Here is a 57,671-nt window from a genome sequence, read left to right as displayed (position 1 = left end):
ACGGCGCCTCCTCCTGGCGGCTCACCGGCGAGAAGTGCTGGATCTCGAACGCCCCCGAGGCCGACTTCTACACCGTCTTCGCCCGTACGACCCCTGGCGCCGGCGCCCGCGGCGTCACCGCCTTCCTCGTGCCCGCCGACCGCGCGGGCCTCACCGGCACGCCCCTGGACATGCTCTCCCCCCACCCGATCGGTGCCCTCGCCTTCGACGGTGTGACCGTCACCGGCGACGACATGCTCGGCGAAGCAGACCGCGGCTTCCGCGTCGCCATGACCACCCTCAACCGCTTCCGCCCCAGCGTCGGCGCCTTCGCGGTCGGCATGGCGGGCGCGGCACTCGACGCGACACTCGCGCACACAGCCGAACGGGACGCGTTCGGCGGCAAGTTGAAGGACCTCCAGGCGGTGGCGCACCAGGTCGCGGAGATGGCGACGCGCACGGAGGCGGCCCGCCTCATGGTGCACGCGGCAGCGGCGGCGTACGACCGCGGCGAACCGGACATCGCCCGACGCGCCGCCATGGCCAAGCTGATCGCCACCGAGACGGCACAGTACGTCGTGGACGCCGCGGTCCAGCTGCACGGTGCGCGCGCCTTGCAGCGAGGCCATCTCCTTGAGCACCTCTACCGGGAGGTGCGGGCGCCCCGCATCTACGAGGGTGCGAGCGAGGTCCAACGGACCATTATCGCAAAGGAGTTGTACGCAGCACGGACCGCACCGCATCCCGCGCCCCATGAGGAGCCCTCCGCATGAGCATCGAACGCGTCAACCCCGTCGAACTCTCCCCGCCCACCGGCTTCTCGCACGCCGTCACCGCGACGGGCGGCCGTCTCGTCTTCCTCGCGGGCCAGACCGCCCTCGACGTCGAGGGCAAGGTCACCGGCACCACCCTGCCCGAGCAGTTCGAGCTGGCGCTGACCAACCTCCTCACCGCCCTGCGCCACGCGGGCGGCACCCCCGCCGACCTCGCCCGCGTCACCGTCTACGCCACGGACGTCGCCGACTACCGCAGCCAGGCGGCACAACTGGGCCGCATCTGGAAGAAGTTGGCGGGCCGTGACTACCCCGCGATGGCGGTGATCGGCGCGGTCCGCCTCTGGGACGAGCAGTGCCTGGTCGAGCTGGACGGGGTGGCGGTCCTCGACTGAGCCGCATAACGTCGGGCCGAAGATCAGGCTAGGGAACGGGGCGGCCATGGCACGGATCGAACTCACCGCAGGACCCGTCGAGTACGAGGACACGGGAGGCGCGGGCACGCCGATCGTCCTGCTGCACGGCCCCGTCCAGGACGGCAGCGTATGGCGCCACGTCGTGGAGGAACTGGGCGAGGACTTCCGCTGCCTGGTGCCGACGCTTCCGTACGGCAGCCATCGCGTGCCGCTGAAGCAGGGTGCCGAGCTGACGCCGGCGACCATGGCCCGGCTGATCGGTGAGTTCGCCGACGCGCTGGGTCTCGGCGGCGACGCGGTCTTCGTCGAGAACGACGCCGGGCGGCTCCAGCAACTGGCCGCCGAACGCCCCGAGCGCGTCGGCCGCATGGTCATCGCGGGCTGCGAGGCCTTCGACAACTACCCGCCGCGCGCGGGCGGCAAGATGATGGACGCCGCCGCGCGCGTCCCCGGCGGCATCGCACTCCTGATCCGCGTCCTGTCCGTACGCGCCCTGCGCCGCGTCCCGGGCACGGGGTTCGCGGTCATGGCCCACCGCCCCGTCCCGCACGATCTGACGGACCGCTGGCTCGAACCCCTGCGCACCGATCCCCAGGCCCGTCAGGTCCTGGTCCGTTACCTCCGCTCCGCCCGCAGGACGGAGATGCGGGAGGCGGCGGAGGCCCTGCGCACCTACGACAGTCCTGCCCTGATCGTCTGGGGCAGGCAGGACAAGATGATGCCCCTCGAACACGGCCGCAGGTTCGCCGAGTTGCTCCCCAAGAGCCGCCTGGTGGAACTGGACGACTGCCGCACCCTGATCCCGCTGGACCGCCCCGACGCGCTGGCCGAGGCGATCCGCGAGTTCGTGAGGGCCACGTAGGCGAACGGCCCACGAACTCCTAGATGTCCCGGAACGTCTCGATCTGCGCGCCCACGGAGTTGAGCCGCTCGGCCAGCTCCTCGTACCCGCGATTGATCACGTACACATTGCGCAGGACGGACGTGCCCTCGGCCGCCATCATCGCGAGCAGCACGACCACGGCGGGCCGCAGTGCGGGCGGGCACATCATCTCGGCGGCGCGCCAGCGGGTCGGGCCCTCCACCAGGACCCGGTGCGGGTCGAGGAGTTGGAGGCGCCCGCCGAGGCGGTTCAGGTCGGTCAGATAGATCGCGCGGTTGTCGTAGACCCAGTCGTGGATCAGCGTCTTGCCCTGCGCCGCCGCCGCGATGGCCGCGAAGAAGGGGACGTTGTCGATGTTCAGGCCGGGGAACGGCATCGGGTGGATCTTGTCGATCGGCGCCTCCAGCTTGGAGGGCCGGACGGTGAGGTCGATCAGGCGCGTACGGCCGTTGTCCGCGAAGTACTCCGGCGTGCGGTCGTGGTCGAGGCCCATCTCCTCCAGGACCGCGAGCTCGATCTCCAGGAACTCGATCGGGACGCGGTTGACCGTCAGCTCGGACTCCGTGACGACGGCCGCGGCGAGCAGGCTCATCGCCTCGACCGGGTCCTCGGAGGGGGAGTAGTCGACGTCGACGTCGATGGTCGGGACGCCGTGCACGGTGAGGGTCGTCGTGCCGATGCCCTCGACCTTCACGCCGAGCGCCTCCAGGAAGAAGCACAGGTCCTGGACCATGTAGTTCGACGAGGCGTTGCGGATGACGGTCGTGCAGTCGCTGCGGGCCGCGGCGAGGAGGGCGTTCTCGGTCACGGTGTCGCCGCGCTCGGTCAGCACGATCGGGCGGTCGGGGACGACGTCTCGCGCGACCTCGGCGTGGTAGAGCCCCTCGGTCGCGGCGATGTCGAGCCCGAAGCGGCGCAGCGCGATCATGTGCGGCTCGATCGTGCGGGTGCCGAGGTCGCAACCGCCCGCGTAGGGCAGGTTGAAGCGGTCCATGCGGTGCAGCAGCGGGCCGAGGAACATGATGATCGAGCGGGTCCGGATCGCGGCCTCCGCGTCGATCGCCTCCATGTCGAGCTGGGCGGGCGGCACGATCTCCAGGTCCACCCCGTCGTTGATCCAGCGGGTGCGCACGCCGATCGAGTTCAGGACTTCGAGGAGGCGGTAGACCTCCTCGATGCGCGCCACGCGGCGCAGCACCGTGCGCCCCTTGTTGAGCAGGGAGGCGCAGAGCAGCGCCACGCAGGCGTTCTTGCTCGTCTTGACGTCGATGGAGCCGGAGAGCCGCCGCCCGCCGACCACGCGCAGATGCATCGGCCCGGCATACCCGAGGGAGACGATCTCGCTGTCCAGCGCTTCGCCGATACGCGCGATCATCTCAAGGCTGATGTTCTGATTGCCGCGCTCGATGCGGTTCACGGCGCTCTGACTTGTGTTGAGCGCCTCGGCGAGTTGCGACTGCGTCCAGCCCCTGTGCTGTCGGGCGTCGCGGATGAGCTTGCCGATACGTACGAGGTAATCGTCTGCCATGTTGTGCAGGTTATCTCAGATATGAGATGACGCCTGCGCTGGGGTAGGCCATACGTGAAATGACCGGTTCGGCACGGAAGTTCCTGTACGTCTTTTACGTTTTCTCCGTACGTCACTCCACCGCGCCGGGTCAGCCGCAACCGCACGAGGCGTGCCGTCCGCCGTGCACCGCGGCCTGCACCGCGGGCCGCGGTCCGGCCGCCGCGCGCGTCACCCGGGCGGCGGCAGCGCGCCCGGCCGACGAGTCGGCGTCATGCACCACTGTGCCTCCGGTCAACGTCAGCCGCACTTCGGCAGAGCTGATATCAGCCACCGGACACCGCGTCACATCGCGGTCGAGCAGCACCAGATCGGCCGACTTTCCCCGTTTCGACGGTTCCGGTGAGGTGGTCCGTACGGAGCTGACGCGCCGTGCCGAGGGTGTGCATGAGCAGGGCGGACGAGCGACTGAGGCCCTCCTGCTCGCGGTACGGATCGCCCTCGCCCCCGGCCCCGAACCGGTCGACGGCGGTCCGCACCTGGTTCCACACCTGGAGCGGATCGACAGGCCAGTCCGAGCCACCGGAGAACCGCGCCCCGTGCCTCTCCAGGCTGCGCGCCGGGTACTGCCGGCGGTGACGTTCGGCGCCGATGCAGGGCAGCAGGGCATCCATGGTCCAGGTGTTGCGGGTCGCCCGCCGAAGTAACGGCCCCCGGCCAGGCGTCGTACCGGCGGGCCTGCTCGTACGCGACTCCTCCCGTGCTCAGCCCGCCGCCGGATAGTCGACGTATCCCTGCGCACCGCCCTGGTAGTACGTGGCGGGGTCACCGGCCGCGAGGTCGCGCCCCAGGGCGAACCTGCCGACCAGATCGGGGTTGGCGACGAAGTGCCTGGCGAAGGAGACGGCGTCGGCGGACCCCGCCTCGATCAGGGCGTTCGCGGAGTCCCTGTCGAAGTCGTTGTTCGCGATCAGCGGTCCCGCGAACCGCTTCCGGTAGCGGGCGAACGCCGCGGCACCGAGGTTCTCGCCAGGCCCCGCGAGGTCGGGGCCGCGCAGGTGCAGATAGGCGAGGGGACGGTCGTCGAGCGCGGCCACCAGCTCGTCGTAGTCGGCGAGCAGCTCCTCGTCGACCACGAAGCGGTCGGTCGCGGCCATGTACGGCGACAGGCGCACGCCCACCCGCCGGCCTTCCCACTCGGCGGTGACCGCGTCGACGACGTCGAGCAGCAGGCGCCGCCGTCCCGCGCGGTCACCCCCGTGGGCGTCGCCGCGGTGGTTGAGACGGGGGTTGAGGAACTGGGCGAAGAGGAACGCGCCCAGGGCGCCGATCTCGACGCCGTCGAACCCGGCACGCCGCGCGTTGGCAGCCGCCGCGCGGAAGTCGGTGACGGTGGCCTCGATCTCGCGGGCGCTCATCTCGCGCGGCGTGAGCGTCTCCTTGAAGCCGCCGGGGGTGAAGGTCTTCGCGCGGGGGTCGATCGCCGACGGCCCCGCGGGCAGCGCGCCGCCCAGGTGGTCGGGGTGCGAGGTGGCGCCGGTGTGCCAGAGCTGCTGCACGATGCGACCCCCGAGGGCGTGAACGACATCCGTGACCCGACGCCACCCGGCGACCTGCGCCTCGCTGTAGACGCCGGGGACGTTGACGAACCCGATGGCCCGTTCGCTGACCCAGGTCCCCTCGGTGATGATGAGCCCGGCGCTCGCCCGCTGTCCGTAGTAGGCGGCATGCAGCTCCGTCGGTACGAGGCCGGGGTTGTCGGCGCGGGCCCGGGTGAGCGGGGCCATCACCACCCGGTTGGGCAGCCGGATCTCGCCCAGGGCGGTGCCTTCCAGGAGCGGTCGGTCGAGCGTGGTGGGCAGGGTGGTCGGCATGGCGGTTCTCCTTCGTGGCGTTACTGTCACGGCGGCTCTGGCGCCGGGGACACGAAGGTGACGGCGTACGACGGGGAAAGGTGACCGATGGACGAGCAGGAGATCCTCGCGGACCGGTTCGAGGCGCACCGAGGCCATCTGCGCGGCCTCGCCTACCGCATGCTCGGCTCGCTCAGCGACGCCGACGACGCCGTCCAGGAGGCCTGGCTGCGGCTGAGCCGCACCGCCGCCGACGCCGGATCCGACGAGATCGAGAACCTCACCGGCTGGCTCCGCACGGTCGTCTCCCGCCTCTGCCTTGACATGCTGCGGTCGGCCGCGAGCCGTCACGAGGAACCGGCAGGCGAGCACCTCCCCGAGCAGTTTCCCGGGCGGTTCCCGCAGTCCGGCGACGGCGGGAACCCGGAGGAGGAAGTGCTCCTGGCCGATTCGGTGGGCCGGGCGCTGCTCGTGGTCCTCGACACACTCGGTCCCGCCGAGCGGGTCGCCTTCGTGCTGCACGACCTGTTCGCCGTGCCGTTCGATCAGATCGCGCCCGTCGTGGAGCGCACCCCGGTCGCCACCAAGAAACTCGCGAGCCGCGCGCGCCACAAGGTCAAGGCCCCGCCCGAGGCCCTCGCCGACCCCGGGCTCGCGGGGGACCGGCGTGTCGTCGAGGCGTTCCTCGCGGCAGCCCGCAGCGGCGACCTGGCAGCGCTGCTCACCGTCCTGGCCCCCGACGTGGTGCGCACCGGCGACCTCACCGCGGTGCTCCGCGGCGCACGGGCCGTGGCGGAGGAGACGGTGCTCCTTCGGAGCAACGCCCGCTTCGCGGAGCCCGCGCTCGTCAACGGCACGGTGGGCGTGGTCGTGGCCCCGTACGGACGACTGCTCCTCGCCCTTCTGATCAGGGTCGATGGCGAGCGGGTCGCCGCCTACGAGGTGGTTTCCGAGCCGGAGCGGTTGCGTGCGATGGAGTTCTCCGTGCTCCCTTCGGCGTGCGGGCAGGCTGGCGCGCCTCGTCGTACGCGCGGGTGATGTACTAGAGTTATCTCGACATCGAGATATCTGCCGAGGCGCACCAGGAACCGCCACTCGGTAAGGGTTACCTAACTAAGCCTTACCTTAGCGGATCGACGACGAGTCGTGGCGGCAGGATGTGATTCAACGCGCACATATATGAAGGAGACTGTCGTGTCGGCGAACAGCTTCGACGCCCGCAGCACGCTCAGCGTGGGCGACGAGTCGTACGAGATCTTCAAGCTGGACAAGGTAGAGGGCTCCGCGCGCCTCCCTTACAGCCTGAAGGTGCTTCTGGAGAACCTGCTCCGCACCGAGGACGGCGCGAACATCACCGCCGACCACATCCGCGCGATCGGCTCCTGGGACTCCCAGGCGCAGCCGTCGCAGGAGATCCAGTTCACGCCGGCTCGCGTGATCATGCAGGACTTCACCGGCGTGCCCTGCGTCGTCGACCTCGCCACCATGCGTGAGGCCGTCAAGGAGCTCGGCGGCGACGCGGACAAGGTCAACCCGCTCTCCCCGGCCGAGCTGGTCATCGACCACTCCGTCATCGCCGACAAGTTCGGCACGGCGGACGCCTTCGGCCAGAACGTCGAGCTGGAGTACGGCCGCAACAAGGAGCGCTACCAGTTCCTGCGCTGGGGCCAGACCGCCTTCGACGACTTCAAGGTCGTCCCCCCGGGCACCGGCATCGTCCACCAGGTCAACATCGAGCACCTGGCGCGCACGGTCATGGTCCGGGGCGGCCAGGCCTACCCCGACACGCTGGTCGGCACCGACTCGCACACCACGATGGTCAACGGCCTGGGCGTGCTCGGCTGGGGCGTCGGCGGCATCGAGGCCGAGGCCGCGATGCTGGGCCAGCCGGTCTCCATGCTCATCCCGCGCGTCGTCGGCTTCAAGCTGACCGGTGAGCTGAACGCCGGCACCACCGCCACCGACCTCGTCCTCACGATCACCGAGATGCTGCGCAAGCACGGCGTCGTCGGCAAGTTCGTCGAGTTCTACGGCGAGGGTGTGGCGGCCACGAGCCTCGCCAACCGCGCCACCATCGGCAACATGTCGCCGGAGTTCGGCTCCACCGCCGCGATCTTCCCGATCGACGACGAGACGCTGAAGTACCTCCGCCTGACCGGCCGTGACGCGCAGCAGGTCGCGCTCGTCGAGGCGTACGCCAAGGAGCAGGGCCTCTGGCTCGACCCGGCCGCCGAGCCCGACTTCTCCGAGAAGCTGGAGCTCGACCTCTCCACGGTCGTCCCCTCCATCGCAGGCCCGAAGCGCCCGCAGGACCGCATCGTCCTCGCCAACGCCTCGCAGCAGTTCGCGCAGGACGTGCGCAACTACGTGGCGGACGACTCCGAGGCGGGCAAGGAGTCCTTCCCGGCCTCCGACGCCCCGGCCGTCTCCAACGGCACCCCGTCGAAGCCGACCACGGTCACCGCCCCCGACGGCTCGACGTACGAGATCGACCACGGCGCCGTCACCGTCGCCGCGATCACCTCCTGCACCAACACCTCGAACCCGTACGTGATGGTCGCCGCCGCGCTCGTCGCGAAGAAGGCCGTCGAGAAGGGCCTGACCCGCAAGCCGTGGGTCAAGACCACCCTCGCGCCGGGCTCCAAGGTCGTCACCGACTACTTCGACAAGGCGGGGCTCACCCCCTACCTCGACAAGGTCGGCTTCAACCTCGTCGGTTACGGCTGCACCACCTGCATCGGCAACTCGGGCCCGCTGCCCGAGGAGGTCTCCAAGGCGGTCAACGACGCCGACCTGGCCGTGACGTCCGTCCTCTCCGGCAACCGGAACTTCGAGGGCCGTATCAACCCCGACGTCAAGATGAACTACCTGGCGTCCCCGCCGCTGGTCGTCGCGTACGCCATCGCGGGTTCGATGAAGGTGGACATCACCAAGGACGCGCTCGGCGCCGACCAGGACGGCAACCCCGTCTACCTGAAGGACATCTGGCCGACCGAGGCCGAGGTGAACGACGTCGTCGCCAACTCCATCGGCGAGGACATGTTCAACAAGTCCTACCAGGACGTCTTCGCGGGCGACGCCCAGTGGCAGGCCCTGTCGATCCCGACCGGCAACACCTTCGAGTGGGACCCGCAGTCGACCTACGTCCGTAAGCCCCCTTACTTCGAGGGCATGACGATGGAGACCACCCCGGTCTCCGACATCACGGGCGCCCGCGTCCTGGCCAAGCTGGGCGACTCGGTCACCACCGACCACATCTCCCCGGCCGGTGCGATCAAGGCCGACACCCCGGCCGGCAAGTACCTCACGGAGCACGGCGTCGAGCGTCGCGACTTCAACTCCTACGGCTCGCGCCGTGGCAACCACGAGGTCATGATCCGCGGCACGTTCGCCAACATCCGCCTGCGCAACCAGATCGCGCCGGGCACCGAGGGCGGCTTCACCCGCGACTTCACGAAGGACGACGCTCCCGTCTCCTTCATCTACGACGCCTCGCAGAACTACCAGGCCGCCGGTACGCCGCTCGCGATCCTCGCGGGCAAGGAGTACGGCTCCGGTTCGTCCCGCGACTGGGCCGCCAAGGGCACCGCGCTCCTCGGCGTGAAGGCCGTCATCGCCGAGTCGTACGAGCGCATCCACCGCTCGAACCTCATCGGCATGGGCGTCCTGCCGCTCCAGTTCCCGGAGGGCCAGTCCGCCGAGACCCTCGGCCTGACCGGCGAGGAGGCCTTCTCCTTCACCGGCGTGACCGAGCTGAACAACGGCACGACCCCGCGTACGGTCAAGGTCACCACCGACACCGGCGTGGAGTTCGACGCGGTCGTCCGCATCGACACCCCCGGTGAGGCGGACTACTACCGCAACGGCGGCATCATGCAGTACGTGCTGCGTTCGCTCATCCGCAAGTAAACCTTGTCCCAGGGCAGTTGGGCCCGTACTCCCGTGAAGGGGGTGCGGGCCCTACGCTTTGTGTACGCAGGGAACTCGCGGCGGCGACGGGGGTTGCAGTGGACGCTGGAGCAATGGGTATCAAGGTCGCGTCCTCGGTCGTCGTGCCGTTGCTGAAGCGGCTGTTGCTGCCACCGCCGAAGGCGCCCGGAGCCGAGTACTCCGAACGGCCCGTACGCATCAAGGGGTTGCTGTCCTTCGCCGGGGACCACCCCACGCTCAGCAAGGACGACATGCACCGGCTCGCCCAGGAGCTGGTGCGCCGGGCGGTGCGGGCCGCGGGGCCGCACGAGCGGCCGATCGCGGACGACGAGCGCGACTCCGTCGGGCAGGCGCTGACCCGTACCCTCTTCGCCCTCGGCGAGCTCGACATGGACGACGTGCAGATCTTCGTGCTCGGGCCCGAGGAGCTGGCCAAGGAGCTCTCCCGCGAGGCCGGACCCGACACGCGCAGGCTGCTCACCCGCGACGCGGCGCTCTTCCACGACGTACTCCTGCAGACGGCCTGCGTGCACCTCGTGCGGTTCTTCACCCAGCGGCCCGGATTCGCGGCCCGGGCCCAACTGGAGGAGTTCGTCGAACTGCGCCGCCAGAGCGAACAGCTGGAGGTGATTCTGCGCCGCGTGTCGGGGGACGACTGGACGGCGGCGGACGCCCGCTTCGAGGAGAAATACTCCGCCTACGTCATCCAGCAGCACGGCAGCCTCACTCTCCACGGAGTCGACCTGCGCGACCCCGGCGGTCAGGAGTGGCCCCTGGAGAGCGCCTATCTGAGCCTGCGCGCCGTCGCGACGGCAGCCGTGGACGTCGACCCCGATGTGGCCCGCGAGGGAAGGACGGTGGAGCTGGAGGACAGCGTCGAGTCCATCCTCGTCGGCCACCGGCGCGTACTGCTGCAGGGACTCGCCGGTACGGGCAAGACGACGCTCGTCCAGTGGCTGGCCCTGACCACCGCGCGGCAGGACACGGTGCCGGGGCATCTGCCGCAGCTCCTCGGCCGTGTTCCCTTCGTCCTGCCGCTGCGCACCCTGGTCCGCGAGGGCACCGAACTGCCCCTGCCCGACGACTTCCTGCGCCGGATGGGCTGCCCGCACGTGGGCACCGAGCCCGACGGCTGGACGGCGCGCGTGCTGCAGAACGGCCGGGGCCTCCTGCTCATCGACGGCCTCGACGAGATTCCCGAGTCCGACCGCACGCGCACCCGGGAGTGGCTGCGCCGGCTCATCGCCGCCTTCTCCGGCAATCTGTGGCTCGCCACCACCCGTCCCTCGGCGCTCGCCCCCGGCTGGCTGGAGCGTGAGGGCTTCCACGAGTTCACGCTGAACGGGCTGCGCCCCGACGACCTGCGGCGCTTCATCCAGCGGTGGCACGCGGCGGCCGACGCGCCCGAAGGGGTGGACGATCTCCTGATCCAATCCCTGCGCAGGCGGCCGGAGTTGAGCAGGCTCGCCACCAACCCGCTGATGTGCAGCCTGATGTGCGCCCTGCACGAGGAGCGCAACGGCTTTCTGCCCGAGGGGCGGGCCGCCCTCTACAAGGCGGCCCTGTCCATGCTGCTCGAACGGCGCGACAAGGAGCGCGGCGTGCCCCCCGAGCTCAGCGAGGACGCCGCCGCCGAACCCCTCAAGCGTCTCGCGTACTGGCTGATCAGAAACGAACGCACCCAGATCGAGCGCACGGACGCCCTGGAGCTGGTGCGCAGGCTTCAGCCGCAGGTGCCGAGCCTGCTGAAGATGGGGGAACCGGAGAAGGTCCTGCGGTACCTCCTCGTGCGCACCGGACTGCTGCGTGAGCCCGCACCGGGGGCCGTGGACTTCATTCACCGCACTTTTCAGGATTATCTCGGGGCCAAGGCGGTGCTTGAAGAGCGGGACTTCGGCATTCTTGTGAAGAACGCCCATGCGGACGAGTGGGAGGACGTGGTGCAGATGGCTGTCGCGCAGAGCGATCACGTGGGACGCGCCGACCTGCTCATGCGGCTCAACGAACGCGGCAACCGCGAGAAGGACGCGATGGTTCAGGCCAGACTGCGGCTGCTCGCCCTCGCGTCGCTCGAGCAGGCCACCCGTCTCGACCCCGCCGTGCGGCTGACCATCGAGACCGAGGCGGCACGCATGGTCCCGCCGCGCAGCCTGCGCCAGGCCAGAGTCCTCGCGCGCACGGGGCCGCTGCTGCTCGGCCTGCTGCCCGGGGCGGGGGACCTGGAGGGCGACGAGGAGCTCGCCACCGTCCACGCGATCTGCCAGATCGGCGGTGACGCCGCCATCCCGCGCCTGAAGGAGTTCCTCAACACCCAGCAGCCACTGGTGCGGGCCCAACTGCTCGGCCACTGGGACCGGTTCGACACCGCTGTCTACGCCGACGACATCATCAGGCCGCTCCTCACCGCGGACGCCTCGCAGCCCGTCACCGTACGCTCGCAGGCCGAGCTCGACGCCCTCGCGGGCATGCCCGGATGCGAACGCGTCGGGATCCACGGCGACTTCGCTCCCCAGGCCGTGCGCGCGGCCCTCGACCCGGGGCGCCTGCGCGAGCTGAGGCTGCGCGGCGCGCTCCAGCTGGACGACCTCGGCCTGCTCGCGGACTTCCCGGCCCTCGAAAGCCTCACCCTGCGGGGCTGCCGCAACCTCAGGGAGCCCGCGCCGCTCACCGGGCTGCCCCGGCTGCACACCCTCGTACTGGAAGACCTCCCGCAGTTCGAACCGCTGTCGAAGCTGGCGGACTGCCCGCGCCTGACCGCCCTGCACCTGGGGCTGCAAGTGCCCTGGCGCGGGCTCCCCGACCTGTCCCGCCTCGGGGACCTGCGGGTCCTCGCGCTGCCGACGGGCACGGTCGATCTCTCGGAGATCGCGCACTTCCAGGCCCTTGAGGAACTGCGCCTGCACGAGGCGGGCGAGCGACTCCTGCCGGACGGGTGGGGTGCCCTGCTCGCCCGACTGCCCGAGCTGCGCACGCTGACCCTCTCACCCGAGCAGCTGAGCACGCTGCTCTTCGACCCGAAGGCACAGGTCTCGCAGGTCACACACCTCTACGTGTACGCGAAGCCGGGTGCACCCGTGTCGTTGCGGCGCATCGCCCGCAGGCTGCCGGGGCTCGTGGAGATCCATCTCATCCAGGGCACCGACATCGACCTCTCTCACCTGGCCGGTCTGGCCGGGCTGCGACGGGTCAGGCTCGCTTACCCGGGAGAGGTCCGCGCGGCGGTGGACCTTCCCGGCCGATTCGACCTCGAGATTTATCCACAGCCCTGAAGAGGGTAGAACAACGTTCTTACGTGCCGCTGGTCTCCCGCGATTCCGCTGGCGAGTGACCGGATGCATAGATAAGTTCCACTGATTCGGGAGGAGTTGGAGCAGTAGTCAGCGGCTGGTGTACGGGGGGAGCGCTGCGACTCGCCCTGTTCGCGGCCGAACGCTCCCAGCGGAAACAGGATGTCGTCGGATGGGCAAGCCGCAAACCCCACTGCTGTACGGTCGCGATCCTCTGGTGAGTTCACTCATTCCGTCCCTCACCGGACTGGCCTACGACGAACGTGCGCGCAGGAAGCGGGAGTTCGGCGACGACGTGCCCGTCGTCCTGCTCACCGGGCAGCACGGCCTGGGGCGCAGCGCCGTCCTCGACGGGCTCGCGCGCCACTACGACAAGCGGCTTCCGCTGGCCCATGTACGGGTCGTCGCGCCGGGGACGGCGCCCGTCACCGTGCCCGCCGTCACCGCGGAGACCGAGGGCGTGCCCGCCACCCCGGCCGCCGATTTCGTGCAGGTCCTGGAGCGGATCGTGTGTGCGCTCGCGCCCGGGCTCGGTCTCTTTCCCGTCCTGTTGCCGGGCCTGTTCGCGGTCTCCGGCTGGTTCCTCGGCGACGCGGACGAACGGGACGCCGTGTGCGCCCGGCAGGCCAGGCTCCTGATCGCCTGCGGTCTCCTCGCCGGGGCCGAGCGGGACGTGGCGCGGCAGTGGTCGGAGCGGGTCGAGGCATCCATCGCCGATGCGGCGGGCGCGTCCGCCGCCGGTGTCACGGTGGAGGACGACGACGGTTCGCAGCCGGTCACGGCGGCGATCCTGCGTGAACTGCAGTCGCTGCGCGGCCTCGTCTCGGCCCGGCACTGGTACGCGCAGCGGCACACCACACCGGACGGCGCCACCGGGAAGCTCGATGCCCTGCTCGAGCTCGGTCGGCGCTTCCACCGGGGCGGTGACTACCAACACGCCGTCGAGAACACCCTCATGGCCGCCTTCCTGGAGGAGGTGGCCGCCGCCTACGGCTGGGTGCGGTCCATGAACCGTGAGCCCTGGCCGCTGATCCTCCTCGACGAGGCGCACGCCCCCGCGGGGCAGCGCTTCCTGGACCTTCTCCTCGAACACCGCGCCACCGCGCAGCGGCCCCACCGTGACCGGATCACCGTCGTCGCCACCCGCCTCGGCGACGTACCGCGGGACGAGGCGCCGCAGGCCGTACGCCGTGAACTGGCCGACCTGCTGCCCACCGGAGGCGGCGCGCGGCGCAGACAGGCCGCCACCATATGGCAGCGCGCGGGACACGACCCGTCCGCGGGACTGCTCGTCGTGCCGCTCACGCCGCTGGGCCGGGACGAAGTCCTCTCGATGCTCGACCGGGCATCCGTGCGGCTGCTCCACCCGCACCTGGCATCGGCGCTGCACTCGCTGACCGGCGGGCACCCCGCGGCAAGCACCGTGCTGTGCGAGGCCGTCGTGCACGCGGCCCGGCAGAACCGCAAGGTGGCCCCGAGAGACCTGCTCGACCTGCCCACCGCGCAAGGGCGCCCGGTCACCCAGGTGCTCCTGGAGGATCTGCTGCCCGACCGGCGCCAGCGCGACCGGCTCCTCGTGCTGTGCCTCGCGCGGGACAACGAGACCGCGGAGGCACTCGCCGAGAACCTGCGCCTCGACGGCCCCGAGCAACTGCCCGCCAACGCGGCGGCACAGTACCTGGTCCAGCGGCAGTGGCAGCAGACCGTCCCCGCCGAGGCCCCGTTGGTGGAGAGCAAGCTGCTGCAGGCGCTCCTCGTCCATGAGGCGCGCCGTACGTCGCCGCCTCCCGACGATCCGCACAGCTGGCACCAGATCCACCGCTTCCTGCATCTGCACCACGTGCAGCGTTCCGCCAACGAGGAGGCGGACGCGCTGCGCCACAGCCTGGCCGCGGGGAACGCGGCACGCGTGGTGGACATGCTGGCCGACGAGTTCGGCGCGGAGGAGGCGGAGCAGAGCGTCCAGCACTGGCTGCAGTGCCTGCGGGACTGCGCCACCGCTCCGACTCCGCCCTCGGGGAGCGCCGAGTGGTCGATGAACGCGCATGAGGACGCGGTGGGCTGGAGCGACCACCGGATGGAGATCGCGCTGGGGGAGCACGCCGCCCACTACGCCCATCTCGACGAGGCGGGCCGCTGCATCAACCGGCTCCTGCACGCCCTGTGGTACCTGTCCGAGCCGTACGCCGACCCGGCGATCGACCCGGATGCCGAGACCCTGTGCCAGGCGGTCGGCGACGAACTGGGATACCTCTCCCGGCGCCACCGCACCTGGTACGCAGCCCTTGGAAGAGCCGCCCGTGACTGGCCGGCGGCCGCCCGCAAACGGCAGGTCCTGCCCGTCCCTGCCAGTGAGGGGTCATGATGTTCAACCACCCGCCCAAGGAGTGGGGCCCCCTCGAATGGCTCGTGGCCGTCGTCGTGGTCGCCGCCCTCGTCGTCGTCGGCGTCACCTGGAACAACTCGCGCCCCGGCCCGTGCGGTGACGGCCTGGAGGAGAGAGCGGGGGAGTGCGTCGGGGTCACCGCCCACGCCTTCGACGCGGACAAGAAGGCCGAGAGCCTCATCACGGCCATCGCGGACGAGAACGCCCGGGTCGCACAGGACTGGGAGAACCCGCCGAACAGCAAAGCCCGCATTCCCTACGTACGCATCGCCCTGATGATGCCCTTCACGTCGAACGAGTCGAGCGCCATGACCGGCGACATGATCCGGCGCGCCCTCGCGGGAGCTCTCGCGGCGCAGCTGGAGGCGAACAGCGCCAGCGGGCCGCACTATCAGCTGCTCTTCGCCCCCGACGGCAACGACCTCAAGCAGTGGAAGCCCGTCGTCGACCGTCTCGCCGAGATGACGCGGGACACGGAGGCGCCGCTCGTGGGGGTGACCGGCATTCCGAGCAGCACGACGGACACCCGCAAAGCAGTCGCCGAACTCACCAGGCGCGGCATTCCGACGGTCGGCCCGGTCATCACCGCCGCCTCCATGAATTTCCGGTACTTCTTCAAGACGTCGCCCAACAACGAACAGTTCATCAAGGCCCTGTCCCACTACATCGACCGCTATCCGCAGGAGGAGAAGGGCCTGCTGCTCTGGGACAGCCGCGAGGGCGACGTGTACTCCAAGAACCTGCGTGAGATCTTCGAACGGCACTTCGGCAAGACCTACGACCTGAAGAACCACAACTCCCACTACATCGGTTCGTCGGGCGACGACCAGGGCATCCCGCGGCGCTTCGCCGACGCCGTCACGAGGATCTGCCGCGACAAGGCGGACACCGTCTTCTTCGCGGGCCGCGACCAGGATCTGCCCGCCTTCATCAACCGCCTTGCCAACGAGGGCGGTTGTGACCGCAGCGGCAAGCTGCGGATCCTCAAGGTCGGCATAGGCATGGAGCCGACGCTCACCTCCGCGGACACCAGGCGGAGCCTGCACAGGGCCAACGCCACGATCGTCGACGCCTCGGCCTTCGACCCCGCCTGGGAGACGGACATCGGTCACGCGCCGTCCGGTTTCTCGCCCTTCCACGCGCGCTACAAGAAGATCAACAGCGACCACGACCTGGGGACCAGGCCCTTGGCGGACGGGTACATGGCCATGTATTACGACGGGTTCGCCCTCCTCGCGTCCGCCGTCGACCGTACGTACAGCGAGATCACCGAAGACGGCAAGCAGACCCCCGTTCCGGCGCGGCTGCCCTCCACCAAGGATGTGTACAGCACGCTCACCATCTCGACCATCAGCGAGGGGGCGTGCAGGGGCTGCCTCGTCGGGGCGAGCGGCACCTACGGGTTCACCGGCCCGGGTGAGAACAACCAGTGGGCCGTCTGCAAGCCCGTCCCGATCGTCGAGTTCCCCTCGGCGGACCGGCCCGGCGACAAGGACAGGATGCCGCTGTACCGGACGTACCGAGGGGACAAGGCGAAGAGCTGCCCGTCATGAACGGCGGGCGCGACTACTCCGGAAATCCGCCGTACGGCACGGTGATGATCTCCATGGCGTGCCCCGCCGGATCCAGGAAGTACACGCCCCGGCCGCCGTCGTTGGTGTTGATCTCGCCCGGCAGCTTCTGATGCGGATCGGCCCAGTGCTCGACGTCGCGCGCCTTGATCTTCTCGTACGCCGCCTCGAACTCCGCCTCGGAGATCAGGAAGGCGTAGTGCTGCGGGGTGATCTTGTCCGCGGGGATGGTGGCGAAGTCCAGGGTGACGGAGTTGCTCAGTTCCACCGCGATGAACGGGCCCCACTCGGAGGTGATCTCAAGGCTCAGCAGATCCGCGAAGAATTCGGCGGACTCCCGGTTGTCCCGGGCGTGGATGATCGTGTGATTCAGTTCGACCGACAAGGAATGCCTCCAGAAGGCATCTCCCGACACCTCCATGCCTCACCCAGCCGGTGACCGACACGCGATGTCGCCGTGGATCTTAGGCACGGCGACAGCACGCTGTCGAGCCATTTCAGGCGGACGGCTGCCCTGACGTCTCCGAGCGGTCCTGTCATGCCATGCCGCTCACTCGACGGTCACGCGACCCGGCGCCGCGAATTTCTCACTGAACCCGGTGCACGGAGGACTGCCCTTACGGACATCTACGGACGCCTCCGGGACGCCTATCGTCGAAGGGGACTGGCGGAACGGTTCGGGGCCATTCGGAGCCAGGTGTTACGCGCGGCCACCGACCCCACTACAGGGAGCGGCAGCGTCATGGGTTTCGACCGGAAGAACGAGCACGGCGAGCTAGAGGGAAAGGCTTCGCCACCTCGGACCTCAGCGGCCCGGAGCGTCGACGCGGCGCCCTTCCTGGGGAACCGTCAGGTCACGCAGTCGTCCGTCCTGGCCGTGCAGCGCATGGCGGGAAACGCTGCCGCCACCGCGTATGTGCAGAGGGTCACCGACGAGGATCGCGACAGAGCCAACAGCCGACGGGAACGCTGGGCCGAGCGCGACACCGAACGCGGCGGTGGTCGACAGGCAGCGAGCTTCAGCACGCACGAGACCCCGTTCGGTCCGTACAACGATGGCCCCGGGCGTGGAAACGCTCCGAACGTCACCACCAACAAGAATCAGTATCCGGGAACCCACAAAACCGACGGCCGCTACGTCCGTGAGGGAGAGAGCCAGTTCACCGGCCTGGTCCCCGAACTCGACGCCGAGCATTTCGCCCCCCTGGTCGATGCGCTGAAGGGCCGGAAGCTGAGCGAGGAGGAGATTGAGGGGCTGAGCGACGACCAGTGCCGGGCGGCGGCGATGCTCATGGGAATCGCCAACGCCGAAAGGGTTCGCGAGCCGGGAGCGCTCAAGCACATCCGCAGCGCCCTCCGGCGGCAGGCCGACCCGTCCCACGAAGCGCCGGAGTTCCTCAACGACTACCCGCAGGGACGTCCCGGTGGGGCCCAGCACGAGAAGCGCGTCCGGTCGGGCCGGACGAGGCGAACCACGCCCGAGGTCGAAACCATTCTTGAGGCCTCGTCCTCGTCGGACGAGGGCGCGTGATGCGAACGAAGGCAACACCTCACCCTGGTCGGCCGGTCGGCTGAACAAGCCGTTGACCTCGACTGCGGCACCTCGTGCCACCGCCAGTCGAGGAGTCCGGCGGCCAGTGCCGGAGGGGCTGCCGCGCGCGCAGCTGGATATTCGGGGGATGCAGGAAAGTCCCGCCCCAGACGGGCATTTCGCCCTCCTGGGTGGGACTTTCCTGCAACCCGCCACCTGTAACCCGCCACCCTATGGGGCGGGGCCGGGGTCAGATCTGGTTCTCGCCGCCGTCTATGTACAGGTTGGCTCCCAGGATGAAGCTGCTCTCGGTGGAGGCCAGGAACGCCACCAGTGCGGCGACTTCCTCCGGGCGGCCCATGCGGCCGATCGCCAGACCTGCGGCGAGGTTCACCCTGGCGTCGGCCGCGTTCTCCTCGCCGAAGACGGTCGTGATTCCGGGGGTGTCGATCGGGCCCGGCGATATGGCGTTGACGCGGATGCCGCGGCCCTTGAGTTCGTTGGCCCAGGTCCGCGCGTAGGACCGGACCGCCGCCTTGGACGCCGCGTACGTGCCGAACGCCTCTGTGCCGTTGTCGGCGGCGGTGGACGCGTTCAGGATCACGGACGCGCCGTCGTTGAGCAGAGGGAGTGCCTTCTGGACGGTGAACAGTGTGCCCCGCACGTTGACGTCGAAGGTCTGGTCGAAGTGCTCCTCGGTGACCTGCTCCAGGGTCGCGAACGAGGAGCTCGCCGCGTTCGCGAAGACCACGTCCAGGCCTTGGCCCCGGGCGTGGACCGCGTCGTAGAGCCGGTCCAGGTCGGCCAGGTTCGCGATGTCACCCGCCACCGCGGTGGCCCGCGCCGAGCCGATCGTCTCGACCGCCACGTCCAGTTCGGTCTTACGCCGACCGGTGATGAACACGTGCGCGCCCTCGGCTGCCAGCCGTACCGCGGTGGCCAGGCCGATCCCGGTGCCGCCGCCGGTGACGACGGCGGTCTTGCCTTCGAGCTGTCCCATGAGAATGACCTCCACAGAGTTCAGTACCGATCGGTACCGAACGGGACCGTAGCACCTTCCGCACCGATCGGTACAGAAGAGTATGGTTGGCCGCATGGAGATCCAGCGGAAGGTGCCGATCGGCCGACCCAGAGGCTTCGACGCCGACGAGGCCCTCGAACGTGCCATGCGGGTCTTCTGGGAGCAGGGCTACGAAGGCGCCAGCCTCACCGACCTGACCAAGGCCATGGGCATCACCCGCACCAGCATGTACGCGGCCTTCGGGAACAAGGACGAGCTGTTCCGCAAGGCTCTGGAGCGTTACACCGAAGGTCCCGCCGCGTACGCGGCGCGGGCCCTGCAGGAACCGACCGCCGAGCAGGTGGCCACCGCGTTCCTGGGCGGCTCCGTCCGGGCCAGCACCCGCCCCGACTGCCCCGCCGGATGCCTCGGCGTCCAGAGCGCCCTCGCCGTCGGCGACCCCGGACGCAACGCCCGCGACGCACTCACCGCCTGGCGCAACGAGGCCATCGCGCTCCTGCACGACCGCTTCCGACAGGCCCTCGACGAAGGCGATCTGCCCATCGAGACCGATCCCGGGCTGCTCGCCCGCTACCTCATGACCGTGGCGAACGGCATCGCCGTCCAAGCCGCCGGCGGCACCACCCGCGACGACCTCCAGCAGGTGGCCGACGTGGCCCTGCGCAACTGGCCACCCACCTGACGGCACTGTCGTGCACCGATCGACCAGGACCAGTGGGGCATCGCGGGACACGAGCCCGGCACGGTCGCCTGGTGGGAGTCCGCTCATGGGCTAGAACTCGACTGTGAGAACGAAACGCAGCCTGACGGCGACAGCCGCCGCGTCCGGGCTCCTGGCGGTCACGGCCGCGCTCCTGGCAGCCGTGGGACCGGCCTGGTCGGCCCCGGACCCGACGCCGGTCGAGGAGTTCTGGACGCCGGAGCGCATGGCGCGGGCCGAGCCGGTCGAGGAGCGGCAGGCCCGCGAGGGCGTGTGGCGCATGCCCTCGCACAGTTCGCCCTCGCACACCTTTCCCTCGCACACATCGCCCTCGCACACCTTCAAAGGCGTCAAGGAAGTCGGCACCTTCTACTGGGCGCGGAAGGCGGGCGACGCATACCCGGATCGCTACGACTACCGCTTCTGCGGCGGGACCGTCGTTCCCTCCCCGGGCAAGAACCTGGTCGTGTCGGCAGCGCACTGTTTCGACAGTGATGGACGGCAGGAAAACCTGGTCTTCGTGCCGCAGCACAGCGCGAAGAGCCCGATGCCGCACGGCATGTACCCCGTCAAGAGGGGCCACATCTTCAAGGAGCCTGGCTACACCGGGAGCAAGAAGAGCGAGGAGCAACTGACCGACGTCGATGTGGCGTTCCTCGCCACCGAGCCGCGCCGTGATGGCAGGGAGGTCGAGGACGTCGTCGGGGCCATCCCGATGGGGTTCGACACCGGCTTCCACCACACCGTGCTCGCCATCGGATACCCGTATCTGTACGGCGGCGGCAGCTACAAGCCCAAGCAGGACCCCCTCGGCTGCACCACGCCGACGAAGAAGTACACCACCGGCGATGTCAGGGACGGCGGGGGCAGGTTCTGGCGCGGCGGCACCTTCACCGAGGTCAACTGCGACGGCTACGTCGGCGGCACCTCCGGCGGCCCCTTCATCACCGCGGGCGCCGAGCCGCCCAGGCTGATCGGCGTCACCGGCGGCTGGATGACCGGCGGCCACAGCGCCGACACCTCGTACGCGTCGTACTTCGACGACGACATCAAGCGCATCTACGTCGCCGCGAAGGCGGACAGGGCCGCCAAGGCCAAGGCCAGGGCCAGGGTCTTGCCCAGATGCGGGTGGCCGCAAGGTCAGCCGGCGACGGACTGCCCGCTCGGTCCGCAAGTCTGCCCCTGCGGCCCTGGAGCCGCATGAACCTCGCGCGTAAGGGTGGAGCGGTTGATCCACCCCCTTGAGCGCCGGAGGAACGCAGATGGCCTTGGCCCGCGACGACAACAACAAGGCCGAGGCCCGGAAGAGGGGCGCGTCCGAGCGAGCGCGACCGTCAACTACGCGCGCCGACGCGGCTGTTCAGCGGATGCTCGACCTGCAGGGATCCATCGGGAACGGTGGCGTCGTCCAGATGCTGCGTCAGACCGGGCACGAGTGGGCGCAGCACCAGCACGGCGCCGGATGCGGACACGAGACGCGGACGGCGCAGGGATCGCAGGAGGCGCAGGTCCAGCGGTCCCTCGGCGGTACGGTCGCGCGCGAGGCGCTGGAGGACGAGCACGCCCACATGGTGGTGCCGGACACCAGCCCCGAGGGACAGGCGGCCCTGGTGGCCGAGGCCAGGAACTCCCCCAGCGAGTCCTTGCCCTCCGCGGTCGTGGACAAGGCCGTGCCGTTCTACCAGAACCAGAAGATCGCCTCCACCCGCGTCCACCGCGACGAGATCGCCCAGCGAGCCACCGCCGCCATGGGTGCCGAGGCCATGACCATCGACAACCACATCTTCCTGTCCGCCAAGGCCGTCGGCGACGAAGAGACCATCGGCCACGAACTGAGCCACGTCGACAAGAACACCCGCGGCGTCGTCGAGACCGGCCACAGCAACGGCGCGGGCGTCACCACCACCGACCCCCGCCAAGGCTCCGAACACGCCGCCGGAGTCGACGGCCACGCCTACGCCGCGGGCGAAGCCACCGCCCCTTCCGTCACCGCCCAGCGCAAGACCACCGACCACGGTGAGGAGCTCACGAAGTCCGGAACCGTGCAGCGGGCGCCCGCCGCCTACTACCTTCCGGAGGAGGAGATGACGGAAAATCCGGGCTTCTCCACCATTCTGACGGCGACACTGAACGGGCACGCCATCGGGACATGGACCAGCAAGACCACCGCCCAGTCGGAGGGCGACCACGCGGAAGACCAATTGCTCGACTACCTGGACTCGGAAATCGCTCACTACGAGGCCACCAGCAACCCGGACTCCGTCATGTCCACCGGTGTACCCAGGAGCCGCGGCGGCATGAGGCACCAGCTGGCGATCTCGATCACGGCGAGCCCGTGCTCCAGCAAGCACGGAACCTCAAGGAAGACGTACGGCGAGGGCTGCGCCGAGAGGCTCATCGACTACGCGGAGAACGGCTACATGGGGCACAAGTTCACCATCTCCATGACCGCCGCGCACTACTACCAGCCGCAGAACATGCGCGGCGGCAAGGGCAAGTCCAAGGACGCCGTGAAGGACATGCGCAGCGCCGGGATCCATGTGAGCGTCAGCTGAGGAAGCCCCCGCCCGCTTTCGCGGCCACTCAGTCGAGACCGAACTCGTTCAGTCGAGGCAGAACTCGTTGCCCTCGACGTCCTGCATGTTGAGGCACGACTCGTTTTCGTCATCGGCGAGCAGGAGTCGCCCGCGTACCGCGCCGAGCGGGATCAGCCGTGCGCACTCGGCCTCAAGTGCGGCGAGGCGCTCCTCACCCACGAGCCCGGTGCCGGCCCGCACGTCGAGGTGCACCCGGTTCTTGACGACCTTGCCTTCGGGGACGCGCTGGAAGAACAGTCGCGGGCCGACACCCGTGGGGTCCATGCAGGCCGCTGAGCCCTGCTGCTCGGGCGACAGCGTGCGATCGTAATCGTCCCAAGTGGCGAACCCCTCCGGTGGCGGCGGCATGACGTACCCCAACACTGCGCACCAGAATTCAGCGACTCGCCGAGGTTCCGCGCAGTCGAACGTGACCTGGAACTGCTTGATCGTTGCCATCGGCACATCGTAGAGGCGGCGTCTTTCGTTGTCTCCGCGGTTTCCCCGGAGGCGGGGCCGAGGGCGGAGAACGCGAGCGGGGGCGGGAGTGAACCCTCCACTCCCGCCCCCGCGTTGAAGCGCTGCGCGGTACCGCCTCCCGAGAAGGGTCAGCTCAGGAGCTCGACCTCCGCGAGCGTCGCGGACCCGTCCGGCACGAGCCGGTAGTGCCCGTACGTCCCCGGACGGTCGACCGTGAACACCCGGGTCTGTTTCTCCCAGGCGAAGGACTGGCCGGACCGCTTGTCGAGGTCCTTCCACTTCTCGCCGTCGGTGGAGCCCTGGAGGACCCAGCCGCGCGGCGCCTTCGCCTTGTCGGCGGACGACGTCAGCGTGTACTGCACCGCCTTGGTCTCCTTGCCGACCGGAAGGTCCACGGCGGAGTCCGAAGTGGCCTCCGTCTTCGACGTGTTGTCGAAGAGCGCGCCCTCACCCTTGATGGCGTCACCGCGCGGCGCGGGCACCTTGTCGTCCTGCGTGACGGACGACGGCTGGGCGTTCTTGCCCGTGCCCCACGAGGACGGCTTCGGGCCCATGTCGAACTCCAGGACGCCGCCGCGCGCGATCTCCTTGTGGGGGAGTGCCGTGGAGGTCCACTTCTTGCCGTTGACCTTCAGGCCCTGGACGTAGATGTTCTTCGCGCTGTTCTTGGGCGCCTTGACGACCAGGTCGCGACCGCCGTCCATGTGCACCGTCATCTTGGTGAACTGCGGCGAACCGATCGCGTACTCGCCGCTGCCCATGACCAGCGGATAGAAGCCGAGCGAGGAGAAGAGGTACCAGGCCGACTGCTCGCCGTTGTCCTCGTCGCCGTGGTAGCCCTGCCCGATCTCGCTGCCCGTGTAGAGGCGGGAGAGGACCTCGCGGACCTTCTCCTGCGTCTTGGACGGCTGACCCGCCGCGTCGTACATGTAGGCGACGTGGTGGGCGACCTGGTTGGAGTGCCCGTACATGCCCATGCGTACGTCGCGTGCCTCGGTCATCTCGTGGATGACACCTCCGTAGGAGCCCGCGAACTCGGCGGACCCGGTCTCCGGAGTGGCGAAGTACGTGTCGAGCTTGTCGCCGAGACCCTTGCGGCCGCCGTAGAGGTTGGCCAGGCCGCGTGAGTCCTGCGGGGCGGTGAAGGCGTAGCCCCAGGCGTTCGTCTCGGTGTAGTCGTAGCCCCACACGCGCGGGTCGAACTTCTCCGACGGGACGCGCCAGTCGCCCTTCGTGTTCTTGCCCTGGAAGAACCCGGCCTTGTCGTCGAAGAGCTTGACGTAGTCACGGGCGCGGTTGAGGAAGTACTCCGACTCCTCCTTGTAGCGCTTCTCGCCCGTCTTCTTGTAGAGGGCCTGGCCCATGCGCGAGATGCCGTAGTCGTTGAGGTAGCCCTCGAGCGCCCAGGAAAGGCCCTCGTGGGTCTCGCTGGGGGTGTAGCCGAGGAAGGGTGAGGTCTCCATGCCCTTGCGGCCGACGCCCGAACTCGGCGGTACCACCGTCGCGTTCTTCAGCGCCGCGTCGTACGCGTCCTTGGCGTCGAAGTCCACGCCCTTGACGTACGCGTCGGCGAACGCCACGTCCGACGAGGTGCCCGTCATCAGGTCGGCGTAGCCCGGCGAGGACCAGCGTGACGTCCAGCCGCCGTCCTTGTACTGCTGCACGAAGCCGTCGACCAGCTCACCCGCCTTCTTCGGCGTGAGGAGCGAGTAGGCGGGCCAGGTCGTGCGATAGGTGTCCCAGAAGCCGTTGTTCACGTACGGCTTGCCGTCGACGATCTTCGCGCCGGTGTGGGTCGGGGTGTCGGGCCCTGTCTGCGGCGAGAAGGGAGAGGCGTACTGGTACTTCTTGCCGACCTTCTCGAAACCCGAGTTGGGGTAGAGGTAGAGGCGGTAGAGGGAGGAGTAGAGCGAGGTCCGCTGGCCCTCGCTCGCGCCCTGCACCTCGACCTTGCCGAGGATGTCGTCCCAGCTCTTCTGCGCGCGGTTCTTCACGCGGTCGAAGGAGGTGCCGGACGGGATCTCGCTGTTGAGGTTGGCCTTGGCCTGGTCGAGGCTGATGAGCGAGGTCGCCAGGCGCAGGTTGACCGTGCGGTCCTTGCCCGCCTTGAAGCGCAGATAGCCGGTGACGTCACCGCCGCCCCCGCCCTCCAGCTTGCCGCCCGCGGTGACGGGCGTGTCGAACGTCCCGTACACGAAGAGGCGCGTGGCACCGGTGGAGAGGCCGGACTTGACGTCCGAGAAGCCGCTGACGACACCGCTCTCCTTGTCGAGGGTGAGGCCGCCCTTCTCCGAGACGTTGTCGAATATGACGCTCGCGTCGTCACCGGGATAGGTGAACTTCATCATCGCGGCGTGGTCGGTCGGGGCCATCTCGGCCTTCAGACCGTTCTCGAAGGTCACGCCGTAGTAGTGCGGGCGTGCCGTCTCCTTCTCGTGCTTGAAGGGCAGCGCGCGCTTGGTGCGGTCCGCGGACGGGGTGTCCTTGTCGACCGACGGCATCATCTGGAAGGTCTGCCGGTCGCCCATCCAGGGGCTCGGCTCGTGGCTCGCGCTGAACGCCTGGATCGTCGGCAGGTTGTCCGCGTTGTTGCCGCGCGCGTAGTCGTAGAGCCAACTGAGCGAACCCGCGTTGGTGACCGGCGTCCAGAAGTTGAAGCCGTGCGGGACGGCCGTCGCCGGGAAGGTGTTGCCGCGCGAGAAGCCGCCGCTGGAGTTCGTGCCGCGGGTGGTGTCCGCGTAGTCCGAAGGGTGGGCCTTCGGCTTCGCCGGGGCCTTCTCCTTCAGGGACACGTCGTCCACCCAGCCGCGGAACTTCGCCGGGCCCTTGGGGGAGTCGTACGCGACGAGCACCCGGTCCACGGTCTTGCCGCCCGCGACCTGCCCGATCCGCGAGGCCACGTTGTTCCACTGGTTGACGTAGAGGCCCTTCGCGTCGCCCTGTCCCCGCGGGTCCATCGGGAAGCCGTGCTGGTCGGTGGCCTTGAGGTCACTCAGATAGGTGCCGTCGGTGAAGGCGAGGTCCACGGACACGTTCGTGGCGTCGTAGTCGAGATCGCCCTCGGCCATGGACGGGAAGACCCGGTACGACAGCTCGGTGTCACGCCGCACCGAGACGTTCACGTCGAAGACCTTGTTGTACGAGTAGCCGCGGGCGTCCGCCTTGTGGGTGCCCGCGTAGCGAAGGGCGTGCTTGCCGGTGAACCCGGCGCCCGACTTCGCGGTCGGGGAGCCGCTGGGGCCGCGGTCCACGAGGGAGAGCATGTCCTCGGGGGCGGGCGTCTCACTACCGCCGACGGAGAGCTGGACGTCGGAGAGCTGGAGGGCGTCGGACGCGCCGTTGTTGGCGGTGACGTCCAGGCGGAAGTGGGCGTACTCGGTGCTGTTGTCGAAGTCGTACTTCTTGGTCTGGTGGCGCTTGTCGAACGACTCCCCCTTGCGGGTGTCGAGGACCTTCCAGTCCTTGCCGTCCGTGGAGCCCTGCAGGGTCCAGTCCTTGGGGTCGCGCTCGTCGTGGTCGTTCGCCGACGTCAGCGCGTACGTCACGGCCTTGGCGGGCTCGTCGAGGTCGAACTCGACCCACCCGGTGGGCTTGAAGGTCAGCCACTTGCTGGTGGGCTCACCGTCGATCAAGTTCTCCTTGACCTCACCGCCCGAGGAGTTCTCGCCGCTCGCGCGGACCTCGGTGACGTGGTCGTTCACACTGCCGGGGATCCCGGCGCTGAACGCGCCGTTGACTCCGGCGGTCCGCTTCTTGCCGTCGGGGCCGGTTTCGACGGTGTTCAGCCAGTCGGGCTGCACATCGCCTTCTTCGAACGAAGAAACGAACTCCCGCGCTGCTTTGGGTGGTTTCTCCGGTTTGGCGACGGCGGCACCCTGTGCCGTCGCGACGAGCGTGAACGCGGCCGCTCCGAGGACCGCGGCCGAACGATGGTGTCTGAAGCGAGGTCTGCGTGATCTGTGCGGCATCCCCGAGCCCCTCCCTGCGAGTTGGACAACGTTGTCACATCGCTGCGCAAGGTCCAGTAGGGCGTCAAGTGGTGGGTGGTGTCAAGGCTGTTGAAAGGGCCAGGTGGAGTCGGTGGTGGCCCGGAGAAAGTCCAAGGGGGTCGAGGAGAAAGTCCAATGGGGAGCAAGGAGGGGCGAGAGAGGATCAGGAGGGGGGAGCGGCGGGGGCCCGACGCCACCGAATTCCCCGGCTGAATTTGCTCACGCCGTGAACGAACCAGTCCGTATCTCCGCGAGGTCTCAACTCGGGAAAGACTGCTGGCCCAAGCTGCATTCGATCTTGCTCTGCTGCCGAGAAGTGGACTATACCTATCGGCACCCTGAGTGGCGGGTGCGAGCCCTTGCCATGTAGTTGTCGCACGTTCGGTACCACCAAGCTTCAACTGACCCGCGGTGTCGGGCCCTTCGCCACTGGCGAGTTGTCGGGAGCCCCGTGCGCCGCCTGAGTCCTGGAAGGCGAGGACTTGAGCATGGGATCCACCAGCATCAACCGTCGTGACGTGATGAAGAGGACGGTGGCCGCCAGCCTTCTCGCAGTGCCGGCCGTGGGCGCCCTGAGCTCCTGCGCGAGCGGCGGCGGTGAAGAGAACAAGGCGGAAAAGGGCACGAAGTCGAAGAAGAACCCGCTAGGCGTCAAGGCCGACGCCGGTCTCGCCGTCTACATCTTCAACGGCGGCTACGGCGACAAGTACGCCCAGTTCGTCACGGACATGTACGCCAAGAAGTACCCGGAGTCCCACCCGGACCAGAAGCCCACCGAGAAGATCGCCACCCAGGTCCAGCCGAAGATCGTCCGGGGCAAGCCGACGTCGGACGTGGTCAACAACTCCGGCGCCGACCAGATGAACATCGGCAAGCTGGTGCACAACAAGCAGGTCGCCGACCTCCGGGAACTGCTCGGCGCCCCCTCCTGGGACGACCCGAGCGTCACGGTGCGCGAGACCCTCGTACCGGTGGTCGAGCAGATGGGCACCTTCGGCGGCAAGGAGTGTTACCAGCTCAACATCGCCTCGACGGTCTACGGCAACTGGTACTCCAAGAAGCTCCTCGAGCAGGGTCTTGACAGCGAGTACCCGAAGACCTGGGACGAGATGCTCGCCCTCTGCAAGAAGGCCAAGGCCAAGGGCATCCACGGCTGGAGCTACCCCGGCGGCCACCCGCGCTACGTGTTCTTCAGCATGTACGCGATGTTCGCCCAGCGCGGCGGGCGCGACGTCACCGACGCCATGGACTACCTGGAGCCGGACGCCTGGAAGAGCGACGCGGTCAAGGACGTCTTCGAGGCCTGGGAAGAGCTCGTCGCCAAGAAGTACGTCCTTACCGGCTTCGACGGCACCGAGGCGCACACGGAGATGCAGACCGCCTGGACCAAGGGCGGCAAGTGCGTCTTCGTGCCCGACGGCTCCTGGGTGGAGAACGAGGCCAAGGACACCACGCCCAAGGACTTCGACATGGCGGTCGGCGCGACCCCGTCCCTGGACTCCGGCGACAAGATGCCCTTCGGCACGCTCTACGCCCCCGCGGGTGAGCCCTTCATCGTCCCCTCCAAGGCCAAGAACGTGCAGGGCGGCATGGAGTGGCTGCGGATGATGTACAGCAAGGAGGCCGCCCTGAACCTGTTCAAGGAGGTCGGCTCGATCCCCGTGGTCAAGGGCGCCATCGACGGCCAGAAGCTGCCGCCCGGCACGGCGAGCGCGAAGGCGGCCATCGAGGCGGCCGGCGACAACATCGTCATCCCCAAGTTCTTCGACTGGTACAACGAGCTGTTCCGCGAGGACTACAACAACATGATCGCCAAGTTCATGCTGGGCCAGATCGGCACCAAGCAGGCGATGGAGACGATGCAGAAGGCGTCGGACCGGATCAAGAACGACCCCGACATCAGCAAGATCAAGAAGTCCTGACCATCACTGGAACCACCGCCGGAACCGGCATCGGAACCGGGATCAGAACCGGGAACAGAACCGGTATCGGAACCGGCATCGGAACCGAGACTTCAGGTATGTGAGCGAGGCGGGGCGGAGCAGCATGACGACCGACACCCGGGTGGACGATTCCCCACCCCCGAAGAAGACGACGGAACGGACGCCCGCACCCAAGGCGCCGAACCGGCTGTTGTTCCTCCTGGCGGTGCTCCTTCCGCCCCGTTTCACCCCCGAGAGCGTGCGCTACGACCGGCGCTACCGCACGCTCGACAAGTACCGCTTCATCATGGGTTTCCTGAGCGTGCCGCTCGCGTTCTACGCCCTCTTCGTCATCTCGCCCTTCGTGCAGGCGATCTACTACTCGTTCACCGACTGGTCCGGCGGGCCGGTGGCGAACTTCATCGGCTTCGACAACTTCACGAAGATGTGGAACGACGAACGCTTCTGGGACTCGCTCCAAGTGAGCGTCGTCCTCGCGATCGTCGCCCCGGTGATCACGCTCATGCTCGGCATGTTCTTCGCCTACATGATCACGTCGGGCGGCAGGCACCGCAGGGGCCAGGCCATCGCCGGTGTCGCGGGCTCCTCGTTCTACAAGGTCGTCTACTTCTTCCCGCAGGTCCTGTCCGTCGCCATCATCGCCGTCGTCTGGGGCCGCGTCCTCAACACCAACAGTGGCCTGATCAACGGCGGTCTCGACAAGGTGGGCATCGACGGGCCCGCCTGGCTCGGCGGCGACCGCGGCCTCGCCGTCATCGCCGTACTCGTCGTGATCTGCTGGAGCTTCGTCGGCTTCTACGTGGTCCTCTTCTCCGCCGCGATGGGCGCGATCCCCAGGGACATCTACGAGGCCGCGCTGCTCGACGGCGCGGGCCGGGGGCGGACCTTCTTCAGCGTGACGCTTCCGCTGATCTGGGACACCGTACGGACGGGCTGGATCTACATGGGCATCCAGGCGCTCGACTCGTTCGCGATCGTCCTGGTCATGGTGCCCGAGCACGTCCTGAAGGTGACCCCGGTCTTCCTCTACGAACGATTCCGTGACGGCCAGTACGGCTATGCCACCTCCATCGGCGTCGTCCTCCTCGTCCTCAGCATGGCGTTCTCGCTGATCGTCATGAGGATCGGGAATCGCGACCGGATCGAATACTGAGACCGCGGGAGCACTGCATCATGACCACCTCCACCACCGCGCCCCGCACCGAGCCCGCCGACGAGCCCCGCCGTGAGACGGGCTCCAGGAGCGGGGCCACGCTGAACGTCTTCTCGCACGCGTTCCTCGCCCTGTGGGTGATCCTCGCGGCCGGGCCCCTCATCTGGGTCGCCCTCACCGCGTTCCGCCCCTCGGTGGACATCCTCAGCGATCCGATGGGCTGGCCGTCCTCCTTCCACTGGGAGAACTTCACGAACGCGTGGACCGAGGCCAACATCGGTCAGTACACGCTCAACTCGCTGATCATCCTGGCGGGGTCGCTGACCGGCACCATGCTCCTCGGCTCGATGGCCGCGTACGTGATCGCCCGCTTCACCTTCCCGGGCAACCGCATCGTCTTCATGCTCTTCGCGGGCGGCATGATGTTCCCGGTCATCCTCGCGCTCGTGCCGCTCTTCGCGGTCATGGAGAACTTCGGCCTCCTGGACACCCGTCCCGGCCTGATGATCGCGTACATCGCGTACTCGCTGCCCTTCACCGTCTTCTTCCTGACGTCCTTCTTCCGGACCCTGCCGACCGGCGTGCAGGAGGCGGCGATGGTCGACGGGGCCTCGCACACGCGCACGTTCTTCCAGATCATGCTGCCGATGGCCAAGCCGGGTCTGGTCAGCATCGGCATCTTCAACTTCCTCGGCCAGTGGAACCAGTACCTGCTTCCGCTGCTGCTCAACAACGAGGACGAGAAGAGCTACGTGCTGCCGCAGGGGCTCGCCACGCTCGCGGTCTCGCAGGGCTACCGGGGTGACTGGGGCGCGCTCTTCGCGGGCCTGACGATCGCGATGGTTCCGGTGCTCGTCGTGTACGCGGTGTTCCAGCGGCAGGTGCAGGCGGGCCTCACCGCGGGGGCCATCAAGTGACCCCGCGCGCAGGTGATTTCAGCTTGGCCACGAAAGTGGTCTAGGCCTGTTGCGCCAATTCCGGCCGTGAGTAATGTCGGCCCCACGGCGCCGCGGGGGGAACCTTTTGCCCGCGTTCAAGTCGACACCGATGTCGAAGGGTTGAACAGCATGAGGAATCGATTGATCGCCACCGGTGCGGCGACGCTCGCGATGGCACTGGGACTCAGTGCCTGTGGCGGTGACAGCGACAGCGGCGACAGCAAGACCATCAAGCTCGTCGCCGCCGACTACGGCGACAAGGCCTCCAACGCCTCCAAGAAGTACTGGGACGGCGTCAAGAAGGAGTTCGAGAAGGAGAACAAGGGCTACAAGGTCGACGTCCAGGTCATCAACTGGAACGAGATCGACAAGTCCGTCAAGAACATGATCCAGGCGGGCAACCAGCCCGACCTCCTGCAGACCGGCGGCTACGCCGACAAGGTCGCGGACGATCTGCTCTACAAGGCGGACGAGGTCCTCTCGCCCAAGACGCAGCAGAACCTCATCCCCACCTTCGCCAAGGCCGGCGAGGTCAAGGGCACGCAGTACGGCATCCCGTGGGTCTCGTCGAGCCGCGTGATGTTCTACAACAAGGCCGTCCTGAAGAAGGCGGGCGTGAAGACGCCGCCCAAGACGTGGGACGAGGTCGCCGCCGCGGCGAAGAAGATCAAGTCGTCCAAGGCCGCCGAGACGCCGTACGCCCTCCCGCTCGGCCCCGAGGAGACCCAGGGCGAGACGATGATGTGGGAGCTGGGCAACGGCGGTGGCTACACCGACGCGAGCGGCAAGTACACGCTCGACAGCGCCAAGAACGTAGAGACCTTCGACTGGCTGCAGAAGAACCTGGTCAAGCCCGGTCTCACGTACTCCAACCCGGCCTCCACGGACCGCAAGACGGCCTTCGCCGACTTCGCGGCGGGCAAGGTCGGCATGCTCAACGGCCACCCGAGCCTGATCCAGATGGCCAAGGACGGCAAGGTCGACTACGACGTCGCGCCGATCCCCGGCAAGACGGGCCCGCTCGACTCCACCCTCGGTGTCGCCGACTGGATGATGGCGTTCAAGGACGGCGGCGCGGAGAAGGAAGGCGTGAAGAAGTTCCTGGACTTCACGTACTCCAAGAAGATGCTGCAGTTCGACGAGATGTACAACCTGATGCCCGTCACCCAGGACACCCTCAAGACGATGCAGACCAGCGGCAAGCACAAGGACCTGGAGCCCTTCTTCGAGGTCCTGCCGAACGCCAAGTTCTACCCGCTCGGCGACACCTCCTGGGACGTCATCTCCGCCGAGATGAAGAAGACCGGTGGCAAGGCCGTGAGTGACGACCCCAAGACGGTCCTCGGCGACCTCCAGAAGAAGGCCGAAGCGGCGGCTGCCGAGAACAAGTAGCAGGCAGTCATCCGCACTTGGCAGGCACGCAGCCCGTACGCGGCAGGCATGCAGCCGTACTTCGTCCCGTAGTCCCGTTCGCTAGGAGACCTTGTGTCACTCAAGGCCCCTCCGCCCCCGGCCGACACCGGCCGGGGACGGAGCGGGCGCGCGCCCAGGCCGGTGAGCCGTCGCAGCGGTATCGCGCGACTCGGCCCGCTGCCCTGGATAGCGCCCGTCATCCTGCTGATCCTCGCCGTGGTCATCTGGCCGGTCGTCGAGCTGATCCGCACCTCGTTCCTCAACATCTCCATCGCCGGGATCGTGCGCGGCAGCGCGGGGACCGACAAGTACAAGAAGCTCTTCGAGGAGACCGACTTCGGGGCGGTCCTGCTCTGGACGGTCGTGTGGACCGTCGTCGTCGTGAGCGTGACGATGCTGCTCTCGCTCGCCCTCGCCCAGCTCTTCAACCAGAAGTTCCCCGGCCGCACCGTCACCCGCTGGGCGCTCATCGCGCCCTGGGCGGCATCCGTCCTGATGACCGCCATCGGCTTCAAGTGGATGCTCAACCAGACCGCGGGCGTGCTCAACACGCTGATGCTGGACCTCGGCCTCATCGACAAGTCCAAGGACTGGCTCGGCGAACCGGGGACGGCCTGGCCGTGGATGATGGCCGTCGCGATCTTCGTGTCGCTGCCCTTCACCACGTACACACTGCTCGCCGGTCTGCAGACCATCCCGGGCGAGGTCTACGAGGCGTCGCGGATCGACGGGGCGAGTCCCTGGCAGACGTACCGTCACATCACGGTGCCGATGCTGCGGCCCGCGTTCCTCGTCGGTGTGGTCATCAACCTCATCAACGTCTTCAACTCCTTCCCGATCATCTGGGCCATGACGCAGGGCGGTCCCGGCTATGACACCTCCACGACCATGGTGTTCATGTACAAGCTGAAGGAGACCGACATCGGCGAATCCGCCGCCATGTCCGTGGTCAACTTCGCGATGGTCGTCGTGCTCGTGCTGATCTTCCTGAAGGTCAGCCGGTGGAACGAGGAGGACTGATGGCCACCGCGACGGCGCCCCGCGAGGGGTCCCGCAAGGGCCCCCCGCAGCAGCTCAAGCCCAAGCGCACGTTCCGACCGCGCACACTGGTCATCACGGTGGCCGCCTGGGCGCTCGCGGCGATCTTCCTGGCTCCGTACCTGGAGATGGTGATCACCGCGCTGCGCCCCAAGAGCGAGCTGCGGGACCGGACCTATCTGCCGACCGACCTTGAGTGGTCGAACTTCATCGAGGTCTGGAAGGAGTCGGAGCTCGGCCAGAACCTCCAGGTGACCCTGTTGGTCGCGGGCGGCGCGACACTTCTGGTGCTCCTGGTCTCGCTGCCCGCCGCGTACTACACGGCCCGCATGCGGTACCGCGGACGCAAGGCCTTCCTGCTCCTCGTCCTCATCACGCAGATGTTCCAGCCCACCGCCCTCCTCGTCGGTCTCTACCGCGAGTTCCACCAGCTGGACATGCTCAACTCGGTCTGGACGCTGATCATCACCAACGCGGCGTTCAACCTCGCGTTCGCGGTGTGGATCCTGACGGCCTACATCAGCTCGATCCCGCCCGAGCTGGAGGAGGCGGCGATGGTGGACGGCACGAGCCGGTTCGGCGCCATGATCAAGGTGACGATGCCGCTCGCGCTGCCGGGCGTCGTCACCGCGGTGATCTTCACTTTCATCACCTCGTGGAACGAGTTCGTGATGGGCCTCACGCTCACCACCGAGCCAGACAAACAGCCGCTGACCGTCGGCATCAACAACTTCATCGGCGCCTACACCGTGGAGTGGAACTACCTCTTCGCGGCCTCCGTGGTGGCGATCGTGCCGGTCATCGTGCTGTTCGCCTTCATCGAGCGGCACGTCGTCTCGGGTCTCACCGCGGGTTCGGTCAAGTAACGGATCGGCCCTCGCAGGCCGGGTCTGGGTGGTTTGGGGTACATCCTCGCCACTTGGACCCGGCCTGTCCCGCTGTTCAAGAGTGCTGATTTGGGTCAAGGACTTGACTGCGCTAACCCGTTCAGCAGAGCTTGGAGTTCACAACTTGTACGGGCGGCGAAGTAGCCGTTACGTCATACCGAAAAGGGTGGCTGAGTCAATGGAGACTCCGGGGTCGCAGTCGTCGCTGCACCGGGCCAATCTCGAACGGGTCGTACGTGCCGTACGGCTCGCCGGGTCGCTCACTCAGGCGGAGATCGCCAGGACGACAGGTCTGTCCGCGGCCACGGTCTCCAACATCGTCCGCGAGCTCAAGGACGGCGGAACGGTCGAGGTCACGCCCACCTCGGCAGGGGGCCGCAGGGCCCGCAGCGTCTCGCTCAGCGGCGACGCGGGCATCGTCATCGGCGTCGACTTCGGCCATACGCACCTGCGCGTGGCGGTCGGCAACCTCGCCCACCAGGTGCTCGCCGAGGAGTCCGAGCCGCTGGACGTGGACGCGTCCGCCGCGCAGGGCTTCGACCGCGCCGAGCAGCTGGTCAGCAGGCTGATCTCGGTGACCGGCGTGGACCGCGAGAAGATCGCGGGCATCGGTCTCGGCGTGCCGGGACCCATCGACGTGGAGTCGGGGACGCTCGGCTCGACCTCGATCCTGCCGGGCTGGACAGGAACCAAGCCCGCGGAAGAGCTCAAGGACCGCATCGGCGTCCCCGTGCACGTCGACAACGACGCCAACCTCGGCGCGCTCGGCGAGCTGGTCTGGGGGAGCGGCCGGGGGGTCAAGGATCTCGCGTACATCAAGGTCGCGAGCGGTGTCGGCGCCGGACTGGTGATCAGCGGACGGATCTACCGCGGCCCCGGCGGCACCGCGGGCGAGATCGGGCACATCACCCTGGACGAGTCGGGCCCGGTCTGCCGCTGCGGCAACCGAGGCTGCCTGGAGACCTTCACGGCGGCCCGCTATGTGCTGCCCCTGCTCCAGTCGAGCCACGGCACCGAGCTGACCATGGAGCGCGTGGTCTCCCTGGCGCGTGAGGGCGACCCGGGCTGCCGGCGCGTGATCGCGGACGTCGGGCGGCACATCGGCAGCGGTGTGGCGAACCTCTGCAACCTCCTGAACCCCAGCAGGGTCGTACTCGGCGGTGATCTCGCGGAGGCCGGTGAGCTGGTCCTGGGGCCCATCAGGGAGTCCGTGGGGCGCTATGCGATCCCCAGTGCCGCGCGCCAGCTCTCCGTGCTTCCCGGGGCCCTCGGGGGCCGTGCCGAAGTCCTGGGCGCGCTGGCTCTCGCGCTCAGCGAGATGGGCGATTCGACGCTTTTGGACGGTTCCCTGTCCGCGTCGGCACCTGCCTTCACTTAGATAACGCATGGCACCGTTGTCATCTCGTTAAGGATTTACTCCTTGACGCCGGTGTGGCGGCCGAGTTGACTTCGAGCCACCTCGGCCGCAACGACGCGGCCACGTCAGGGAGGCTCCCGAATGAACACGCGTATGCGTCGTGCCGCCGTTGCCGTTGCCGCCACCACGATGGCCGTCACCCTTGCTGCCTGTGGCAGCGCCAAGGAATCCGACGGTGACAAGGGTGATGAGGGCGGGTCCAAGAAGGGCGACGCGCTGAATATAGGTCTGCTCCTGCCGGAGAACGAGACCGCGCGTTACGAGAAGTTCGACAAGCCGCTGATCGAGAAGACCGTCAAGGATCTGACCGACGGCAAGGGCAAGGTCACCTACGCGAACGCCAAGCAGGACGCGTCCACGCAGAACCAGCAGGCCGACACGATGATCACCAACAAGGTGGACGTGTTGATCGTGGACGCGGTGGACTCCAAGGCGATCGCCGGGTCGGTCAAGAAGGCCAAGGAAGCAGGCATCCCGGTCGTGGCGTACGACCGCCTCGCCGAGGGCCCCATCGACGCGTACACCTCGTTCGACAACGAAGAGGTCGGCCGCGTCCAGGGCAAGGCCCTGGTCGAGGAGCTCGGCGACAAGGCGAAGGACGGTGAGATCGTGATGATGAACGGCGCGATCACCGACCCGAACGCCAAGCTCTTCAAGAAGGGCGCCGAGTCCGAGCTCAAGGGCAAGGTCAAGATCGGCAAGTCGTACGACACCAAGGAGTGGAAGGCGGTCAACGCCAACGCCAACATGGAGGGCGCGATCTCGGCGATCGGCAAGGACAAGATCGTCGGCGTCTACTCCGCGAACGACGGCATGGCGGGCGGCATCATCACCGCGCTCAAGGCCGCGGGCATCTCCAAGCTTCCGCCGGTCACCGGACAGGACGCCGAACTCGCCGGTGTGCAGCGCATCGTCGCGGGCGAGCAGTTCATGAGCGTCTACAAGTCCTACCCGCAGGAGGCCAAGGTCGCCGCGGAGATGGCCGTCGCGCTCGGCAAGGGCGAGAAGCTCGACTCCATCGCCAAGACGAAGGTCGACAGCCCCACCACGAAGGGCGTTCCCACGGTGCTCGTGCCGGTCGTCTCGCTGACCGACAAGAACATCAAGGAGACCGTCATCAAGGAAGGCATCTACTCGGTCGACGAGATCTGCACGGCCAAGTACAAGGCCGACTGCGCCAAGGTCGGCCTGAAGTAAGTCCCCCCGTTCCGCCGGGACTTCACCACCATTGAGCTCTGTCCGGCGCTCCGCTCCAACAGCCCCGCAGCTATGGCGGGGCGCCGGACAGAAACGCGCTCTGGTCGCTCTTCGGCTCTCGCTGAGCTGAGCCGAGCTGAGCCGAGCCGAGTTCTGGCTCTGCTGGCTCTTCTCGTACTTCTGGTTCTTCTCGTTCTCTTCTGTTCAACCTCCCGCCGGTCAGGCGGCGAAGGAGATGGTTCACGTGTCCGCTACGCCCGTGTTGGCGTTGCGCGGGGTCTCCAAGCGATTCGGTGCCGTCCAGGCGCTCACCGATGTAGAGCTTGAGGTCCACGCCGGTGAAGTGGTCGCCCTGGTGGGCGACAACGGCGCAGGAAAGTCCACGCTGGTCAAGACGATCGCCGGCGTGCATCCCATCGATGACGGCGTCATCGAGTGGGAGAGCAAGGCCGTCCAGATCAACAAGCCGCACGACGCCCAGAACCTGGGCATCGCGACGGTCTACCAGGACCTCTCGCTGTGCGACAACCTCGACGTCGTCGGCAACCTCTACCTCGGTCGTGAGCTGCGCAGGCGCGGCGTGCTCAACGAGGTCGAGATGGAGCGCCGCGCCCGCGAGCTCCTCACCACGCTGTCGATCCGCATACCCAGCGTCCGCATCCCGATCGCCTCGCTCTCCGGCGGTCAGCGCCAGACGGTGGCGATCGCCCGCTCGATGCTCGGCGAGCCCAAGCTCGTCATCCTCGACGAGCCCACCGCCGCCCTGGGCGTCGAGCAGACCGCCCAGGTCCTGGACCTGGTGGAACGGCTGCGCGAGCGTGGCCACGCGGTCATTCTCATCAGCCACAACATGGCGGACGTCAAGGCCGTCGCGGACAAGGTGGCAGTGCTCCGGCTCGGCCGGAACAACGGGGTCTTCGACGTGAAGACCACCTCGCAGGAAGAGATCATCTCCGCGATCACCGGCGCCACGGAAAATGCCGTGACCCGTCGCGCGGCGCGCAACGTGGAGGTCCAGAAGTGAGCATCGAGAAGACCTCCACGCCGGAAGACGCCCCCGTCGACGCCCCCGCGGCCGCCGCCGACGCCGTCACCGCGGTCGACCCGCGCCTGCTCGTGCGCGAGCAGGGCTTCGCCGGATACATCACCGAGTTCAAGCGGAAGATGCGCGCCGGTGACCTGGGCTCCATACCGGTCGTCGCGGGCCTCATCATCATCTGGGCGATCTTCGCCTCGATGAACTCGCGCTTCATGACCGCGGAGAACATCAGCAACATCTCCGTCGCCATGGTCGGCACCGGCATGATCGCGGTCGGCATCGTCTTCGTGCTGCTGCTCGGCGAGATCGACCTGTCGGTCGGCTCGGTCAGCGGTGTCGCGGGCGCGGTCGCCGCCGTGCTCGCCGTCACGCACGGCGCGCCCGAGTGGGTCGCGCTGATCGTCGCCATCCTCACCGGCACCGTGATCGGCACCGTCCACGGCTTCTTCTTCGCGCGCATCGGCGCCCCGGCGTTCGCCGTCACCCTGGCGGGCCTGCTGTTCTGGCAGGGCTTCATGCTCCAGATCCTGGGCGACAACGGCACGATCAACCTGGACTCCGAAGGCCTGATCGCCAAGCTGACCTCGTACTACTTCACGGACGTCGCCGCGGCCTACGGCCTCGCGATCGTGGCGATCGTGGTGTTCTTCCTCTCCTCCTTCCTGGACAGCCGCCGCCGCGAGGCGGCCGGCGTCCCTTCCAGGCCGCTGAGCGAGATCATCGTGCGCACGGCGGTCCTGGCCGTGGTCGCATTCGCCGCCGCGATCATGTTCAACCAGTACAAGGGCCTGCCCCTTGCCCTGGTGATCTTCCTGGTGGTCCTTGTCGGCACCGACTTCGTGCTGCGCCGCACGACCTACGGCCGCAAGGTCTTCGCCCTCGGCGGCAGCGTCGAGGCGTCCCGCCGGGCCGGCATCAACGTCACCCTGGTCCGTACGTCGGTCTTCGCGATCGCCGGTACGTTCGCGGCGGTGGGCGGCCTCTTCATGGCCTCCAAGATCGCCGCGGCCAACCAGGGCGCCGGTACCGGTGACCTCCTGATGAACGCCATCGCGGCGGCCGTCATCGGCGGCACCAGCCTCTTCGGTGGCCGGGGCCGCACCTGGAACGCCCTCCTGGGTGTCATGGTCATCACTTCGATCCAGTACGGCCTGGCGCTCGAAGGCATCGCGACGCCGGTCCAGTACATGATCACCGGTGGCGTACTGCTCGCCACGGTCGTGATCGACTCCATCACCCGTAAGACCCAGAAGACGGCAGGACGCGCCTGACCTGCCAGAACCCAGAGCAGAGCTGCCCGGTACCGCAATGGCGCGGTGCCGGGCAGCTCTCTGTGTGCCTCCGGGGCGGCGCCGGCGTACCGCCGATCGCGTGACGCGGAACTCACGGCCCAGGCGCCGTCGTCAACGACGGAACATTAGACTCAACAGGCCCGGCAACATCCGGTCAACGCTCGAACAGCTCTACTGCAAGGAGGCACGGGTGCCGCTGCTGACCCGCATCAGGGGACCGCGCGATCTGGACCGGCTCAGCCCGGAGGAGCTGAACCAGCTGGCCGGCGAGATCCGCGCCTTCCTCGTCGACGCAGTCTCCAAGACAGGCGGCCACCTCGGCCCCAACCTGGGCGTGGTCGAGCTCACGATCGCCATGCACCGCGTCTTCGAGTCGCCCCAGGACAAGGTGCTCTTCGACACCGGCCACCAGAGCTACGTGCACAAGCTGCTCACCGGCCGCCAGGACTTCGCCAAGCTGCGCACCAAGGGCGGCATGTCCGGCTACCCCTCGCGCGCCGAGTCCGACCACGACGTGATCGAGAACTCGCACGCCTCGACGGTCCTCGGCTGGGCCGACGGCCTCGCCAAGGCCAACGAGGTGCGGGGCAAGGACGACCATGTGGTCGCCGTCATCGGTGACGGCGCGCTCACCGGCGGCATGGCCTGGGAGGCGCTGAACAACATCGCCGCCGCCAAGGACCGCCCCCTGGTGATCGTCGTCAACGACAACGAGCGTTCGTACGCCCCGACCATCGGCGGCCTCGCGAACCACCTGGCGACCCTGCGCACCACGGACGGCTACGAGCGCTTCCTGGCCCGCGGCAAGGACTTCCTGGAGCGCACCCCGGTCGTCGGCAGGCCCCTCTACGAGACGCTGCACGGCGCGAAGAAGGGCCTCAAGGACTTCATCGCCCCGCAGGGCATGTTCGAGGACCTCGGCCTGAAGTACGTCGGCCCGATCGACGGCCACGACATCGAGGCCCTGGAGTCCGCCCTGACGCGCGCCAAGCGCTTCGGCGGCCCGGTCATCGTGCACTGCATCACCGAGAAGGGCCGCGGCTACAAGCCCGCCCTGGAGGACGAGGCCGACCACTTCCACGCCGTCGGCGTCATCCATCCCGACACGGGCCTGCCCATCGCCGCGTCCGGCATGGACTGGACGTCCGTCTTCGGCGAGGAGATGGTCAAGCTCGGCCGGGAGCGCGAGGACGTCGTCGCGATCACCGCCGCCATGCTGCAGCCGGTCGGTCTGAAGAAGTTCGCCGAGGAGTTCCCCGACCGGGTCTACGACGTCGGCATCGCCGAGCAGCACGCGGCCACATCGGCGGCGGGCCTCGCCACCGGCGGACTGCACCCCGTCTTCGCCGTGTACGCGACCTTCCTCAACCGTGCCTTCGACCAGCTCCTGATGGACGTGGCCCTGCACAAGTGCGGCGTCACCTTCGTCCTGGACCGGGCGGGCGTCACCGGCACGGACGGCGCGTCGCACAACGGCATGTGGGACATGTCGATCCTGCAGTGCGTGCCCACCCTGCGGATCGCCGCCCCGCGCGACGCCGACCAGGTCCGCCTCCAGCTGCGCGAGGCCGTCGAGGTCGACGACGCCCCCACCGTCGTCCGCTACTCCAAGGGCGCGGTCGGCCCGGCGGTCAAGGCCGTCGGCAAGGTCGGCGGCATGGACGTCCTGCGCAAGGCGGGCACCGACCGCCCCGACGTCCTCCTGGTCTCCGTGGGCGCCCTCGCGCCGATGTGCCTGGAGATCGCGGGCCTCCTGGACAAGCAGGGGATCACGACGACCGTCGTCGACCCCCGCTGGGTCAAGCCCGTCGACGAGGCGCTCGCCCCGCTCGCCGAGCAGCACCGCGTGGTCGTCACCGTCGAGGACAACTCCCGCGCGGGTGGTGTCGGTTCGGCCATTTCCCAGGCCCTGCGCGACGCGGGCGTCGACGTGCCGCTGCGTGACTTCGGCATCCCGCCGCGCTTCCTGGACCACGCGTCGCGCAAGGAGGTCATGGCGGAGATCGGTCTGACGGCCCCGGACATCTCCCGCCAGGTCACCGGCCTGGTCGCCAAGCTGGACGGCAGGTTCGAGCGGTCGGCCGCCGCCGTGGACTCCGTGGAGCCCGCGCGCGACTGAGTCAAGGCGCACCGCCGATGGGCCGGTTTCAGCACCCTGTACGGGTGGTGGGACCGGCCCATTCGCGTGAATAGGCTCGCGCCGGTGCACACGGGGTACTCGGCCTCTCGATCATGTCGGGGACGACAAGCGTGGAGGTACGCCCGTGAGCAGCAGTCTCTTCAGGACGAAGAGCGTCGAGCAGTCCATCAAGGACACCGAGGAGCCGGAGCACGCGCTCAGGAAGTCGCTGTCCGCCCTCGATCTCACGGTCTTCGGCGTCGGCGTCATCATCGGCACCGGCATCTTCGTACTGACCGGAAAGATCGCCAAGGAGACGGCAGGGCCCTCGGTCGCCCTCGCCTTCGTCGTCGCCGGACTCGTCTGCGGGCTCGCGGCGCTCTGTTACGCCGAGTTCGCGTCGACGGTGCCGGTCGCGGGATCCGCCTACACCTTCTCGTACGCCTCCCTCGGGGAGTTCCCGGCCTGGATCATCGGCTGGGACCTCATCCTGGAACTGGCGCTCGGCTGCGCGGTGGTCGCCGTCGGCTGGTCGGGCTACATCCGCTCGCTCCTCGACTCGGCGGGCTGGCATCTGCCGCAGGCGCTGAGCGGCACCCATGAGGGCACCTTCGGCTTCGACCTGCTCGCCTGCATCCTCGTGATCGTCCTGACCGGCATCCTGGTCGCCGGGATGAAGCTGTCCTCGCGGGTCACGAACGTCATCGTCGCCGTCAAGGTGACCGTGGTGCTCCTGGTCATCATCGTCGGCGCCCTCTACATCACCGGCGCCAACTACGACCCGTTCATCCCGCCGTCCGAGCCCGCCGACGGCGGCGGCGGCATCACCGCGCCGCTGGTCCAGCTGATGTTCGGCTTCACGCCTTCGCACTTCGGTGTGATGGGCATCTTCACCGCCGCGGCCGTGGTCTTCTTCGCGTTCATCGGCTTCGACATCGTCGCCACCGCCGCGGAGGAGACACGCAATCCGCAGCGCGACGTGCCGCGCGGCATCCTCGGCTCGCTCTTCATCTGCACGGTCCTGTACGTCGCCGTCTCCGTCGTCGTCACGGGGATGCAGAAGTACTCCGAGCTCTCCACGGACGCCCCGCTCGCCGACGCCTTCAAGGCCGTCGGGCACCCCTTCTGGGCGGGCGTGATCAGCTTCGGCGCCGCGGTCGGCCTGACCTCGGTCTGCATGATCCTGCTGCTCGGCCAGACCCGGGTGTTCTTCGCGATGAGCCGTGACGGACTGCTGCCCCTGACCTTCTCCAAGGTCCACCCGAAGTTCCAGACCCCGTACCGCTCGACGCTCCTGCTCGGCGGGATCGTCGCGATCGTCGCGGGTTTCACCTCCATCGACGAACTCGCCGAACTGGTCAACATCGGGACGCTGTTCGCCTTCGTGGTGGTCGCGCTCGGCGTCGTCCTGCTCCGCAAGCAGCGCCCCGACCTGCCGCGGTCCTTCCGCACCCCGCTGGTGCCGTTCGTCCCGATCCTCTCGGTGCTCGCGTCGCTGTGGCTGATGCTGAACCTGCCCGCCGAGACCTGGCTGCGGTTCGCCGTCTGGATGGTCATCGGCGTGGTGATCTACTTCGTGTACGGCCGCTCGCACAGCCGTCTGCACCAGCGTGACCCGCACGCCGACGACGCACAGTAGTCGCCGCTCTTCGGCATCACTTCACTCCCGGCCCCGTATGTCCCGTTCAGATGGGAAGTGCGGGGCCGGATAGCGTGCATCGCATGTCCGTCGCGCCCACCTCATCGCTACGCTCCGTACCCGAACCTTGGAGGTCGGGTCCGCTCGGGGAGTACGTTCCCGGCGGCGGAGGCACCTACTGGACGCGCCTGCTCCCGCTGCTCGCCGCCCTGGCGTGCGTGACCCGGCTGCCCTCCTTCCGGGGGCCGCTGTGGAGCCCGGACGAGGGCTATCTCGCCGTACAGGCGCGGATATTGGCGCACGGTGGCGAGCTCTACGAGACGGTCGTCGACCGCAAGCCGCCCCTCGTCCCCTGGCTCTACGAGGGGTCCTTCGCCCTCTTCGGCGACTCCTCGCTCCTCCCGCTGAAGGTGCTCGCCGTCACCGCGCAGCTCCTGACGGCGGTACTCCTGGCCTCGCTGGCCCGGCGGCACTGGGGGGACGGCGCGGGGCGTACGGCGGGTGTGGTGTACCTGCTGATCTCGATCGGTCTGAACCCGCAGGACGCCCAGGCGGCCACCTTCGAGATCTTCATGCTGCCGTGCACGGCGGCCGCCATGTGGTGCGCGGACCGCCGCAGATGGGGCGCCGCGGGGGCGGCGGTGGCCTGCGCGCTGCTCGCCAAGCAGACCGGGGGAGCGGTGATCGTGCCGGTGGCCTGGCTGCTGTGGCGGGACGGTGCGCCCCGTCCTTCCGTGGCCCACCTCGCGGCAGGCCTGTGCGCTCCCCTCCTCGCCGCGGCGGCCCTGACGACCCCTTCGGGCTTCGTGTTCTGGACGGTGACGGGTTCGGGCGCGTACGCCTCCTTCACGGGCTCCGAACTCCACGTACTGGGGCGGGGATTGGTGAACGCCCTGCTCCTGGCGGGGGCGTGTGCGGGGATCGTCCCGGCGGTCGTACGCGTCCTGCGCGTCGCCCGTACGGGGGCGCCGGAGCTGTGGCTGTGGCTCGCGTCCTCGGCGGCGGCGGTGCTGCTCGGCTTCCACTTCTTCGGCCACTACTACCTGCAACTCATGCCGCCACTCGCCCTGCTCGGCACGGCGGCGTTGCAGATCCTGCCGCGTGAACGGACGGCCAGGGCGATCGTCGCCACGGGGTGCTCGTGCGCGGTGTTCCTGGCCTGGGGTCTGCTGGCACCCCGCCCCGACCTCGCGCACGCGCAACGGCTCGCGGAGGTGATCGAGTCCCGTACCGCCGGGCCCGAGGACAAGGTGCTGGTGTGGGGCATACACCCGGAGACGTACTGGCTCGCCGACCGAGCCCCCGCGAGCCGCTACCTCACGGCCGGGCTGCTCACCAACTACAGCGGGGGCCGCAACGGCCCTCAGGTGGGGGAGAAGTATGCGGTCGACGGCACCTGGCCCGTCTTCCGCGAAGAGCTGCGCCGCCACCCGCCGAAGCTCGTGATCGACGACTCCCGGGGCAAGCCGTACGGCCCGGACCGGGTGCCGTCGCTGCGGCGGATCCTCACGGAGGGCTACCGGCCGGTGCTGCGGGTCGAGGGAGCGGTGGTGTACGCCCGGGTGGGCCGGGGGCGGTGAAGCTCGGCCGTTGGTCCGCGTCCGGCGCCCGGGGAGCTGGGCGGCTAGCCGTCGCGCCGCCATGTGCGCGTGACGTCTGCCAGCGCCTCGACCGTCTCCCGCGAGCGGGCGCGGTCCTCGCGGATGCGGGCGCCGAACTCGACGTGCAGGAACGGCACATCGTGCGCCGCCGCCGTCCGCCCCTGCACGTTGGTGCGGCCCGCGAGCGGGCAGGACCTCGCCCAGGCCCGGCAGACGTCGTAACCCCGCTCCCGCAGCGCGTCCGCGAGGTCGCGGCCCTCGGCGACGGCCTCCCTGCCCCGGCCCGTGGAGGCGACGACATCGTGCTTCGGCGCGGAGTCGTCATCCATCCCGTGCAGCTGCACGCCGGGGAGCCCACGGCGTACGAGTTCGGCGCAAAGCGCGTGGAAAACGCTGTCCCTGCGGTGCGCTACATCCGCCGCGTCACCGCGCCCGGCTTTGCGATGTGCTCCCGCGACGACCAGTACGCCACCGGGGGAGCGGCTCAGGAGCTCTGCGCCGAGCCGTTCCGTGTACCGGTCGGCGACGGGGTGGGGGATCTGGACCGACCAGCGGACGGGCGATTCGAGGTCGATGTAGACGCGCCCCCAGCCGCGCGGTGCCGCGCCGCCTTCGGAGCGGTCGGCGACCTCGGCGAACCGTCGGCCGCTCGCCCTGTCGGTGACCGTGCGCACCGCGAAGTCCACGTCGCTCAGGCGGCGCTCGGCCTCCGTGCGCTGGTGGTCGAGGAGGAGTGCGACGCCCGCGGCCATCGTGCGCCGGTCCTCGCGCGTGGGGTGGCGGTAGCCGCTGTCCTCGTGGAAGCCGGCGGTGTAGTCGGTGATCAGCCGTTCCAGGGCAGGGCGGCCGGAGGGCTTGTGGCCCTTGTCCGAGGGGTCCGATGTGCCCGAGGGGGCCGAGGTGTCCGAGGGGGTCGCCTCGCACTGCACGAGGCTGAGGGCGACCGCCGTCACGGCGGCGGCGACCCCGAGCTTCTTTGCGATCGTCATCAGTCGGGTGCGGGAGTACTTCATGGTCGTATAAAGATATCCCTGTGATGACACGTCCTTCCCGCAGGCATTTTGTGACCTGTGCGGCCTCCGCGTTCCTGCTCGCCGGCACCGCCACCGCCTGCGGCCCCTTCGGCGACGACGACAAGCCCGCCGCCGACGGCGGCCCCTCGTTCACCGTCGCCGCGGCGGGCGACATCCTGATCCACCCGCAACTGACCGATCAGGCCCGCAAGGACGCCAAGGCCACGGGCAAGGGCGAGAAGGGCATCGACTTCGGGCCGATGATGGCCGGGATCAAACCCGTCATCAGCAAGGCCGACCTCGGGATCTGCCACTTCGAGCCGGTGGTGGGCAAACCCGGCGGCCCCTTCCAGAGCTACCCCGACTTCCTCGTGCCGCCGCAGATCGCCACGGCGGTCAAGGACGTCGGCTACGACCAGTGCTCGACCGCGTCCAACCACACGCTCGACCACGGTCCCGCCGGAGTCACCCGCACCCTGAACACGCTCGACAAGGCGGGCCTGAGGCACACGGGGTCGGCGCGCAGCGCGGCGGAAGCGGGTAAACCGCTCATCACCGAGGTGAAGGGCGTCAAGGTCGCGCAGATAGCGTTCGCGTTCGGGTTCAACGGCCGCGAGGTCCCCAAGGGCAAGCCGTGGATCGTGAACCAGAACAAGTTCGACGCGATCGCCGCCGCCGAGAAGAAGGCGCGCGCGGCGGGCGCCGACGTCGTGATCCTCAGCATCCACTGGGGGCGTGAGAACCAGCCCAACGCCAGCTCTTCGCAGCTCAAGCTGGCCCGCAGGATCGCCCGCGAGACCGGCGTCAACCTCGTCATCGGCCACCACGCGCACGTCGTCCAGCCGATGGAGAAGGTCGACGGCACCTGGGTCGCGTACGGACTCGGCAACCAGATCGCCCGGCACGACGTGCCGAACGGGCTGACCGAAGAAGGCGCCATCGGCTGGTTCGAGTTCGTCAAGCGGGGCGGGAAGTGGGACGTCGACGCCAAGTACGTGCCGACGTTCGTCGACATCCCGCCGGACCCGGACGAGGCGGGCGCCCTGCCCAAGGACGCGGTCCAGGACCACCGGCTCCTGGACCTGGCCGCCACGCTGCGGGACGGTGACGGCCTCAGCGAGGAGCAACGCTCCCGCTACCGCCTCGCGTTCGAGCGCACCCAGGGCACGCTCCTGAACCGGGGCGCGAGCAAGGACGGCCTCGAGCCGCTGGAGGCGCTGCCCGGCAGCTGACGCGAGCTGCTGCGCCGTGGGATCCGGCGTGGCTTCCGCCGTGGGCCTCCGCCGTCGCCTCCGCCTGCATCGGCTGGCGGAGGAGTCGTGCGTCTCCTGACGTAAGGGTTGTCGGGCGATCAGCGCGAGCTAGCTCACATTTCCCATATCTCGTACATCCCTTCTGGTGTCTCGTAGGTCCAAGCACTCCGGAACGCATCACTCTGCGCTGATGCCTTCCCGTGTCACCCCCGTCCCCGCGTCACTCCAGGAGAGGAGCCTCCCTTGGCCGCTTCGCGTTCGAAGCGGCGGCACAAGGTCCGCCGAAGAACCGACATGTCCCTGCTGGGTGGCATTCGTCCGCCCATCGCTGTGCTGTCGGTTCTGCTCCTCGCCCTCGCGGGCATCACCGCCCTGACCCTCGGCCGCGCCGGCCAGGAAGCCGTACCCAAGGCGATCAAGTCGTCTCAGCAGCACTTCGCCGAGGACGGCGCCATCGCGCTGCGCGCCTCCATCGACGAGTCCGTCACCGACCTGACCCGGACCGCCGAGCTCTTCAGCGCGGGCGAGCCGGTGCCCGCCGACGCCGTCCTCGACAAGATCGGCAGCGTCTACCAGAAGTGGATGGGCACCGCGGTCGTCGAGATCTCATCGGGCAAGCTCCTCGCCGCCCGCGGTGAGAACCTGCCGCTGACCGCCATCGACCGCGGCAAGCTCGCGGACGACGACGGTCTCGCCCCGCGCATGGTGCGCATGGAGAACGGCGAGACGCGCCTGCTCTCCTTTGCCCTGCTCACCTGGAAGGGACAGCCGCAGCAGCTCCTCGTCGCCTCGGGCAGCCTGCGCTTCCCCGGCATCAGCCTCGGCAAGTTCCGCTCCATCGCCGTCGTCGGCCAGGACGGCAAGGTACTCAGCACCGACGGCATCCCCGAGCCCGAGCAGGTCCTCACCGATCTGCAGCGCGACGAGGTCAAGCAGTCCAACAAGCAGCTCACGTCCTTCGCCGCGACCGCGGCCAAGAAGACCCGCGCGCACCCGATCAAGTCCAAGGAGCCAGGCTCCGGCGGCTTCCTCGGCGTCAGCGGCCATCTCACCGGCGAGCGCTACCTCGGTGAGCGCGCCATCGGCGGTTACGCGAGCCTCGCCGGGCCCGAGGCGGGGGAGGCCACCGTGGCCACCCGGCTCGGCCTGAGCGTCGTCGCGATGGTCCCCGTCGCCGAGGACCCGACGGCCACCAGCAGTTCGGCCTTCGGCCTCTTCGCCGCGGCCGCCCTGCTGCTTATCGGCGGCGCCACCGTCTTCCTGCTCCTGCGGACCGTGCAGCGCCCGCTGATCCAGCTGTTCCTCGAAGGCCGCAGGCTGACCCGGGGCGACCTCGAACGGCCGGTCTCCGTACCGCGCCGCGGCGAGGCGGCCCGCATCGGCGCCGCCCTCGAACGGCTGCGCCGCCAGCTGCTCGGCGCTCCCGCCGACACGAATCCGGAGCCCGCACGCCGCCGCAGGTTCGGCAGCCGCACCCTGATCGGGGTCTGCGCGGTGCTCCTGCTCGCGTGGTCCGCGCCGCTCATGCTGATGCTCAACCGCGCGGGCGACACCGTCGTCGTACCCCAGCAGATGGTCAACGACCAGCGGGAACGCACCGACACCCTCACCGACCGGGTCCGCCGCGCCCTCAACGAGGGCCACGCCGACCTCACATCGGTCGCCTCCCTCATGGGTGACCGCACCGAGGCCTCCGACATGGCCAAGGTCCTTGAGAGCACCCTGAACCAGCACGGCCGCTACCAGTCCCTCTACGTGCTCGACGCGCGGGGCAAGGTCCTGGCGAAGGCGGGCGACGACCCGCGCAGCCCGTCCGGCGAGGGACCGTCGAACGAGGCCATCCGGGTCGTCGACGAGGGCGGCAAGGAGCCGGTCATCTTCGGTACCGCCGAGGTGCCGGGCCGTGAAGGAGCCGCCGTGGTCGGCGAGTTCCGTATCGAGTTCCTCAACTCGCTGCTCAAGCGTCCCGGCCTCGGTGAGGTCCGCGTGGTCGACGAGAAGCGCAAGGTGATCGGCGCCAACACCGGCTACCGCGAGTTCGAGAGCCTGCCCAACGGACGGCTCGACGCGCTCGCGGAGGGCACCGGCCAGAAGGTGGGCCTCAGCCCGCGCCCCAGTGGCGTCCTCTACCGCGGTGGTGGCGACGGGATCGAGATCGCGGCCGCGGCGCCCTTCGCGGGTGGCGGTGCCGCCGGTTCCCTGCGCTGGACCGTGCTCAGCTGGCAGCCCGCGTCGAGCCTCGCCATCCCCGAGTACAGCCTCCAGAACCGCACCGTCCTCGCCGGTCTCCTCGGCATCACCGCCGCGGCCGCCTGTCTCGGCTGGCTGCACATCGTCGTCGTACGGCCGCTGCGGCACCTCGCCGACCAGGCCGAGGCGCTCGCCGACGGGGACCGTCGCACCGTCCTCTACCCGCGCCACCACGACGAGGTCGGCGCCGTCACCCGCAGCCTGGAACTCCTGCGGCAGCAGCTGCCGACGGGCACCCAGCGCAAGCGGGACGGCGTCACGGCCGACCTCGCCGGAAGGAACTGAACCCCGTGCTCTTCCTCTACACCGTGCTCGTGGTGTGCGGCGCCATCCTGTTGGTGGCCGGAGTCGTCGAACAGCGGCGGCACTTCACCAACCTGGAGCACATTCCCTCGCGGGTCCTCGTCAACGGCATCCGCGGCAAGTCCTCCATCACCCGCCTCTGCGCGGGCGCCCTGCGGGGCGGCGGGCTCAACACGGTCGCCAAGACCACCGGTACCGCGGCCCGGTTCATCCACCCGGACGCCACCGAGGAGCCCGTCTACCGCAAGTTCGGCATCGCCAACGTCGTCGAGCAGATCGGCATCGTGCGGCGGGCCGCCGCGTACAACCCGGACGCCCTGGTCATCGAGTGCATGGCCGTCATGCCCGCGCTCCAGGAGATCAACCAGTCCAAGCTGATCCGCTCCACGATCGGCGTGCTCTGCAACGTCCGTGAGGACCACCTCGCCGAGATGGGTCCGACCCTCGACGACGTGGCGCGCTCCCTCTCGCGCTCCATGCCGGAGGGCGGGATCTGCGTCACCGCCGAGCAGGATCGTTTCGACATCCTCAAGGAAGAGGCGGACGCGCGGAACTGCGAGCTGATCTACGCGGACCCCCAGACGGTGAGCGACGACGAGCTGCGCGGTTTCAGCTGGTTCACCTTCAAGGAGAACGTGGCGATCGCGCTGAAGGTCGCCGAGCTCCTCGGCGTCGGCCGCGAGGTGGCACTCCAGGGCATGTACGACGCCCCGCCGGACCCCGGTGTCCTCTCGGTCGAGCGGTACGCCACCGAGGACGGCAAGAAGGTGCGCTTCGCCAACGTCTTCGCGGCCAACGACCCCGAGTCGACGCTGATGAACATCAACCAGCTGCTCGACCTCGGCGCCATCCACCGCCCGCTGCACGTGGTCATCAACTGCCGTCCCGACCGTGTCGAGCGCAACGGCCAGATGGGCGAGATCATCCCCGACCTCCAGCCGGAGAAGGTCTTCGTCATCGGCCACCCCGCCAAGTCCGCCATCGACGCGATCCCCGCCGAGTGGCGCGGGCGCGCCGTGGACCTCGGCGGCGACCGGCGCGACCCCGAGGAGTTCATGGCCGAGATGCTCGCGCAGCTCGGCGCCGACTCCTCGCTCGTGGCGATCGGCAACATCCACGGCCAGGGCGAGCTGCTCCTGGAGCGCCTCGCGGAACTGCCACCGGACGAGAGCGAGGAGACGGCCCCCGAGGAGCCCGCCCCGTTCTACGAGCCGCACGTCGATCCGTACCAGCACTATCCGGAGGCGTACGAGTCGCGGTACTCCACGGCCCAGCTCCAGCAGGTCCAGCTCCCGCAGACGCAGGTCCCGCAGGTCCACGTTCCCGTGCAGCGCACCCCGGACCAGCGGTACGAGGCGCACGCGCCGCACGAGCAGTACCCGCCCCAGGAGCCGCAGCCGCGTCCCCAGCCCCCCGCGCCCCGCGGCATGTTCGAGCCGCGGGTGCCGCCCGTACCGCCCGCCCAAGACGACAACCAGCAGTGGCACAGTCCAGGAGAGCCCCGTTGATTCCCTCCGTCCTCACCCCCGAGATCGCCGCGGTCGGTATCGCGCTCGGGCTGCTCTTCTCCCTGGTCTGCTATCTGACGACCAACCTCTCGCCCGGCGGCATGATCACCCCGGGCTGGCTCGCCCTGACCCTCGTCGAGGACCTCCAGCGCGCGGCCATGGTGCTCGGCGTGACCGTGCTGACCTACGTCGGCACCCTGCTGATGCAGAAGTACGTGATCCTGTACGGCAAGCGGCTCTTCGCCGCGGTCGTCCTGCTCGGCGTCACCCTCCAGGCGACCGTGATGATCGTGCTCTCGATCGAGTTCCCGCTCATGTACGCGAACCAGACCCTCGGCTTCATCGTCCCCGGCCTGATCGCCTATCAGCTGGTGCGCCAGCCCAAGGGCCCGACCCTGCTCGCCACGGGCTCGGTGACGCTCATGGCCTACGTCGTCCTCACCGCCGGGATCCTCCTCGGCTTCATGCCGTCCGCCTGATTCCCAGGAGTCATTCATGCCGCCCAAGAAGAAGCGTCCCGTCCTGCACGCGGCGACCGTGCTCGCCCTCCTCGCGGGCAGCGCGTACCTGACCGTGGAACTGCGCAAGGACGAAGAAGCCAGAGCACCCAAGGTGCAGGCCGTCACCGACACTCCCGGCGGCCTGCAGAACAGCAACGGGCAACCGGGGAGCGGGAAGCAGAAGTGGGAGCGCCTCAAGAACCCCGACCGCTCCGTCCTGCGCACCGAGGGCGGCAAGGTCATCGCCACCTTCACGGACGGCGCCCGCAGCGCGACGCTGACAGGACCCAGCCGCACCTTCACCGAGCCCGCGAACACCAAGTCCCGCGTCGTGACGAACGACTGGGTACGCCTGATGCCGGAGAACTGGCGTGAGGGCGCCGAGAAGGAGAAGTGGTTCAAGGACTGGTACAAGGAGTTCTCCGGCAGCGAGGAGGACGACATCTTCGCGATGGCCTTCCAGTACGTGGAGGGCGCACCGGTCAAGAAGGACGACGAGGGCATCGCCTACGCGGGCGACGCCAACTTCGGCCCCCTCAACCCCGACGGCAGCGCGGGCAACGACCTGCGCCTCGAACAGTCGGACTTCTTCGACTACCTCGGCATCCCGTACACGTTCCGCAACGGCACCACCATCCAGCCGGAGAAGGTACGGGCCCGCTCCATGGACTGCTCCGGCTTCGTCCGCACGGTCTTCGGCTACCGCGCCCGCTACCCCCTGATGGCCAACGACCAGGCGGGCGACGGCCTGCCCCGTACCGCCAACGGCATGGCGCGCGGCAAGGCCGGTACGGACGTCATCAAGCTCAAGGGCGTCGGCTCGGCGGACCGACCCAAGTCCATCGACGTCGTCCAACCCGGTGACCTGGTCTTCTTCAAACTGGATGCCCGGACCAAGCAGCGCCTGGACCACGTGGGGATCTTCCTCGGCCACGACGCCGACGGCCACAAGCTCTTCATCTCCAGCCGCGAAGAGGTCAACGGTCCGACGATCGGCGACAAGGGCGGCACATCGCGCCTCGACGGCAACGGCTACTACGCCTCCACCCTGCGGAGCGCGAAGCGGCTCTAGAGCATCCTCTCCAGGGCAGCCCTAGGGGCGAACCGTACGGGGGCCCGCGCACCGGGCCCCCGACTCGGCCACCCTGCCCCGCAGTTCGCGGTCGGCCGTGACGACGAGGCAGGGGCGGCCGTCGGCCTCGGCGGCCAGCTCCGCGATACGGTCGTCGCCGCTGCCGGGCGCGCTCTCGACGCGTACGCCGGGCACGGAATCCACGCCCCGCGCCGCGCCCTCGACCACGAGGACGATCTCCAGCGGCCCCGGATATCCCGGCAGGCCCTCTTCCGCGTACCCCACGAGCCCGTCCCGCAGCCGCTCCGCGGCACCGCGGCGATCACGCCACCAGCCGTCGGGTACGGACCCGACGACGTTCGCGGCGTCCACCACGACGAGAGTTCTCATACGGCAAACGTAAACTAACAAGTGGAACGTTGTGCGTACGTGGACGTGGATATGGACGTTGAAGGGGTGCCGCCGAGTCATGTCGTCGAGGCCGAGAACCGTGAGCACCGGTGTCCTTGAGAGCGCCCGCTGGCTGCTGCGCGGCCGGGACGGCCGCCTCACCGCGTACACCCGCACCGAGGACGGACTGCTGCGCTGGACGGAGAGCGCGCCCGGCGGCCCCGACTGGACGGGACCGGAGTTCTTCGAGGTGCCCGACCTGACCTACCTCACCCTGGCACAGGGAGCCGACGGCTACGTGCACTTCTTCGGCCGCAGGGAGAAGCTCGACGGCGAGGGAAAGACAGCCGTCGACATCGTGCACTCGGTCCAGTACCAGTCGGGGCGCCCCCTCATGGACTGGCGGTCCCTGGGCAACCCGCACACCAAGCTCGTAGACCGCGCGCCGCACCTCGGCGCTCCCGCAGCCGCGGTCGACGCCGCGGGCACGGTCCACGTCTTCGTACGGGACGCGGTCAACAGTGTCCGGATGCGCCGCGAGGGCAAGGGCGGCAAGTGGGAGGGCTGGAAGGACTTCAAGGTCCGCAAGGCCCTGGACGGCATCGTCGCCCTCGCCACGTCCGCGGGCCGCGTGGAGGTCCTCGCGCCCGGCGCCGAGGCGACCCTGCGCTGGGCCCAGGAGGAGCGTGGCGGTGAGCTGCTGCGCGCCGACGACGTGCCGCTCGCCCCGGTCCCCGGCTCCGGCACGGCCCTGGAGACCGCCCCCGACCGCCTCACGTACTACGCCGCAGACGCCCACGGCAGCGGCGTCCTGGCCCACCGCCTCGCGGACGGCGGCCCCGCCCTCCCGCTCGGCGGCGCCCCCGGAACCGAGGCCACGGCGGCCGTGCGGACGACCATAGACGGCCACGACTGCACGGTCCTCGCGCACCGCACGAGCACCGGGCGCCCGGCGATCGCCGCGTTCCCCACCGAGGACGAGGACGCCGGGCTGTGGTGGGCCGAGACCGGCGAACCGTGCGTCGGCGCCCCGGCGTTGGCCCTCGACGCGCACGGCCGCGTGGTCATCGCGGCGGTCGGCGCCGACGGGACGCTTCGGCTCGCCCGCCAGAAGGCGGAGAAGGGGCTCGCCCTGGAGGCGTGGACCCAGCTCTGACGCCTTTCGGGGGCACGAGAACGACGGCTGGGCCGTACGGGAGTGAATCCCGTACGGCCCAGCCGTGTTGACGTGTCGGGGCGAAGAGTTACGCCGGGACGCTCGCCACGCCCTGCGCGAGGAACCGCTTGGCGTTGACCCGCTCGCTGACACCCTCACGGTCCAGGTACGGCGTGATGCCGCCCAGGTGGAAGGGCCAGCCCGCACCGGTGATCAGGCAGAGGTCGATGTCCTGGGCCTCGGCGACGACACCCTCGTCGAGCATGAGCCCGATCTCCTGTGCCACGGCGTCGAGCACGCGGTCGCGGACCTGCTTCTCGGTCAGGACGACATCGCCCTGCTTGAGGAGAGCCGCGACCTCGGGGTCCAGCTCCGGCTTGCCGGAGTCGTAGACGTAGAAGCCGCGCTTGCCGGCCTTGACGACCGCCGCGAGGTTCGGGGAGACCGTGAAGCGCTCGGGGAAGGCGCGGTTGAGCGTCTCGGAGACGTGCAGACCGATGGCGGGACCGACCAGCTCCAGGAGCACCAGCGGCGACATCGGCAGGCCGAGCGGCTCGATGGCCTTCTCGGCCACGTCGACCGGGGTGCCCTCGTCGATGACGTTCTGGATCTCGCCCATGAAGCGGGTGAGGATGCGGTTCACGACGAACGCCGGGGCGTCCTTCACCAGGACCGCGGTCTTCTTCAGCTTCTTGGCGACACCGAAGGCCGTGGCAAGGGAGGCGTCGTCCGTCTGCTCGCCGCGCACGATCTCCAGGAGCGGGAGGATCGCGACCGGGTTGAAGAAGTGGAAGCCGACGACCCGCTCGGGGTGCTTCAGCTTCGACGCCATCTCGGAGACCGAGAGCGAGGAGGTGTTGGTGGCGAGGATGGCGTGCGCCGGAGCGACGGCTTCCACCTCGGCGAACACCTGCTGCTTGACGCCGATCTCCTCGAAGACGGCCTCGATGATGAAGTCGGCGTCGGAGAAGCCCTCGGCCTTGTCCAGGACACCGGAGACCAGGCCCTTGAGGCGGTTCGCCTTGTCCTGGTTGACGCGGCCCTTGAGGAGGAGCTTGTCGATCTCCTCGTGGACGTAGCCCACACCCTTGTCGACGCGGGCCTGGTCGATGTCGGTGAGGACGACCGGCACCTCCAGGCGGCGCAGGAAGAGCAGCGCGAGCTGCGAGGCCATCAGACCGGCGCCGACGACGCCGACCTTGGTGACCGGGCGCGCCAGGTTCTTGTCCGGAGCACCCGCCGGGCGCTTGGCGCGCTTCTGGACGAGGTTGAACGCGTAGATGCCGCTGCGCAGTTCGCCGCCCATGATGAGGTCGGCGAGCGCCTTGTCCTCGGCGTCGAAGCCCTGCTGCAGGTCGCCGTCCTTGGCGGCCTCGATGATCTCCAGGGCGCGGTAGGCGGCCGGGGCCGCACCGTGCACCTTGGAGTCCGCGATGCCGCGGCCACGCGCCACAGCGGCGTCCCAGGCCTCGCCGCGGTCGATCTCGGGGCGCTCCACCGTGAGTGAGCCGTTGAGGACGGAGGCCGTCCAGATCAGCGACTGCTCCAGGAAGTCGGCGCCCTCGAAGAGCGCGTCGGCGATGCCGAGCTCGAAGACCTGCTTGCCCTTGAGCTGGCGGTTCTGGTTCAGCGAGTTCTCGATGATGACCGAGACGGCCTTGTCGGCGCCGATCAGGTTCGGGAGCAGCGCGCAGCCGCCCCAGCCCGGTACGAGACCGAGGAAGACCTCGGGCAGCGAGAAGGCGGGAAGCGCCTTGGAGACGGTGCGGTACGAGCAGTGCAGACCGACCTCGACACCGCCGCCCATGGCAGCGCCGTTGTAGTACGCGAACGTCGGCACAGCCAGCCCGGAGAGCCGCTTGAAGACCTCGTGGCCGCCCTTGCCGATGGCCAGCGCGTCCTCGTGGCGGCCGAGGATCTCGACGCCCTTGAGGTCGGCGCCGACGGCGAAGATGAACGGCTTGCCGGTGACACCGACGCCGACGATCGTGCCCTCGGCCGCCTCCTTCTCGACCTGGTCGATGGCGGTGTTCAGGTTCGCCAGCGAGCCCGGACCGAAGGTGGTCGGCTTGGTGTGGTCGAAGCCGTTGTCGAGCGTGATGAGCGCGAAGCGCCCGGCGCCCGCGGGCAGGTCGAGGTGGCGTACGTGCGCCTGCGTGACGACCTCGTCCGGGAACAGCTCGGCCGCGCCCTTCAGAAGCTCAGTGGTGGAGCTGCTCACTTGTCGCCTCCGGCGTCCTTGTGGTTCGGGTTCTCCCAGATGACGGTGGCGCCCATGCCGAAGCCGACGCACATCGTCGTCAGGCCGTAGCGGACGTCCGGCTGCTCCTCGAACTGCCGCGCCAGCTGCGTCATCAGACGCACGCCGGAGGAGGCGAGGGGGTGGCCGTACGCGATGGCGCCGCCGTACTGGTTCACGCGCGTGTCGTCGTCCGCGATGCCGTAGTGCTCCAGGAAGGCGAGCACCTGCACGGCGAAGGCCTCATTGATCTCGAAGAGACCGATGTCGGAGATGGACAGGCCCGCCTGGGCGAGCGCCTTCTCGGTGGCCGGGATGGGCCCGTAGCCCATGACCTCGGGCTCGACACCCGCGAAGGAGTACGAGACGAGCCGCATCTTGACCGGCAGGTCGTGCTCGCGGGCGAAGTCCTCGGAGGCGATGATCGACGCCGTGGCGCCGTCGTTGAGGCCCGCGGCGTTACCGGCGGTGACGCGGCCGTGCGTACGGAACGGCGTCTTGAGGCCGGCGAGGCTCTCCAGGGTGGTGCCGGGACGCATCGGCTCGTCGGCGGTCGCCAGACCCCAACCGGTCTCGCCCGCCTCCTCGTTGGTCCGTCGTACGGAGACGGGCACCAGGTCCTGCTGGATCTTGCCGTTGGCGTACGCCTTGGCGGCCTTCTCCTGCGAGCGCACGGCGTACTCGTCGGCACGCTGCTTGGTGATGCTCGGGTAGCGGTCGTGCAGGTTCTCGGCGGTCATGCCCATGAAGAGGGCGGACTCGTCGACGAGCTTCTCGCTCACGAACCGGGGGTTCGGGTCGACGCCCTCGCCCATGGGGTGGCGGCCCATGTGCTCGACGCCACCGGCGATGACGGCGTCGTACGCACCGAACGCGATGGAGCCCGCGGTCGCCGTCACGGCGGTCAGCGCGCCCGCACACATGCGGTCGATGGAGTAGCCGGGCACGGACTGGGGCAGGCCCGCCAGGATCCCGGCGGTGCGGCCCAGCGTCAGACCCTGGTCGCCGATCTGCGTGGTCGCGGCGATGGCGACCTCGTCGATCTTGGCGGGGTCGAGGGCCGGGTTGCGGCGGAGCAGCTCCCGGATGGCCTTCACGATCAGGTCATCCGCACGGGTCTCGTGGTAGATGCCCTTCGGGCCCGCCTTGCCGAACGGGGTGCGGACGCCATCTACGAAGACGACGTCCCTGACGGTACGAGGCACGATGGCTCTCCTCCAGGGTGCGGGGCGCCTGGCGGCGCTTTTCCTCGTCCATGCTACTTGCCAGTAACTACGCGGCCAAGGGTTGGCGCGGGGTGCCTCGGGGAGGCGAAGGTCACACTCGGGTTTCGGTGGGGGGGGGTGCCCCTATGACTTTGGTCAAGGGGTTGGGGCGGGTTGGGCTTCGTAGAAGGTGCCGTCGCGGAGCATCGCGAAGAGGACGTCGG

Annotated in this window: 42 protein-coding genes (1 of these 42 running past the window's edge); 31 read left to right on the top strand and 11 right to left on the bottom strand. The window is 68.9% G+C overall.

Going from position 1 to position 57,671, the window contains the following annotated elements:
• The 3 genes in view from ACZ5CR_RS33610 to ACZ5CR_RS33600 are tightly spaced (at most 46 nt apart) and all read left to right on the top strand, a layout consistent with a single transcriptional unit that may run on beyond the window.
• Positions 1-752, top strand: partial view of an acyl-CoA dehydrogenase family protein gene (locus ACZ5CR_RS33610; protein ID WP_468864531.1) — the 3' portion only. Its footprint begins 460 nt before the window's first position; only the last 752 of its 1,212 coding nucleotides appear in the window; its start codon lies beyond the left edge, outside the window; it ends in the stop codon at positions 750-752.
• The gene (locus tag ACZ5CR_RS33605; RefSeq protein WP_468864529.1) at positions 749-1,147 is read left to right on the top strand and encodes a RidA family protein; all 399 of its coding nucleotides are present in this window, start codon (positions 749-751) and stop codon (positions 1,145-1,147) included. The genes ACZ5CR_RS33610 and ACZ5CR_RS33605 overlap by 4 nt, the downstream gene beginning before the upstream one ends.
• A gap of 46 nt (positions 1,148-1,193) precedes the next feature.
• Complete coding sequence (locus ACZ5CR_RS33600; protein ID WP_468864527.1) at positions 1,194-2,030, top strand: alpha/beta fold hydrolase; 837 nt, start codon at positions 1,194-1,196, stop codon at positions 2,028-2,030.
• A 19-nt stretch (positions 2,031-2,049) separates the two neighbouring features.
• On the opposite strand, the gene ACZ5CR_RS33595 is transcribed toward ACZ5CR_RS33600, so the two are convergent.
• The 3 genes from ACZ5CR_RS33595 to ACZ5CR_RS33585 form a co-directional block, all read right to left on the bottom strand.
• Positions 2,050-3,579, bottom strand: coding sequence for a helix-turn-helix domain-containing protein (locus tag ACZ5CR_RS33595; RefSeq protein WP_468864526.1), 1,530 nt, complete (start codon positions 3,577-3,579; stop codon positions 2,050-2,052).
• 305 nt (positions 3,580-3,884) lie between these two features.
• A complete protein-coding gene (locus ACZ5CR_RS33590; protein ID WP_468864524.1) occupies positions 3,885-4,232 on the bottom strand; it encodes an amidohydrolase family protein in 348 nt (115 codons plus the stop codon).
• 90 nt (positions 4,233-4,322) lie between these two features.
• Positions 4,323-5,432 carry an alkene reductase gene (locus ACZ5CR_RS33585; protein ID WP_468864522.1) on the bottom strand — a complete coding sequence of 370 codons (1,110 nt, stop codon included), beginning with the start codon at positions 5,430-5,432 and terminating at the stop codon, positions 4,323-4,325.
• Positions 5,433-5,519: 87 nt separating this feature from the next.
• On the opposite strand from ACZ5CR_RS33585, the gene ACZ5CR_RS33580 reads away from it, so the two are divergent.
• The 5 genes from ACZ5CR_RS33580 to ACZ5CR_RS33560 all read left to right on the top strand — a co-directional run bounded on the left by ACZ5CR_RS33580 (position 5,520) and on the right by ACZ5CR_RS33560 (position 16,567).
• Complete coding sequence (locus tag ACZ5CR_RS33580) at positions 5,520-6,449, top strand: sigma-70 family RNA polymerase sigma factor (protein WP_468864519.1); 930 nt, start codon at positions 5,520-5,522, stop codon at positions 6,447-6,449.
• 141 nt (positions 6,450-6,590) lie between these two features.
• On the top strand, positions 6,591-9,320 hold the full coding sequence (acnA, locus tag ACZ5CR_RS33575; RefSeq protein WP_468864516.1) for an aconitate hydratase AcnA: 2,730 nt from the start codon (positions 6,591-6,593) through the stop codon (positions 9,318-9,320).
• Positions 9,321-9,433: 113 nt separating this feature from the next.
• The gene (locus ACZ5CR_RS33570) at positions 9,434-12,610 is read left to right on the top strand and encodes an NACHT domain-containing protein (protein WP_468864514.1); all 3,177 of its coding nucleotides are present in this window, start codon (positions 9,434-9,436) and stop codon (positions 12,608-12,610) included.
• A gap of 235 nt (positions 12,611-12,845) precedes the next feature.
• A complete protein-coding gene (locus ACZ5CR_RS33565; RefSeq protein ID WP_468864511.1) occupies positions 12,846-14,993 on the top strand; it encodes an ATP-binding protein in 2,148 nt (715 codons plus the stop codon).
• On the top strand, positions 14,990-16,567 hold the full coding sequence (locus ACZ5CR_RS33560; protein WP_468864509.1) for an ABC transporter substrate-binding protein: 1,578 nt from the start codon (positions 14,990-14,992) through the stop codon (positions 16,565-16,567). The genes ACZ5CR_RS33565 and ACZ5CR_RS33560 overlap by 4 nt, the downstream gene beginning before the upstream one ends.
• Positions 16,568-16,580: 13 nt before the next feature.
• Here the strand turns inward: ACZ5CR_RS33560 and ACZ5CR_RS33555 are convergent, their stop codons facing one another.
• Positions 16,581-16,970 carry a VOC family protein gene (locus ACZ5CR_RS33555; protein ID WP_468864506.1) on the bottom strand — a complete coding sequence of 130 codons (390 nt, stop codon included), beginning with the start codon at positions 16,968-16,970 and terminating at the stop codon, positions 16,581-16,583.
• Positions 16,971-17,471: 501 nt separating this feature from the next.
• Between ACZ5CR_RS33555 and ACZ5CR_RS33550 the strand changes: the two genes are divergently transcribed.
• The gene (locus ACZ5CR_RS33550; RefSeq protein ID WP_468864667.1) at positions 17,472-18,116 is read left to right on the top strand and encodes a hypothetical protein; all 645 of its coding nucleotides are present in this window, start codon (positions 17,472-17,474) and stop codon (positions 18,114-18,116) included.
• Positions 18,117-18,366: 250 nt separating this feature from the next.
• Here the strand turns inward: ACZ5CR_RS33550 and ACZ5CR_RS33545 are convergent, their stop codons facing one another.
• Complete coding sequence (locus tag ACZ5CR_RS33545; RefSeq protein ID WP_468864503.1) at positions 18,367-19,116, bottom strand: SDR family NAD(P)-dependent oxidoreductase; 750 nt, start codon at positions 19,114-19,116, stop codon at positions 18,367-18,369.
• 94 nt (positions 19,117-19,210) lie between these two features.
• Here ACZ5CR_RS33545 and ACZ5CR_RS33540 point away from each other — a divergent pair, with 94 nt between their 5' ends.
• The 3 genes from ACZ5CR_RS33540 to ACZ5CR_RS33530 all read left to right on the top strand — a co-directional run bounded on the left by ACZ5CR_RS33540 (position 19,211) and on the right by ACZ5CR_RS33530 (position 22,392).
• Positions 19,211-19,819 (top strand): TetR/AcrR family transcriptional regulator, encoded by a 609-nt coding sequence (locus ACZ5CR_RS33540; protein ID WP_468864501.1) that lies wholly within the window; start codon positions 19,211-19,213, stop codon positions 19,817-19,819.
• 103 nt (positions 19,820-19,922) lie between these two features.
• Positions 19,923-21,041, top strand: a complete 1,119-nt coding sequence (locus ACZ5CR_RS33535) for a trypsin-like serine peptidase (RefSeq protein WP_468864498.1) — start codon at positions 19,923-19,925, stop codon at positions 21,039-21,041.
• 58 nt (positions 21,042-21,099) lie between these two features.
• Positions 21,100-22,392 carry an eCIS core domain-containing protein gene (locus tag ACZ5CR_RS33530; RefSeq protein WP_468864495.1) on the top strand — a complete coding sequence of 431 codons (1,293 nt, stop codon included), beginning with the start codon at positions 21,100-21,102 and terminating at the stop codon, positions 22,390-22,392.
• Between the two features lie 48 nt (positions 22,393-22,440).
• Here ACZ5CR_RS33530 and ACZ5CR_RS33525 read toward each other — a convergent pair whose 3' ends face one another.
• Complete coding sequence (locus ACZ5CR_RS33525) at positions 22,441-22,872, bottom strand: VOC family protein (protein WP_468864493.1); 432 nt, start codon at positions 22,870-22,872, stop codon at positions 22,441-22,443.
• Positions 22,873-23,021: 149 nt separating this feature from the next.
• Positions 23,022-26,861, bottom strand: a complete 3,840-nt coding sequence (locus ACZ5CR_RS33520; RefSeq protein WP_468864491.1) for a GH92 family glycosyl hydrolase — start codon at positions 26,859-26,861, stop codon at positions 23,022-23,024.
• Between the two features lie 509 nt (positions 26,862-27,370).
• Between ACZ5CR_RS33520 and ngcE the strand changes: the two genes are divergently transcribed.
• The 13 genes from ngcE to ACZ5CR_RS33455 all read left to right on the top strand — a co-directional run bounded on the left by ngcE (position 27,371) and on the right by ACZ5CR_RS33455 (position 44,537).
• Entirely contained in the window at positions 27,371-28,804 is a 1,434-nt protein-coding gene (gene ngcE, locus ACZ5CR_RS33515) for an N-acetylglucosamine/diacetylchitobiose ABC transporter substrate-binding protein (protein WP_468864489.1), read from the top strand.
• A 307-nt stretch (positions 28,805-29,111) separates the two neighbouring features.
• Positions 29,112-29,978 (top strand): carbohydrate ABC transporter permease, encoded by an 867-nt coding sequence (locus ACZ5CR_RS33510; protein ID WP_468864666.1) that lies wholly within the window; start codon positions 29,112-29,114, stop codon positions 29,976-29,978.
• A gap of 20 nt (positions 29,979-29,998) precedes the next feature.
• Positions 29,999-30,895, top strand: coding sequence for a carbohydrate ABC transporter permease (locus ACZ5CR_RS33505; RefSeq protein WP_468864487.1), 897 nt, complete (start codon positions 29,999-30,001; stop codon positions 30,893-30,895).
• A 150-nt stretch (positions 30,896-31,045) separates the two neighbouring features.
• Positions 31,046-32,308, top strand: coding sequence for an extracellular solute-binding protein (locus tag ACZ5CR_RS33500; RefSeq protein WP_468864484.1), 1,263 nt, complete (start codon positions 31,046-31,048; stop codon positions 32,306-32,308).
• A gap of 93 nt (positions 32,309-32,401) precedes the next feature.
• Positions 32,402-33,349, top strand: a complete 948-nt coding sequence (locus tag ACZ5CR_RS33495; protein ID WP_468864482.1) for a carbohydrate ABC transporter permease — start codon at positions 32,402-32,404, stop codon at positions 33,347-33,349.
• Positions 33,349-34,233, top strand: coding sequence for a carbohydrate ABC transporter permease (locus ACZ5CR_RS33490; protein WP_468864479.1), 885 nt, complete (start codon positions 33,349-33,351; stop codon positions 34,231-34,233). Before ACZ5CR_RS33495 ends, ACZ5CR_RS33490 begins: the two co-directional genes overlap by 1 nt.
• A 199-nt stretch (positions 34,234-34,432) precedes the next feature.
• Positions 34,433-35,632 (top strand): ROK family transcriptional regulator, encoded by a 1,200-nt coding sequence (locus tag ACZ5CR_RS33485; protein ID WP_468864477.1) that lies wholly within the window; start codon positions 34,433-34,435, stop codon positions 35,630-35,632.
• A 120-nt stretch (positions 35,633-35,752) separates the two neighbouring features.
• Positions 35,753-36,868, top strand: coding sequence for an ABC transporter substrate-binding protein (locus tag ACZ5CR_RS33480; RefSeq protein ID WP_468864474.1), 1,116 nt, complete (start codon positions 35,753-35,755; stop codon positions 36,866-36,868).
• Between the two features lie 235 nt (positions 36,869-37,103).
• A complete protein-coding gene (locus tag ACZ5CR_RS33475; protein WP_468864472.1) occupies positions 37,104-37,892 on the top strand; it encodes an ATP-binding cassette domain-containing protein in 789 nt (262 codons plus the stop codon).
• A complete protein-coding gene (locus ACZ5CR_RS33470; RefSeq protein WP_468864470.1) occupies positions 37,889-39,178 on the top strand; it encodes a sugar ABC transporter permease in 1,290 nt (429 codons plus the stop codon). The genes ACZ5CR_RS33475 and ACZ5CR_RS33470 overlap by 4 nt, the downstream gene beginning before the upstream one ends.
• 211 nt (positions 39,179-39,389) lie before the next feature.
• Positions 39,390-41,318, top strand: a complete 1,929-nt coding sequence (gene dxs / locus ACZ5CR_RS33465; RefSeq protein ID WP_468864468.1) for a 1-deoxy-D-xylulose-5-phosphate synthase — start codon at positions 39,390-39,392, stop codon at positions 41,316-41,318.
• Between the two features lie 145 nt (positions 41,319-41,463).
• A complete protein-coding gene (locus tag ACZ5CR_RS33460; RefSeq protein ID WP_468864466.1) occupies positions 41,464-42,957 on the top strand; it encodes an amino acid permease in 1,494 nt (497 codons plus the stop codon).
• An 83-nt stretch (positions 42,958-43,040) separates the two neighbouring features.
• On the top strand, positions 43,041-44,537 hold the full coding sequence (locus tag ACZ5CR_RS33455) for an ArnT family glycosyltransferase (protein WP_468864463.1): 1,497 nt from the start codon (positions 43,041-43,043) through the stop codon (positions 44,535-44,537).
• Positions 44,538-44,581: 44 nt separating this feature from the next.
• Here ACZ5CR_RS33455 and ACZ5CR_RS33450 read toward each other — a convergent pair whose 3' ends face one another.
• On the bottom strand, positions 44,582-45,571 hold the full coding sequence (locus ACZ5CR_RS33450) for a hypothetical protein (protein WP_468864461.1): 990 nt from the start codon (positions 45,569-45,571) through the stop codon (positions 44,582-44,584).
• Between the two features lie 23 nt (positions 45,572-45,594).
• Between ACZ5CR_RS33450 and ACZ5CR_RS33445 the strand changes: the two genes are divergently transcribed.
• The 5 genes from ACZ5CR_RS33445 (at position 45,595) to ACZ5CR_RS33425 (ending at position 52,457) form a co-directional block, all read left to right on the top strand.
• On the top strand, positions 45,595-46,803 hold the full coding sequence (locus ACZ5CR_RS33445; protein WP_468864458.1) for a CapA family protein: 1,209 nt from the start codon (positions 45,595-45,597) through the stop codon (positions 46,801-46,803).
• 315 nt (positions 46,804-47,118) lie between these two features.
• Positions 47,119-49,359, top strand: a complete 2,241-nt coding sequence (locus tag ACZ5CR_RS33440) for a cache domain-containing protein (protein ID WP_468864664.1) — start codon at positions 47,119-47,121, stop codon at positions 49,357-49,359.
• A gap of 5 nt (positions 49,360-49,364) precedes the next feature.
• Positions 49,365-50,885 (top strand): poly-gamma-glutamate synthase PgsB, encoded by a 1,521-nt coding sequence (gene pgsB / locus ACZ5CR_RS33435; protein WP_468864456.1) that lies wholly within the window; start codon positions 49,365-49,367, stop codon positions 50,883-50,885.
• Positions 50,882-51,364 carry a poly-gamma-glutamate biosynthesis protein PgsC/CapC gene (locus tag ACZ5CR_RS33430; protein ID WP_389901345.1) on the top strand — a complete coding sequence of 161 codons (483 nt, stop codon included), beginning with the start codon at positions 50,882-50,884 and terminating at the stop codon, positions 51,362-51,364. The genes pgsB and ACZ5CR_RS33430 overlap by 4 nt, the downstream gene beginning before the upstream one ends.
• A 16-nt stretch (positions 51,365-51,380) precedes the next feature.
• Positions 51,381-52,457, top strand: a complete 1,077-nt coding sequence (locus ACZ5CR_RS33425; protein ID WP_468864454.1) for a C40 family peptidase — start codon at positions 51,381-51,383, stop codon at positions 52,455-52,457.
• Between the two features lie 21 nt (positions 52,458-52,478).
• On the opposite strand, the gene ACZ5CR_RS33420 is transcribed toward ACZ5CR_RS33425, so the two are convergent.
• Positions 52,479-52,847: an NTP pyrophosphohydrolase gene (locus ACZ5CR_RS33420; protein WP_468864451.1), complete on the bottom strand. Its 369-nt coding sequence runs from the start codon at positions 52,845-52,847 to the stop codon at positions 52,479-52,481.
• A 100-nt stretch (positions 52,848-52,947) separates the two neighbouring features.
• On the opposite strand from ACZ5CR_RS33420, the gene ACZ5CR_RS33415 reads away from it, so the two are divergent.
• Positions 52,948-54,003: a PLL family lectin gene (locus ACZ5CR_RS33415; RefSeq protein ID WP_468864449.1), complete on the top strand. Its 1,056-nt coding sequence runs from the start codon at positions 52,948-52,950 to the stop codon at positions 54,001-54,003.
• Positions 54,004-54,091: 88 nt separating this feature from the next.
• Here the strand turns inward: ACZ5CR_RS33415 and ACZ5CR_RS33410 are convergent, their stop codons facing one another.
• A complete protein-coding gene (locus tag ACZ5CR_RS33410; protein ID WP_468864447.1) occupies positions 54,092-56,224 on the bottom strand; it encodes a 3-hydroxyacyl-CoA dehydrogenase NAD-binding domain-containing protein in 2,133 nt (710 codons plus the stop codon).
• Positions 56,221-57,447, bottom strand: coding sequence for a thiolase family protein (locus ACZ5CR_RS33405; RefSeq protein WP_361842619.1), 1,227 nt, complete (start codon positions 57,445-57,447; stop codon positions 56,221-56,223). Before ACZ5CR_RS33405 ends, ACZ5CR_RS33410 begins: the two co-directional genes overlap by 4 nt.
• Between the last annotated feature and the right edge of the window lie 224 nt (positions 57,448-57,671).

The organism is Streptomyces sp. NPDC031274, assembly GCF_055570235.1.
The sequence above is the reverse complement of the archived record's forward strand: the minus strand, read 5'-3'. Positions and strand labels throughout refer to the sequence as shown.

Coding starts and splice junctions, on each gene's coding strand:
- ACZ5CR_RS33605 (WP_468864529.1), top strand. CDS start 749: ATGAGCATCGAACGCGTCAACCCCGTCGAACTCTCCCCGCCCACCGGC.
- ACZ5CR_RS33600 (WP_468864527.1), top strand. CDS start 1,194: ATGGCACGGATCGAACTCACCGCAGGACCCGTCGAGTACGAGGACACG.
- ACZ5CR_RS33595 (WP_468864526.1), bottom strand. CDS start 3,579: ATGGCAGACGATTACCTCGTACGTATCGGCAAGCTCATCCGCGACGCC.
- ACZ5CR_RS33590 (WP_468864524.1), bottom strand. CDS start 4,232: ATGGATGCCCTGCTGCCCTGCATCGGCGCCGAACGTCACCGCCGGCAG.
- ACZ5CR_RS33585 (WP_468864522.1), bottom strand. CDS start 5,432: ATGCCGACCACCCTGCCCACCACGCTCGACCGACCGCTCCTGGAAGGC.
- ACZ5CR_RS33580 (WP_468864519.1), top strand. CDS start 5,520: ATGGACGAGCAGGAGATCCTCGCGGACCGGTTCGAGGCGCACCGAGGC.
- acnA (WP_468864516.1), top strand. CDS start 6,591: ATGAAGGAGACTGTCGTGTCGGCGAACAGCTTCGACGCCCGCAGCACG.
- ACZ5CR_RS33570 (WP_468864514.1), top strand. CDS start 9,434: ATGGGTATCAAGGTCGCGTCCTCGGTCGTCGTGCCGTTGCTGAAGCGG.
- ACZ5CR_RS33560 (WP_468864509.1), top strand. CDS start 14,990: ATGATGTTCAACCACCCGCCCAAGGAGTGGGGCCCCCTCGAATGGCTC.
- ACZ5CR_RS33550 (WP_468864667.1), top strand. CDS start 17,472: ATGGCGGGAAACGCTGCCGCCACCGCGTATGTGCAGAGGGTCACCGAC.
- ACZ5CR_RS33545 (WP_468864503.1), bottom strand. CDS start 19,116: ATGGGACAGCTCGAAGGCAAGACCGCCGTCGTCACCGGCGGCGGCACC.
- ACZ5CR_RS33540 (WP_468864501.1), top strand. CDS start 19,211: ATGGAGATCCAGCGGAAGGTGCCGATCGGCCGACCCAGAGGCTTCGAC.
- ACZ5CR_RS33530 (WP_468864495.1), top strand. CDS start 21,100: ATGGCCTTGGCCCGCGACGACAACAACAAGGCCGAGGCCCGGAAGAGG.
- ACZ5CR_RS33525 (WP_468864493.1), bottom strand. CDS start 22,872: ATGGCAACGATCAAGCAGTTCCAGGTCACGTTCGACTGCGCGGAACCT.
- ACZ5CR_RS33520 (WP_468864491.1), bottom strand. CDS start 26,861: ATGCCGCACAGATCACGCAGACCTCGCTTCAGACACCATCGTTCGGCC.
- ngcE (WP_468864489.1), top strand. CDS start 27,371: ATGGGATCCACCAGCATCAACCGTCGTGACGTGATGAAGAGGACGGTG.
- ACZ5CR_RS33510 (WP_468864666.1), top strand. CDS start 29,112: ATGGGTTTCCTGAGCGTGCCGCTCGCGTTCTACGCCCTCTTCGTCATC.
- ACZ5CR_RS33505 (WP_468864487.1), top strand. CDS start 29,999: ATGACCACCTCCACCACCGCGCCCCGCACCGAGCCCGCCGACGAGCCC.
- ACZ5CR_RS33500 (WP_468864484.1), top strand. CDS start 31,046: ATGAGGAATCGATTGATCGCCACCGGTGCGGCGACGCTCGCGATGGCA.
- ACZ5CR_RS33490 (WP_468864479.1), top strand. CDS start 33,349: ATGGCCACCGCGACGGCGCCCCGCGAGGGGTCCCGCAAGGGCCCCCCG.
- ACZ5CR_RS33485 (WP_468864477.1), top strand. CDS start 34,433: ATGGAGACTCCGGGGTCGCAGTCGTCGCTGCACCGGGCCAATCTCGAA.
- ACZ5CR_RS33480 (WP_468864474.1), top strand. CDS start 35,753: ATGAACACGCGTATGCGTCGTGCCGCCGTTGCCGTTGCCGCCACCACG.
- ACZ5CR_RS33475 (WP_468864472.1), top strand. CDS start 37,104: ATGGTTCACGTGTCCGCTACGCCCGTGTTGGCGTTGCGCGGGGTCTCC.
- ACZ5CR_RS33455 (WP_468864463.1), top strand. CDS start 43,041: ATGTCCGTCGCGCCCACCTCATCGCTACGCTCCGTACCCGAACCTTGG.
- ACZ5CR_RS33450 (WP_468864461.1), bottom strand. CDS start 45,571: ATGAAGTACTCCCGCACCCGACTGATGACGATCGCAAAGAAGCTCGGG.
- ACZ5CR_RS33445 (WP_468864458.1), top strand. CDS start 45,595: ATGACACGTCCTTCCCGCAGGCATTTTGTGACCTGTGCGGCCTCCGCG.
- ACZ5CR_RS33440 (WP_468864664.1), top strand. CDS start 47,119: ATGTCCCTGCTGGGTGGCATTCGTCCGCCCATCGCTGTGCTGTCGGTT.
- ACZ5CR_RS33425 (WP_468864454.1), top strand. CDS start 51,381: ATGCCGCCCAAGAAGAAGCGTCCCGTCCTGCACGCGGCGACCGTGCTC.
- ACZ5CR_RS33420 (WP_468864451.1), bottom strand. CDS start 52,847: ATGAGAACTCTCGTCGTGGTGGACGCCGCGAACGTCGTCGGGTCCGTA.